Genomic DNA, 57,671 nt, shown 5'->3' with positions numbered 1-57,671 from the left:
TTCGACGTGCCTGAGGGGCATCGTAATGGCAGAAATTCGTTTGCAGAATCTTGCGCACAGCTATAACAGCCAGCCGCACGGCCCTGCCGATTATGCGATCCGTGAGATGGACCATGTGTGGGAGCAGGGAGGTGCTTACGCGCTGCTGGGTCCTTCTGGGTGTGGCAAGTCGACCCTGCTCAACATCATTTCGGGATTGCTTAGCCCGTCCGAGGGCGAGGTGCTGTTCGATACCCGCAAGGTGAACACGCTGACGCCGGAGCAACGCAATATCGCCCAGGTTTTTCAGTTCCCTGTCGTCTACGACACCATGACCGTCTTCGACAACCTGGCCTTCCCGCTGCGCAATCAAGGCATCGCTGAGGCGCGGATTACCAGCAAGGTGCATGAAATTGCCGAGGTGCTCGACCTCCATCCGCTGCTCAAACGAAAGGCTCACAACCTGACCGCCGACGAGAAGCAGAAGGTTTCCATGGGCCGTGGACTCGTGAGGGACGACGTGTCGGCCATCCTTTTCGACGAACCGCTTACCGTTATCGATCCTCACCTCAAATGGAAGCTGCGGCGCAAGCTCAAGCAGATCCATGAGCAGTTCAACATCACCATGATCTACGTCACGCATGACCAGCTGGAGGCCTCGACCTTCGCTGACAAGATTGCGGTGATGTATGGCGGCCAGATCGTCCAGTTCGGCACGCCGCGCGAATTATTCGAGCGGCCACAGCACACCTTTGTTGGTTATTTCGTGGGCAGCCCGGGGATGAATCTGATCGAGGTCGATGCCCTGGAAGGCGGGGTCGTATTCGGTGATCTGCGTCTGCCGCTACCCGGTGCGCTGGCTGCACGGCTGCCGGGATTGGCCGCAAGTCGTCTGCAGATTGGCATCAGGCCTGAGTTTGTTCAGGTCAGCGAAGAGCCGGGCGCGGGCGGGATGCAGGCCGAGACAGTTCGAGTCGAGGACCTGGGCACGTACAAGATTCTCACGCTTCGCCTCCAAGGCCACCTGATCAAGGCGCGCGTACCTGAGGATCAATCGATCCCGGAAGGGGAAGCCTGGGTGGGCTTTCCGGCGCAGTGGCTGATGCTCTATGCCGACGATCGACTGGTGGAGGAGCTGCGATGATCAAGACCCATGACAACCGTGCCTGGTGGCTGGTCCTGCCGGTTTTTCTGCTCGTCGCCTTTAGTGCCATCCTGCCGATGATGACTGTGGTGAACTATTCCGTGCAGGACATCTTCGACGCTTCGACGCGGTTCTTCGTTGGGGCGGACTGGTACCGGCAGATCCTCCACGATCCACGGCTGCACGATTCACTGGTGCGGCAGTTCATCTTCTCAGGCTGCGTACTGTTGATCGAGGTCCCGCTTGGGATCGCGGTTGCGCTGGCGATGCCGACCCGTGGCCGCTGGGCATCGCTATGCCTGATTGTGATGGCGATACCGCTGTTGATTCCATGGAACGTCGTGGGAACCATCTGGCAGATCTTTGGGCGTGCGGATATTGGCTTGCTGGGTTACAGCCTCCGCGAGCTGGGCATCAGCTACAACTACGCATCGAACACACGCGACGCCTGGCTGACCGTACTGGTAATGGACGTCTGGCACTGGACCTCATTGGTCGCGTTGCTGTGCTACTCGGGCCTGCGGGCCATCCCGGACGCCTATTACCAGGCGGCTCGCATCGACAGGGCATCGAGCTGGGCTGTGTTCCGCTATATACAGCTGCCAAAGCTCAAGAGCGTGCTGCTGATCGCCGTGATGCTGCGCTTCATGGACAGCTTCATGATCTATACCGAGCCCTTCGTGCTTACCGGTGGCGGGCCGGGCAATGCGACGACCTTCCTCAGCCAGACCCTGACCAAGATGGCGGTCGGCCAGTTCGATTTAGGCCCGGCGGCAGCGTTCTCGCTGATCTACTTCCTGATCATTCTGCTGGTGTCCTGGTTGTTCTACACGGCCATGACCCATGGCGATCAAAAATGAGGGTCCGCTGATGAACCTGCGCAAGCGAGTGGTGCTGATCGCCTACATCTTGTTCCTGATGGTGCCGATCTATTGGCTGGTCAACATGTCTTTCAAGAGCAATACGGAGATTCTTGGTGGGCTGACGCTCTGGCCGCAGGGATTCACGCTGGATAACTACAAGGTCATCTTTACCGACCGAAGCTGGTACAGCGGGTACATCAATTCGCTGTATTACGTGTGCCTTAACACAATCATTTCGCTGGCAGTCGCGCTACCGGCCGCCTACGCCTTTTCCCGGTTTCGGTTTCTCGGTGACAAACACCTATTCTTCTGGCTGCTGACCAATCGGATGGCGCCACCGGCGGTTTTTCTGTTGCCGTTCTTTCAGCTGTACTCATCGATCGGGTTGTTCGACACTCATATCGCGGTGGCGCTCGCGCACTGCCTGTTCAACGTGCCGTTGGCTGTCTGGATTCTCGAAGGGTTCATGTCCGGTGTGCCCAAGGAAATCGACGAAACGGCGTATATTGACGGCTATAGCTTTCCGAAATTCTTCGTGAAGCTTTTCATTCCGCTGATTGGTTCGGGCATTGGCGTCACGGCGTTCTTCTGCTTCATGTTTTCCTGGGTCGAGCTGCTGCTGGCGCGCACGCTGACTTCGGTTGATGCCAAGCCGATTGTTTCGGTGATGACACGAACCGTCTCGGCATCGGGAATTGACTGGGGCGTTTTGGCTGCCGCCGGTGTGCTGACGATTCTGCCCGGCATGCTGGTCATCTGGTTCGTCCGCAATCACGTCGCCAAGGGCTTCGCTCTGGGCCGGGTATAGGAGACCGCAGATGAATTGGATGGCCTGGACAACCCCGACCGCGGCGTTTTTCGCAGTGATTGGATTGATGCTGGCGTTGATGAGTGCGTGGGAGCTGTGGCGTCCCTGCCTGCCGCGCAAAGGCTTTCTGCCTATCGTCACTACGCGGGGCGATCGGTTGTTTATCGGACTGCTGGGCAGCGCCTACTGGCATCTTTTGCTGATAGGGCTGACCGATTGGAGCATCTGGATAGCGTCCGCGCTGTCTCTCGTCTGGTTGTTTGCAGTGATGCGCTGGGGTTGAGCCGTTGGTTCATCCCTCCGAAAAACCCAAAGGAGGTGTTTATGTTCGAGAATAAAAACAACACCCGACATGGCATGGCGCTCGCGGCCCTGCTGACATTGTCCGGCATTCCAGGATCTGCGTGGGCTGATGCCTATGAAGACGCGGCGAAGAAATGGATCGAGTCGGAATTCAACCCCTCGACCCTGTCGCCTGAAGAGCAAATGGAGGAGCTGCGCTGGTTCATCAAGGCGGCCGAGCCGTTCCGCGGCATGGAAATCAACGTAGCCTCGGAAACCATCACCACGCATGAATATGAGTCCAAGACCCTGGCGCGTGCCTTCAGCGAGATTACCGGTATCAAGCTGCGGCACGACCTGATGCAAGAGGGCGATGTCGTCGAGAAACTGCAGACGCAGATGCAATCGGGAAAGAACATCTACGACGGTTACATCAACGATTCCGATCTCATCGGCACCCACTTCCGTTATGGCAAGGCGGTCGCTATCAGCGACATGATGAAGGGCGAAGCCAAGGATTACACGCTGCCGACGCTCGATCTGGACGACTTCATTGGTATCTCCTTCACTACGGGGCCCGACGGCAAGATCTACCAGCTGCCCGTTCAGCAATTTGCCAATCTGTACTGGTTTCGTGCTGACTGGTTCGAACGGCCCGAGCTGAAGAAGCAATTCAAAGAGCGTTACGGCTATGAGCTCGGCGTCCCGGTTAACTGGTCCGCTTATGAGGATATTGCCGAGTTCTTCAGCAAACACGTCAAGGAAATCGACGGTCAGCGGGTCTATGGGCACATGGACTACGGCAAGAAGGATCCATCGCTTGGCTGGCGCTTCACCGATGCATGGTTCTCCATGGCGGGCGCTGGCGATAAAGGGCTTCCAAATGGCTTGCCTGTAGACGAGTGGGGGATCCGTGTCGAGGACTGTCATCCGGTTGGCTCGAGCGTTGCGCGTGGTGGCGCCACCAACGGGCCGGCCGCAGTGTATGCAACGCAGAAATATGTCGACTGGATGCGCGAGTACGCGCCGCGCGAAGCCCAGGGAATGACCTTTTCTGAGTCGGGCCCAGTTCCGGCGCAAGGCAACATCGCCCAGCAGATTTTCTGGTACACCGCGTTCACGGCTGACATGACCAAGCCGGGCCTACCTGTGGTCAACGAAGACGGCACGCCGAAGTGGCGGATGGCACCATCGCCCAAGGGCCCGTACTGGGAGGAGGGCATGAAGCTCGGCTATCAGGATGCTGGGGCTTGGACCTTCCTCGACTCGACCCCTGAGCAGCGCCGTCTGGCTGCGTGGCTATACGCGCAATTCACCGTGGCCAAAACCGTCTCGCTAAAGAAGACGCTGGTGGGGCTGACGCCGATCCGTGAGTCCGACATCAATTCAGACGCCATGACCGAGGCAGCGCCGAAACTGGGTGGCCTGGTAGAGTTTTACCGCAGCCCAGCCCGCGTACAGTGGACGCCGACCGGAACCAACGTGCCGGACTATCCACGTCTCGCGCAGCTCTGGTGGCAGTACATCGCCGAAGCGGCCAGCGGGGATAAGACGGCGCAGGAGGCGCTGGATGGGCTCGCCGAAGCGCAGGACACGATGATGGCGCGATTGGAGCGCGCCAAGGTGCAGCCGAAGTGCGGGCCAAAGCTGAACGAGCCGCGTGATCCGGAATACTGGCTGAGTCAGCCCGGGGCACCCAAGCCCAAGCTGGAGAATGAAAAACCACAGGGGCAGACCGTCAGCTATAACGAACTGATCAAGTCCTGGGAGCAGGCGAGGTAGCTAGGCTGTACCGATAAACGAAACGGCACCCGAGGGTGCCGTTTTGCTCATGCCCGTTGCCTTAGGCGCAGGCGATGCGTGCGTTAATCGTGCAGGTGTTCAGCGGCATGTAGCGTGTTTTCCAGCAGACAAGCCCGGGTCATCGGCCCAACCCCGCCAGGCACTGGAGTTATCCAGCCGGCGCGTTCCACTGCCACATCGAACTCGACATCACCGACGAGTTTGCCGTCGGCTTGGCGATTGATGCCCACGTCGATCACGATGGCGCCTTCTTTGATCCATTCTCCCTTGACCAGACCGGTGATGCCCGTCGCGACCACGATCAGGTCAGCGCGTTTGACGTGGTCAGCCAAATCATGGGTAAAACGGTGCGTAACGGTAGTGGTGCAGCCTGCCAGTAGCAGTTCAAGCGCCATCGGCCGACCCACGATGTTGGAAGCGCCTACGACAACCGCGTTGAGGCCATGCAGGTCGACGCCGGTGCTTTCGAGCAATGCCATGATGCCCTTCGGCGTACAGGGACGGAGCAACGGCATACGCTGGGCAAGCCGGCCGACGTTATAGGGATGGAAACCATCCACGTCCTTGTCCGGGCGAATGCGCTCGAGCAGCAGCGATGCGTCCAGATGCTTGGGCAACGGCAGCTGTACGAGAATGCCATCGATCGAGGGGTCTTCGTTAAGCTGATCGATCAGTCCCAAAAGCTCTTCCTGGCTGGTCGATGCAGGCAAGTCATGAGCGGTGGAGATGATGCCCACTTCCTCGCAGTCCTTGCGCTTATGAGCCACATAGACTTGGGAGGCCGGGTCGGTGCCCACCAGGATAACCGCCAGGCCTGGTACTCGCAGGCCCTGCTGGGATCGCTCTGTCACTCTGTTGGCGATCTGCTGGCGGACATCTGCAGCGATCTTTTTACCGTCGATCAGTTTTGCGGTCATGACGCGTGATTAACCATCGAGAAGGATTGAAAGAGGACGCGCATTCTCGCACGACGGCACCATTCGGCAAAGGCGAGGCAGGGGAGGAATCCTGTAACTCCTTTACCAGGCTGAAATTTTTTCAGTTTTGTTGTTGACGAGCTGTAGGCAGACCATTAAGATTCGCCCCGCTTGTCGAGCACAGCTTGCTGCTGGGTAAGACGGCTTTTGAAGGCCGGTCCTTCATAGCCGGAGCTTGAAGTCTGCGCTCTGATCGAATGCAGGTAAAAGCGCCCGTAGCTCAGCTGGATAGAGCATCCGCCTTCTAAGCGGATGGTCGCAGGTTCGAGTCCTGCCGGGTGCGCCATTCCGGTTTGGTACAAGCAAAAGCGATATGGTGGGCGTAGCTCAGTTGGTAGAGCACAGGATTGTGGCTCCTGCGGTCGTGGGTTCGAACCCCATCGTCCACCCCATATTCCGAACCGCCAGGCACAGCCTGGCGTTTTCGTTTAGAAGTTTGCGGACGTGGTGAAATTGGTAGACACACCAGATTTAGGTTCTGGCGCCGCAAGGTGTGAGAGTTCGAGTCTCTCCGTCCGCACCATCACATGATTTCCTGACCTCTCATGAGGACTCGGAAATCCATGAAAGCCCCGTAATAGGGGCTTTTTTGTGCCCGGTGACTACCAGCTAGTCCCAGGAGCTACCGTTCCAGTGAGGGTCATGGCGTACTAAAGTGCACCAAGCGAAAGTAACCGACGTCCTTGGACACACGGCGCTTGCAGACACAGCAATGAGTAAGACAGGCAAAGCCGGCGCACAAGGACTATACAATCAGCGGCAGCAACGGGCTGGCGTTACTAGTGCACCGCAACGGTAGCAGGTCCAGACATTCCGTTACAGCCACCGAGCAAGAAAGGAAAGTTGTCGTTAAGCATTTGTCTCTAGCTTCGCTGACGTGCGCGCTTTCCAACTTCTTTCTGCTGACGAGGCTTTCAATAGACCTGACTTCTCCTGCCGAGCATCAGAGACGCGGCGTCGCCGACTAGACGTGCCGACTACGGTCCAGCGCCTGTTGCTGCCCCTCCAGAAGACCGGGCGGGCATCGGTGGGCGCGACTATTTTCTCTTCGCCAACGCCGCGAAGCGTTTGCCGAAGCCGGCCATGCGGCCTTCGGCTGCGACTGTGGCTTGCGCTGGTTGGATGCGACTCCCGGGCACATTCGCGGCGTCAGGCTTTCGCTCGAGATAATAGTTTTGAACAGCACCAAACTGCTTGCTTTGGCTACAACGCCGCGCGCAGCTCCAGCTCTTGAGGCCGCATACGCGTGCGTAGTAAGCACTGTCAAAAGGTTGTTAGCCATCAGTCTTTGGAGCAATCTGATAGCTAATCTGCGCGTGGACGATGGTGTAGCCATCTTGCGAAGGCAGGTAGGTTCTGTCCCCTTAAGCTCGACATCCCGCCCAGAGGGGTGCGGTATCGGCCAAGAGGCTCTGCTTGATGACTCGGATATGTGCTGTCGCCGGACCCGCCGCCGAGGCGCCTGCCTTCTAGTCCTTCCAGCAATTTACGAAGCGCTTACAGACGTCGTAGCGACGATCCAGATCCGCCATTCGGGAGAAGTGGCTCGAAAGGCTTTCCTTAAGGATCTGCTTTTCCAGGCCATGGTAGTAGTTCAGCATTGCATTGTTCTGTAGTAGCGATAGGCTCAGGTCCGTTGCGTTGGTATCGGGCACTAGCTTACGCAACTCATCGGTGTCTAGCTGGCCAAGGCGATGCCGGTACTCATTCTTGTAGCGCTGCAAGGCGTCGCTCTTCAGGTTGTCAACGTCCGCGGCGAACTTCGCAACCTGGCTGCGGTATTCTTCCCAATAAGCTGCGGGGAGGCTGTATTGCATCTGCTGCTTGCGCTCCTCGATTGTTTTTTCTCGCAGCGCCAAACGATCCGCTTCGGCGACACTTTCCGGCTTGGGCTGCATTTCCTCGATCATGCTCGACTCGATGATCTTGTCGATCATGGCTGTACGTTGAGGAGTCTCCGGTTGGGGTTTGGTCCGTTTCGGAAACAATCCGTTGCTTCCATCGCACCCAGCCAGGCCTCTGTACACGACCGGAACGGGTAGGCGAGCCACTTGGCCATCGACCTGGTTCAAGCTGGCAAGGGACACGCGGCATCGGTTGCCGTCGCCGTTGAAGGTGATCTCGTATTCCGAACCGCTGCGCGGAGTCAGGTTGAATCCATTGCCGCAAACGGTGCTTGTATCTTGTGAGTTCAAATGCAAATACAGCTCCCGGCCAGCCGGGATGCTGATCTCCAGGTAGGCATCGGCACTGGCTGGCGGCTCAACGGCCATGCCGACACGTCGTCCGGAGTTCGGTACGAATAAATTATTAAGTATCCCGGTGGTGCGCCCGTCGCAGTGCTTTTCGTCGAACACACCGAGCGTCGCACTGCTGAGGTCGCTAATAAAACGGAGCTTGGCTGCGTCGGGCTCGGTTGAATCCGTATATGTGCCTTGGATACTGCATCCACCGACCATAAGTGCTACCACAGCGACGAATATCGCGCCTGAGGTGCGCAGTAGGGCAAACTTACACATGTGAGGGCCATCCTTGAGGTACAACTGCCTAGGCGGCTTATCGTAATTAATCCCCCTGCCTTGGTCCAGTTTATGGGCTTAACGAAGCAGGCTGCTTTCAATCAGATCTTGAGGTTCCGATGTCTAACAGACGTGCCCTACTGGCCGTGTTTGCCGTTTCGCTAATAACTGCTTGTGCTCCCATGCCGACGGAGATGCAACTGGATTCGCCGGTATCGTCCTCTAAGAATTCCGGTATGGTTGTCGGCGCGCTGGTGGGAGGAGGCCCTTATGGCACCTATCTGGAATTTCGCCATCTCGCTACCGGCAAAGTCTACGGCTGGGGCGCCAAGGACTATTACTCGGCGTGGTTGCCCGCCGGCGAATATGAAGTGAGCCAACTGGGCGCACGCCAGGGTGTCATGGGGCCGTACAGCGCTCCGTTGCACTTCGACGTGGAGCAGGGCTCAATCAATTATCTGGGGGAGATGATCTATGGCTGCCGGCCGCCTTCGCGACCGGCCGCGCTTTATGGAGTGAAATACTGCGGCTTCCTTGCCTTAGGCACCTGCACGGTCTCATACCCTTCGGTTGGGATTTGCGTCGTCGATAGAAAAGAACAGGCCGTACGAACTTTTCTTATTCAACACCCTGACTATGCTTCCATGCCAGTACGCCCGGCGGTAATGTCGTCGGGCGAGATGCGGGGCAGTCGGTAGAAGGTTGCCTGGACACCAATCCTCTTACCATTAGGTGTGCCGCGCAGCCCAACACGTCTTCACTTGAGCAGAAAACCTTACTAGCGTCAGCGACTAACCGCATCTTCAAGCTCTGCTGGTGCATCTCCGGCAGGTGAGCAGCCGTCGGTGAGCGGCCGTGCTAGGCTTGCTTTTGGCTGTGCCCTCAGCCGATACGAACAATTACGCATGGCCCGACTCGGCGCCTTGTTTGGAGTACTGCATGATCGCGAATTCGCCATCAGAGCTTCCAACCGAACTCTCTGCATTCGTCGCTACGCACTTCGCCGGCCGTGAAGCCCATCCGGATCGGCTGATTGCGGAATCCTGGTACCGCAGCGTTTATGAGCACGGGCTCGATCCCGCTCAACGTGCCTCTCATACTCAGCTTGAGCAACACGAGATCCGTCTGCATCAAGAGGAGCACCAGGACTTTCTGGTCGTTGCGAGTCAGGGCATGGAAGGGTTATCACGGCGTCTGAACCCGGCGGGGTTTGCGGTGCTGCTCAGTGATCGTCGAGGTATCACGCTCGACGCGCGGCTACCCGGTCGGCACAGCCCCTACGCAAACTCGGGGTTGGTAGCCGGCAGTTGCTGGGACGAATCGCTGGTAGGGACCAACGGCATCGGTACGGGACTGGCCGCCTGCCAGCCGCTGATCATCCACCGGGACGAACATTTTCTCAGCAGCAACGCGGTGCTGAGTTGCTCGGTGGCGCCGCTGTTCGACGCCCAGGGTGCTTTGCTGGGATGTCTTAATGCCTCGTGTCTGAACAGCGGCGGGCCGAAACAGGCGCAGTATCTGACGCTCCAGTTGGTGAGCCTGTACGCGCGACTTATCGAAAACGCGAGTTTCCGCCAGCGCTATGCCAGTTGCGCCATGCTGACCCTGGGCGGCGATGCTGGCGACCTGGGCAATGAGCGTTTGGTGGCCCTTGATGCGAATGGCCTGGTCCTCGGAGCCAACCGCGCGGCTTTTGTGGCGGCCGGCCAAGAGCGCGCGCTGCTGGGGACGGCGGTTCAGGATGTCCTGTCCATGTCACTCGATGAGCTGATCACCTTGACTCATGGAGGTCAGCGTAGCGCGATTCTGCGGCTGGCCGGTGGGCCGGGGTTGGAGGTCACGCTGCGTATGCCGGCCACCGCCCCTCGGCGCGCCAGGAACGAGCGCGGCTCGCGTGTCGTTTCGACAGAGCCATCGCTTGATCAATTGGCAGGGGAGGATCCTGGCCTGCAACGCTCCGTCCTGACGCTGCGGCGTGTGCTCGATCGCGACATTGCACTGTTGCTAACGGGCGAGACGGGCACCGGCAAGGAAGCGTTTGCACGGGCGATCCATCAGGCCAGCGTGCGCGCCGGTGGACCTTTCGTGGCGCTAAATTGTGCGGCGATCCCGGAGTCACTGATCGAGAGCGAGCTGTTCGGCTATCGCGCCGGTACCTTTACCGGTGCCAGCCGACAGGGGATGAAGGGCAAGCTGGAACAGGCCAATGGCGGGACGCTGTTCCTCGATGAGATTGGCGACATGCCGGCGCATCTGCAGACGCGGTTGCTGCGGGTGCTGGCCGAGCGGGAGCTGGTGCCGCTCGGCGCGGCAACCCCGGTGTCGCTTAACGTGCAGCTGGTGTGTGCGACGCACCGCGACCTGCCAGCCATGGTAGAGGCGGGCGACTTCCGTGAGGACCTGTACTACCGCCTCAACGGGCTGACGGTCAGGCTGCCTGCCCTGCGCGATCGGGCGGATCGCGCGGGGCTTATCCGTCGCGTTCTGCAACGTGAGGCCGGGGCCGAGCATGTCGAGCTCACCGCCGAGGCAATGGAGCGTTTGGCCGCTTACGGCTGGCCGGGCAATGTGCGCCAGCTGATCAATGTGCTGCGCTGCGCGGTCGCGCTGGCCGATGACGGGATGATCGGGCTCGATTGCCTGCCGCCGGAGGTTATGTCGGTGCGCGTCGATCAGTCGACAGTGAGGAAGTCGCTGGAGACGACCCGAGACGCTGCCGAAGCGGCCCATCTGCAAGCGACACTTGAGCAGCACGGCGGCAACGTCACGTCGGCCGCCCGCTCCCTTGGCATCAACCGCGCCACCTTTTATCGCAAGCTACACCGTTACGGCCTGACCGCGCGGCGCACGTAGGTCTCGCATGCGACTTGAAGTGTTCGGTGGGCCGGATGACCACTCGGCCGAATAGCAAGAACCCCGCCGCGGCGGGGTTCTTGTTCCTCTCAACTCACTCAGCTTTGCACATACACCGCATGGGTATGGGTGTACTCGTACAGGCCATGCTTGCCGTCCGCACCCCCGATACCGGATTTGCGCACCCCCGCGTGGAAGCCCTGCATCGCCTCGAAGTTCTCGCGGTTGATGTAGGTCTCTCCGAAGTCCAGGCCAGCGGCCGCCTTCAGCGCGGTTGACAGATCACGGGTGTAGATCGAGGAGGTCAGGCCGTACTCGCAGTCATTGGCCAGGGCGATGGCTTCGTCCAGGTCGTCGATGATCTGCACTGGCAGCACCGGACCGAAGACTTCCTTACGCATGATTTCCATGTCGTGGGTACAGTTGGCGAGCAGCGTCGGCTGGTAGTGGAAGCCCTTGCCCAGATCCGCCACCGCGCCACCGGTGACAAGCTGCGCGCCCTGGCTCTGGGCGGTACGGACCATCTGCTCGACCTTGCGTAGCCCGGCCTCGTTGATTAGCGGGCCCATCTCTACGTCCGCTTGGGCGATGGGATCGCCGTAGCGCGTCTCGGCCAGCGCGCCGGCGATGCGCTCGATGAACTGCTCAGCTACGCCGCGCTGCACATAGACACGCTCGGCGCAGTTGCAGACCTGACCGGTATTGATGATGCGGGATGCGCGAATCGCGGTGACGGCAAGGTCCAGGTCTGCATCGTTCATCACGATTGCCGGCGCCTTGCCGCCCAGCTCCAGGTTGAGTTTGGTGACGTTCTGCGCCGCGGCAGCCATGATCCGCTGGCCTGTGCCGACGCTGCCGGTAAAGCTGATCATGTCGATCTTGTCGCTGCTAGTCAGAGCGCTGCCGACGCCGGCGCCGCTGCCGCAGACCACGTTGAAAACGCCCTTGGGCAGGTCGGTCTCGGCCACCAGCTTGGCGAATTCGAAGCAGTTGTTGGGGGTCTCCTCGCTGGGCTTGATGACGATGGTGTTGCCGGTCACCAGTGCCGGCGCCATCTTCCGGGCAATCAGAAAGAACGGGAAGTTCCACGGCAGAATGCCCGCCACCACGCCCAGCGGCTTGCGAAACAAGAAGATGTTCTCGCCCGGTCGGTCGCTGGTGATGATCTCGCCTTCGATGCGGCGCGCCCACTCGGCCATGTAGTCGAGGTAGTCGGCGGTGAAGTTCACTTCCACCAGCGCCAGGCTCTGGACTTTGCCGCCTTCCTCGGTAATGACGCGGGCCAGGCGCTCGGCGTGCTGGCGGATCTTGCTGGCAATGGCGCGCAAGTAACCGGCGCGCTCGATGGCTGGCTTCTGGCTCCAGCCTTTCTGCGCGGCGCGGGCAGCGGCGATGGCGCGCTCGGCGGTCGCGGCGTCAGATTCGGGAACCTTGGAAAGCACCGCACCGTTCGCGGGATTGCGCACCTCGATAAGGTTGTCGCAGTCGACGAAGGCGCCGTCGATGTAGTTCTGGTAGGTGATTGCGTCAGTCATGTCTGTCTCCTGAGGGTCAGTTGCTGGCCGTTTTCTGGGTCGGCTGCGGCAGGTCGTTCGGGCCGTGCTCGATGCGGTCGTGGGCACGCTTGATCAGGTATTGATGGATCTGCTCCATCTGCTCTCGATCAAAGGCCTCGGTAAAGGACGGCATGCCATCAGGGATGCGCGCGCCGTGAAGAATGCCGAGGAACTGCTCATGCGTTTCCGGGGTGAGCATGCGCAGGTCCGGCAGCACGCCGCCGCTGACGGCGTGAATGCCGTGACACTGGGAGCAGTAGCCGTCGTAGAGCTTGGCGCCGGCTTCAACGGTGGCCGCATCGGCAGTCAGTGGTGGTGGCATGGGCGCATCCTCACGCGGGGCTGGTTCCTGCAATTGAGCCGTGCCGCCGAGTTTGTAGGTCAGCACCTGTGCATAGGGCTGCACACCGGCGCGCAGCGACAGGGCGCCAGCAAAGGTGGAAAAGGCCCCGCCCCAGCCGGCCATAAAGGTCACGTACTGCTCGCCGTCCACGCTGTAGGTGATGGGGGCGGCCATCACACCGCTCGCAGCAGGCTGCTCCCAGAGCTTCTTGCCGGTGTCGGCGGCATAGGCAATGACGCGGCCGTCGGCGCTGCCCTCGAACACCAGGTTGCCGGCGGTGCTCAGGGTGCCGCCGTTGAAGATGGTGACGTAGGGCACTTCCCAGGCCTGTTGCTGCTTGACCGGGTCCCAGGCAATCAGCTTGCCGGACCAGGTGTCGGCGTACTTGCCGAGACCTTCCGGATCCTCCGGCATCATTCCGGTCTTCAGACCCAGCTGGTACATGCTCTTGAACTTGTTGCGCGCCGGTGCATCCGGCACGTGCTCATACCAGGCCGACATGATGTGAGCCGGGATATAGACCAGCCGGTGTCAGGGTTGTAGGACATGGGGTGCCAGTCATGCGCACCCCAGAAGCCGGGCTGGACCAGCTTGGCCTTTTTCTCACCCTTCCAGTAAGCGGCGGCTTCGTCGTCGACGATCGGGCGGCCGGTCTTTAGATCCACACCCTTGGCCCAGTTGATCGGCACGATGTTCTCGGCTGATAGAAGCTCACCCGTGGCCCGATCAATGACGTAGAAGAAGCCGTTCTTTGGCGCCTGCATCAGCACCTTGCGCTATTGGCCCTTGATCTCCAGGTCAGCCAGGATCATGTGCTGGGTGGCGGTGTAGTCCCATGCATCACCGGGCGTAGTCTGGTAATGCCAGACGTATTCGCCGGTGTCGGCGTTGACCGCGACGATGGAGGAGAGGAAGAGGTTGTCGCCTTTGCCCTCGCTGCGCCAGATCGGGTCCCACAGCGAGCCATTGCCGACGCCGATGTACAGCAGGTTCAGTTCCGGGTCGTAGGCAAAGGAATCCCACGCGGTACCGCCACCGCCTTGTTCGACAAAGGCGCGGCCATGCCAGGTCTTCTTGGCGATTTCCATGCCCTTGCCTTCGGCGGGCTTGTCCGGGTCGCCGGGCACGGTAAAGAAGCGCCAGGCCTGATCACCGGTCTCGGCATCATACGCGGTGACATAGCCGCGCACGCCGAACTCGGCGCCGCCGTTACCAATCACCACCTTGCCATTGACCACTCGTGGGGCGCCGGTGATGGAGTAACTGCGGGACTTGTCGTAGCGGGTATCGACCGACCAGACGCGCTCCCCGGTCTTGGCGTCGATGGCCTCCAAACGCCCGTCCAATACACCCACATAGACTTTACCTTTCCACACGGCAACGCCGCGGTTGATCGCATCGCAGCAGGCCTCACCGGCTCGGGATCGGTCGGATTTCGGGTCGTATTTCCAGATTTCCTTGCCGGTGCGTGCATCGAGCGCATAGACGATGGAGAAGGGGCCCGTGGTGTACATGACGCCGTCGACCACGATGGGCGTAGCTTCCACGCCGCGGTCAATGTCGAGCTTGTAGCTCCAGGCCAGGCCGAGATCGTCGACGTTGGCATCGGTGATCTTCTTCAGCGGACTGAAGCGCTGCTCGCCGTAGTCGCGGCCGTGGCTCATCCAGTTGCCGGGTTCGGCATCGGCATTGGCGATGCGCTTGCCATCAACGTCGGCGGCATGCACTGGCAAAGACAGCAGGGCGGCAAGGGTGGCGCCAAGCAGGGCGGTGGGGCGTCGGCCCGAACAGGGATCAAAATGATTCATCGCAGGCTCTCTCTTGTTATTGGTCTGGCCGCCCCGTGGGGCAGGTGTTTGAGAGAGAGCAACGGTTGTGCCAGTCGTTTAGATTGAGCTGCAATGCCAGGAGTGGCACGGCCTGGCGCGGTCAGAGGTTGCAGCGGATGATGCGGCCTGTCGCAGCCGGACCGTTGCACCGCTGCGACAACTGTCGCATCTCTGCGACAGAGATGCTGGCCCGCAGGCCTGGCATTCCGGGGCTGGTTTAGAAGCTGCGATTCAGCATGGCCCGCCAAGGCGGCATGGCTGGCGGCCAGCGGGCTGTTCCGGCGGTGCAAACGACACAGGGTGATGTCTCAAGGCTCGTTTGGCATGTGCGTTGCGTGATGACGCGAAGCCATAGGCAGAGTTTTACGCATCGGAACCGTTCAGTAGTTTGGAAACGCGTTCCGGTTCGCCTGGTCCCAAGACTGCCCGATTCTTTGTCCTGGAAAGCGTCCCTGGCCCTCGAGCCGTTCGCCTGGCAACGGAGCCCATCGGCGACAAAGCCATTCAACAACAAGGTTTAACCATGTATCGACTGTTTCTTGCCGGATCGCTCTCGTTGACTACCGGACCCTTGCTCGCGCAGACAACTGAACCGCTTGCACTCGACCCCTTGGTGGTTAGTTCGCCCCGGGCGGAGTCCGACTGGTTTACCTTGCCGATGGCGGTGTCGGCCGTGACGGCGCGGGACCAGCCGGGCGAACAGTTGCTCAGCCTCGACAGCCTGTTTGGGCCTGTGCCGGGCGCATCTTCGCAGAGCCGCTACAACCTGGCCCAGGGCATGCGCTTGTCGATTCGTGGCTTCGGTTCCCGTTCCAGCTTTGGCGTTCGCGGGGTGCGGGTGCTGGTCGATGGGGTGCCCTTGACCATGCCTGACGGGCAAACCGAAATGGATGGGCTGGACACTGCACTGGTGGAGCGAATCGAGGTGATCCGCGGGCCCTCGTCGACCATCTACGGCAATGCCGCCGGTGGCGTTCTGGCGATCGAGACGCGACAACCGGGCGACACGCCGCTCACACAGGTGGAGGTGACCGGGGGCGAACTGGGCTATCGCCGCCTGCGTGCGGAAACCAGCGGCAGCGCCGGATCGCTGGGCGCCTTGCTCGCGGTCAACGCAACCCAGCTCGATGGGTACCGCTCGCACGGTACCGCCGAAACCAACCACCTCACCGGCAAGCTGCGTTGGCAGGCGCAGGGCGGGACGCTCGGGCTCACCCTGCATGCGATCGACAACCGTGCCGAAGATCCCGGTGGGCTGACCCTGGATCAGGTCCGGACCGATCGTTCCCAGGCGCGGCCCCAGAGTCTTCAGTTCGATTCGGACGAGACCGTCCAGCAGCAGCGTCTCTCGGTGGTCTGGGATGGGCAGGCCGCAGGCGGCGATACCTACCAGTTGCGCAGCTATTATGGCCAGCGCAAGTTCAGCAACCGTCTACCGCTGCGGGCCAATGGTCAGACAGCCTATGACCGCTGGTTCGCCGGGGTGGGCGCCCAGCGCACCTTTCACCATGAGCTGGCCGGCCTGCCTCATCAGCTGACCGTCGGGATGGACCTGGAAAGTCAACGGGATGAGCGATCCCGAAACGGCAACCTGCCGGGCGGCATCACCGGCGCGCTGACTCAGCGTCAGCGCGAAACTGCGGACAGCCGGGGTGTGTTTATCGAGGATCAGGTGAACCTGGGCGATGCCTGGCTGCTCACCGCAGGCGTGCGCTATGACAGCGTGCGGCTCGAGGCGAAGGACCGCTATCTGAGCGACGGCGATGCCTCTGGCGAGCGCAACCTAGAAGACTGGAACTACAGCCTCGGGCTGAGCCGGCAACTGGATGCTCATCATGTCGCGTACGTGCGGTATGCGACATCGTTCGAGACGCCGACAATCAACGAACTGGCCAACCCAACCGGGGGCGGCTTCGATCCATCACTCAGTCCGGCACGGGCGGTCAACCGCGAGATAGGCTTCAAGGGGGAACACTCTGGTTTGCGCTACGAAGCGGTGCTCTACAGCATGCACATTGAAGACGAGCTGGTTCCGAAAGTCGACGGACGCACCTTCTACACAAACGCGGGCCGCTCCAGCCGCGACGGTATCGAGCTCAGCGGGGATTGGTTGCTGGGACGCTATTGGCGATTGACCGGTGCATGGACGTACAACCGCTATCGTTTCGACCAGTTTCAGGGCTATGACGGCAACCGCATTCCGGGCATTCCCAAACAGAGCCTGTTCGCCGAGGTCAGCTATGACCGTGACGAATGGTATGCACGGGTCAACGTCAACGCCTTTGACCAGCAGTACGCGGATAACGCCAATCTCGCCCGCGTACCCGGCTACGCGGTAACCAACGCCCGCCTGGGCTGGCGACTGGCGTGGGGCGATCAGCGGTTGGAGCCATACATCGGCATCGACAACCTGCTGGATCGCGACTACTACGACAACCTGCGAATAAACGATAACTTCGGTCGTTATTACGAGCCTGCTCCAGGCCGCACGATTTATGCAGGCGGAAAATTGACTTTTGAATGACGACTGGCGTTCAACGATGCGCTCTTGGTCAGACGCCGTTGGTTTCATGCCGGAGGCGGGCGTATCGACGGTTCCACATAACCTCGCGCTATTGCGAAATGCCGTCGTAGCATCGCGCATTGACAGCGGGGCGTACCGGTCCCGCATCGTGAAGCCACTCCACGTCAGCCGTTCAAACGTGGCAACGAGCCAAGTTCAACGAGCGAGATGTCGATCGCACCGCCTCCTGAAGTGATCGTGGTTGCGCTCGTCCTCCACTCGCGAGCGTCTGCAACGGGTCATCGTTTTCGTTCCAGACCGAGAATGAGAGCCAGGCCGGGTAATCAGCGTCATGGTTAGCGGCTGCCGCCTGGATCAGCGGGCCGCGTACCAGTGGCTGCCTAGCCTCGCAACGATCTGCGATATGTGCCGGCTTCTTCGACTCAGCGGCGCGCAAGGCCGGGCTTTCGAGGGGGAAGGGGTGCGGCTAACTTCGAGGTAGCGGTGTGCGGCGAGCGTACTTCGTTTGCAAGATCGCCGAGGCTTCGTTGTACGCAGCCTGGAAGGAGTCGCTGCCAACCCAGTTCACGGCCGTGTCTGCGTCTTCATCATGGAAGAGTGCGCGGTAGACGATCAGCAAGCCCATCATGAAGTCGACGGCAGCCTCATCCGCTTGCTCGGCGACCACCAGTTCGAGCACTGGATACTGTAGAAACACCAAGCACATCGCTAACAGGCTGATATTTTCGCCGATCCTCATAGCCTGGAATAAATCGTCGAAGTCCGCCGGGTCGAAACCGTTTTCTTCTATGTCGTTGAAATCGAAGGTACTGAGATCGATTTCGACATCATCGAATGGCTCATTGATCAGTGGATTGGCCAGAAGAGGGTGAAGAACATTGGCCTTGGCCTTGGCGTTACCCGAACGATTCTGCTTGGCCTTTGCTTTGGCCCGATGGGCACGCTTCTGTTGTTTATCTGATGACGCCATCGCGGTGATTTCCTCGTTCGATGCAGCCATCTTCATGGCCCAAACTTAATGGGCGCAAATTGTACTCAGTCTGGGCTGGGTTCGTCGGGGAAATGGAGGTTTCCGTACGCTCAATGTCCGCACTCGGCCAATAGCGGGCGCTCAGGCTAGGTCAAACCAACTCCTGCGTTCGAGGACGCACAGAATATACGTCTCGACTATTGATATTTAGTTCGGCTTCCTCGCCACCAGAGCAGCCGGTCGCCAGTGGTGCTTCTAACCAAACGTCAGTATCATCAGTCGATGGGTCAGCGGACAATGCAAGCCGGGCGCCATATAGAGATGCATCCCAGCACGGCCAATTTGGCATCTTGCTCCCCTATGATCATGCGTATGCAGGTTTGGCCTGTTCACTCGCCAGCGCAACTGCGTCTGCGCCAGCCGCAATGCGTATCGGCGAGGTTGAGTCATTGGCTGCACGCCATACCGCTTCAGCGACGTCTTGGGATTCCGTGACCAGGGTTGATTGCGACCATTCAGCAAACACCTGTTCTGCCAGATCGGCGTAAGCGTCCGGAATGCTGCCTTGCATCCGTGGCTGTGCATTTTTACCGAAGTCCGTCGCGGGAGCGCGTCCCGGCAGCACCAGACTCATCCGGACATTGAACGGTTCAAGCTCAAGCGCGAGGGACTCGGTGAAGGCATTCACTGCGGCCTTGGTTGCGGTATAGACGCTGAGTAGGGGTAGGGAGGTTATCGTGACGCTTGAGGTGACGTTGACGACAACCCCGGCTTTGCGCTCGCGAAACTGCGGCAGCACCGCCTGAATCATCGCCATTGTGCCAAAGGTGTTGGTCTCAAAGAGGTCACGGACCACCTGCATCGAGCAGCCTTCAAGCGCGCCTAACAAACCAATGCCGGCATTGTTGACGAGCACATCGATTGGTCCGGCAGCCTGTACCGCCTGTTGGATGCTGATTGGATCGGTCACGTCCAGAGCAAGCACGCGCAGATGCTCGGACGCTTTAAGAAGCCCGTCTTCAGGCGTGCGCATCGTCGCGATGACCTTCCAGCCACGCTCGAGAAAATAATGAGCGGTGGCCAGCCCAAAGCCAGAAGAGCATCCGGTGATCATTACAGTTTTCATTCGCGGTTTCCTCCAGGTGGTTGACTGACTGCAACGATAGGCTGTCGAGCTCGGACTTAATATCATCTATAGTCCGTTTATCTTTAGCCGGAGTCCGCCATGCTTGATCCACTCGCGGAGGTGGTGACCCTGCTGCAACCGGGCGCCTCGTTTTCCAAGATTGTCAGTGGTGCCGGTGCCTGGCGTGTGCGCCGGTCGGTGTACGGCCAGCCCTTTTACTGCGCGATTCTTGAAGGTGGATGTCGGCTTTCGGTCACCGAGCAGCCATCAATAACCTTGCAGGCAGGCGACTTTGTGCTGATCCCGGCAGCTTACGACTTCGCAATGATGAGTCTTCAGCCGATGGCAGCCGAGGACGCCGATACCCTTCCTGTCGAGGTGCGGCCACGCGACATTTACATCGGCACGCCAGACATGCCGACCGACGTTCAATTGTTGGCTGGCCACTGCACGTTCGGTTCGCCAGACGCCGCGCTACTCGTGTCGCTGTTACCCCAGCTGATACATGTTCGCGGCGAACGCCGGCTTGCAACACTGGTAGAACTGGTTACGGAGGAAGCGCGCGGGCAGCGGCCGGCGCGGGATGTCATCCTGGCACATCTGCTGGAAGTGCTGTTCATCGAAGCCCTGCGCGCCTCTGCGATCGAGGATGCGCCGCCCGGCCTCATACGCGGACTCGGTGACGAACGTTTGGCTGTAGCGATACGCCGAATGCATGAGCAACCGAGCCAAACCTGGACGGTGGCGCGGCTCGCCAAGGAAGCTGCGCTCTCGCGCACCATCTTTTTCGAACGCTTCAAAGAGGCATTGGGCATGCCCCCCATGGCGTATTTACTTGCGTGGCGAATGGCTCTGGCCAAAAAACTGCTGCGTGGCCGGGACGATAGCGTTTCGGAGATTGCGCAGCGGATCGGTTACAGCTCGGTGAGCGCTTTCAGTGTTGCGTTTACACGCTATACAGGGCTTACACCTAGTCGCTATTCACGAGAAGGGGATCTTGTTGAGAAGTGAAGTGCCCACCCGTGCACCACGTCGAACGGCTGCTAGTTGGAGTCGCATGGCCACGCATCCGTCATAGCGGGTATTACAACTCAAGGTCCGATAGACCCGGATGATCATCAGGCCGACGTCCAAGCGGCCAACGGAATTTCCGATCCGCCTCGGTGATGGGCAGGTCGTTAATGCGCGCGAATCGACGTCGATACGGCTTCGCAGGATTTTCCGCATTACCAAGAGCTAACCAATCTTGCAAACGGCAGCTTTTGGCCGAAAGCGGCCACTGCTGCGACAAGCGAAGCGCCTATAACGGGAAGTCAGGATTCACGACGTAGCCCTGGCTCGTGTCTTCACGATGGCAAGGAGAATACCTGCGGAGATCGCAAGTACCCCGGCTATGAGACTGGTGCTCAAGGTCTCACCGAGCCAGAACATCGAACTCATCAAGCCCACCAGGGGTACGCCCAGCATGGCCAGTGACATGCTGGTCGCCGGCAACCACATGCTTGCAGCGTTCACGGCGCAGAAGCAGAAGGCAGTAGCCAGCGGGCCGACGAACAGGATGATCTGCCAGAACGCCACCGAGCCATCGCCTGTGAACGGCCCTTCGACGATTCGTGCGAGTGCCAGCAAAGGAACCGTAGCGACGAGCATTTGCCAGGGAGCGAGCTGGTAGGCCGTGGCGCGAACCTTTGCGTAGCGCAGATGCAGGATGCACAGCGCCCAGCAAGCCGAGGCGATGAGCAACATCAGGTTGGCGCGCACCAGGTTCGCATTGTTCCAGTCAAGCGCCAGCGGATTGAACAAGACGGCTACGCCGAACATGCCGAGGGCGGCGCCGAGGAGCTGATGGGGGGCCAGCCGCTCACGAAAGACGAGCACTGCCAGTGGCGTCACCCACAGCGGGGTGGTGTAGGCGAGTACGGCCGAGCGACCCGCCGGGATCTCGGTCATGGCCAGCGCGCCGAGCAGTGTGAAGGCGAGCATCTGCAGGAGTCCGACACTAAGCAGGAGCGGCACGTCGCGCCGACTGGGTCGATAGAGGGTGCCGGTTAGCAGCTGCAGGAAGAACAGGCACAAGCCGCCCAGCGCAAAGCGGCTGGCGGAGAACCAAACGGGTGTGACGTGACCAAGTCCTGCCTTCATCACCGGCCAGTTGGCGCCCCACACCAGAATCGCCATGAGCAACAGCACCATGCCCTTGAGTCGAGGCGTCAATAAGGTACGGCTGGATACCGGGGTGTTTCGTGCTCCGGTAGTCAGGCTGTGCGGGCAGGTCATCACCGTGGCCTCCAATCGACATTCGTGTTGGGAACAGCCTAAGGGGACCGAAGCGGAGAAGCTTTCCTAAATAGCCTGGATGAATTCTAATTTGCAGGAAAATATTCTTGTGTGTTGAGCTTTTGGAGAATATTCGACATGCGTAAATTGGATCGGACCGACATCGGCATTCTCAACCGACTGCAAGAGGATGCCCGCGTCACGAATGCTGAGCTGGCGCGCGCAGTCAATCTTTCGTCAACGCCATGCTTCAACCGGGTCAAGGCCATGGAGGAGCTGGGGCTGATTCGGCAGCAGGTCACGCTGCTGGCTCCTGAGCTGCTGGGGCTCAACGTCAACGTATTCATTCACGTCAGCCTGGAGAAGCAGGTGGTCGATGCACTGGCGCGTTTCGAGAGTGCCATCGCCGAACGCCCGGAGGTGATGGAATGCTATTTGATGACAGGGGACGCCGATTACCTGCTCCGCGTGCTGGTGCCTGATATCCAGGCGCTGGAGCGCTTCATCCTCGATCACCTGACCAAAATTCCCGGCGTCGCGAACATTCGCTCCAGCTTCGCGCTGAAGCAGGTGCGCTACAAGACGGCGCTGCCGTTGCCACCCAACGGGTTGGTCGTCGGATGATACGGGTTTCGTAGGTGGGGTAGTTCATTCGGCAGTACGAGGAAAAAGCCTGCCGCTGCGAGTCAGTGCTCGCTCGTTAACTTGCCTGTGTCGCGCTGAGCCACTCGCGTGGGCTTTTGCCAATCTTGCGGCGAAAGGCACGCGACAGAGCCGAGGGGTTTTCGTAGCCGACTTCATCGGCGATGAGTGCATCGGCCGACCCTCCCGCAGACGCTTTTGAACCAGGCTCACCCGCCAGCCAAGCAGGTAGTCAGCCGGTGTGCTGCCTACGATTTCATGGAACCGCGCAGCGAAACCGGCCCGGGACATATTGCAAGCCTGCGCAAGGGTTTCCACCGACCAGGCCTGGTGCGGTGCGTCGTGCATCAGGGTGAGGGCGCGGGCCAGCCGCGGATCGGCAAGGCCGGCCATAAGGCCGGTGGACAGGCTGCGGGTCGCCAGCAGATGACGAAGCAGCTGAATGAGCATCAGCTCAAACAGTCGGTTCAGCACGGCGAATCGTCCGCACTCCTCATTGAACGCTTCCTGAAACAGCCACTCTAGGTTGACGGCAAGGTTCGGTAGCTGCGACAGCGGCAGCAGCAAGTGACCCGGCAAGGCGAGGGTCAGCGGGTTGTCGGTACCACCGTCGAACGTCAACGAGGCGCAGACCAGTTCCGCGTGATCGGCAGTGTCGGCGATCAGAGCGTGCGGTGCCGGGCTTGGAAACAGGATCAGCGTAGGCTCTACGATTTCGTAGACCTGTAACCGCTCGGCCTGGATACGCACCCGTCCGGCGCGCAGCAGGTGTAAGTGGCCCTGGTGATCCTGCCCATCATATTCGGCAGTGCCACACAGACCGCCGCTGTAATAGGTAGTGGCGTGCAGGCGGAAATGGGTGAGCAGAGCGGACAAGCGGTCCATGTGACCTCATAGGTTTGGACGATCTGCAGCATAAGTTCGACGATCAGCCGCCATTCGAAAAGCCCTTTTGCTGATTATGTGCTCGAGGCTGACGCACAAGCCCAGCCACCCCGAACTTAGGAGAACCACCATGAGCCGCATTACCCCTGTATCGATCGAACACGCCCCTGATGCCGCGCGCCCGTTGCTGTCTGGCATTCAGAAAAGCCTTGGCAGTGTGCCTAACGCCTTTCGTACCTTGGCTCACGCGCCGGCTGCGCTGGGCGGCTACCTTGCGCTCTCTCAAGCGCTTGGCAAAAACTCCCTCAGCGCACGCCAACGTGAGACCGTTGCGCTGGCGACTTCGGAGGTGAACGGTTGCGACTACTGCCTCGCCGCGCACGCCCTGTTTGGCCGCAAGGCGGGCCTTGACGATTCCGCCATCGAGCTTGCGCGGCGCGGCAGTCTGGACGCGGTTGCAACATTTGCCCGGCAGGTGACTGAAAGCCGCGGGCAGGTCAGCGACGAACAATTGGCCGAGGCGCGGGCGGCGGGGCTGAGCGATGCTCAGATAGTCGACATCGTGGCGCAGATTGCCCTGATGACACTGACCAACTACCTCAACAATGTTGCCCAGACAGACGTCGACTTTCCGGCAGTCCAGCCCCTTACCGAGGAGTGAAAGCATGAACGCTACGCTTTATACCACTCGCGGCTGCCCCTACTGCATCCAAGCCAAAGCGCTGTTATCCCGCCGAGGAGTTAACGTCACGGAGATCGATGTCGGAGCCAGCCCCGATCAGCGCGCCGCGCTGATCGCCCGGACCGGCCGGCGTACGGTGCCGCAGATCTATGTCGAGGGTAACCATGTCGGAGGCTTTGATGACTTGGTGGCCTTCGACAGGATTGGCGGCCTTAAAACGGCGGATACCAGATCCGATAGCGTATCGGGTGCATGAGACGGGTGGGCGGCTGTCGCCGGGTCGGCGCGCCGCTTCGAAACCCTCGTTCAGGCAGGTTCAGATCGGCCTGATGCATTTGTCTCGATCTGAACCTGGCTGAACTATTCCTTCTCATGTGCTGCTGGCAGGTCACCATTTTCACAAGATTGGTGAAAGTCATTATTCAGCGGTGCGCTTTATCCCTGTCCAACCTCACCGGGATCATAGCGGTGCTTCTCAAACCTACTCTAACTAGCACCTCAGAGGTTCCACCATGACTTCACTGGCAGTAGCTCGATCGCACTATTCGATACGGAGATTTGATCCAAGTAGAACAATCGAGCGGCCAGTCCTCAATGAACTACTCGATGCGCTTCGCTATTGTCCCTCCCCAACCAATCTTCAACCCTGGCGTTTCTTGATTGCTGAAAGCGCGGTGACCAAAGCGCAGCTTGCAGATGCAGCCAAACAGGTCGATGCCAATAAGGATCTCGAGCTGCTCGATGCCTCTCATTTCATATTGCTCTGCAGACTTTCCGACATGAGTGACTCGCACCTCCAGGCTTTACTGGCGCAGGAGGCTGCGGAGGGGCGCTTTTCAGACGACAGCGCTCAGGTCGCTCAGCATCACGCCCGTGCACGTCGAATCAACCTGCACCGTTATGAGCGCAAGGATTTGGCCCATTGGATGGATAAGCACGTCTATCTCGCCCTTGGCTCTCTTATCTCCCGCGCGGCGGCGCTGGGCATTGACGCCGTACCCATGGAGCATTTCGATCAGGCCTCGGTCGATGCAGCCTTTCAATTGCCACAACAAGGGCTGACCGGCGTGCTCTTGGTCGCGTTGGGCTATCGCAGTCGTGACAACGGAGACGGTTCTGTAAAGTCGCGCTTGCCCGCTGAGCGAATATTCATGTTTCGCTGATGGCGGGGGGATATGCCTGGCAGATGGGCATGCATCGCTGATATCGCGGCGAAGTTGCTTTGCCAAATAGGGTGCAAACGCAGCAAGCCCAGACCGTATTGCGCCGACAGGCTTCAGCAACAGCGCTACTGCGGTCGCGTAGTAAACCCGTCCGGGCGCTCATGCTTTTCGATAGCGGGGCGGCCACTCGCTTGGCAATTTGAGGCGAAGCGGCCTGATCCTATCCGCTTCTCATCGATCAGTTTGCCAGGCCCCAAGCGATCGGCATGCACCTGGGTTTCCAGTAACCGTTGAAGCTGTGGCCCCCTGGACTGGATAAGCTTTCGATCTCATCCTTTTCGCGCAGCTAGCGGTTTTCATCCCCTGCGCTCGACGGGGTATGGCCGACCAGCATTTCTATCCTCTGTATGACGCTTGGCAGCTCGTGAATTTGCTGGGCACGCATGTCTGCAGCGTTTGATTGACTCGGAACTGAGTTGACGTTTCGCTGAGTGGCCTGGTTCATCGTATTGGGCAATGCCTGCTTGTGCTCGCCTTAAAAACGATTTCCCGCGGACCTAGCGGTATCAAACCGGCATTTTTCGCACATCTCTCCTGACGGCCTGAGGTGGCACGCCGAATCCCCGCACGAAAACCTCGCGCATATGGCGTCGGTCGCGAAAACCCGTTTCGCGTGCAATGACGTCGAGGCTATGGCGGCTTTGTTCGACCATCAGGCGCGCGGCTTCCAGCCGCAGGCTTTCGATCGCCTTGGCAGGGGATTGGCCTGTCTCGGCCGTGAACACGCGGGTGAACTGCCTCGGGCTGAGATGCACATGCTCGGCCAGGTCTTCGACGGTTAGTGGGCGATTGAGGTTCTGCCGGGCAAAGTTCAGTGCCTGTTGAATACGATCAGACTTCGGAGCCAGCGCCAGCATTTCCGAGTGCTGTGACTGACCGCCGGAACGGCGCTGGTACATCACCAGCTTACGCGCGACGGACCGCGCCGCCTCGGCACCAAGATCCTTTTCCACCATGCCAAGGGCCAGATCGAGCCCCGCGGTCATGCCCGCCGACGTCCAGACCGAGCCATCGATGATGTAGATGCGGTCCTCTTCGACATGAACCGCTGGATGGCGGCTTTGCATCTCCCGAGCGTAGGCCCAGTGCGTGGTCGCCCGTTTGCCGTCCAGCAAGCCGGCCTGCGCAAGCACGAACCCTCCCGTGCATACGCCAGCCGTGCGGCGAGCCTGGGCGCCGGCCAGGCGGACGAAAGCCAGCACGTCCGGGTCGGGTGGGTTGTTGAGTGGATCATTGACGCCCACGACCATCCAGGTGTCGGCGTGGCCGGGCGCCTGAAAGGCGCGGGTTTCGATGCAGATACCCAGAGACGAGCGAACCGGCTGGCCTGACGCCGAGAAGTTTTCGATCACATAAAACGGCTCGCCAGCCACCACATTCGCAAACTCGAACACCGTCTGGGTGGCGAGCGACATGATCTGGAAGCCGTCCGCCAAGAGATAACCGATGCGATGCATGGTGAATCCTCAATGTCCTAAAACACGAACATAAACGTCATTTGCGACATTGGCTAGCCCCGGCATGATGGCTCCACCTGAACGACAGACCCTGGAGCTCACCATGAACCACCCAAACGCAGGAACAGCCCTCATCACCGGCGCGTCGTCCGGCATCGGCGCGATTTACGCCGACCGCCTTGCCCGCCGCGGTTACGACCTGATCCTGGTTGCGCGCAACCGTGATCGACTGAACGGCCTGGCCAACCGCATCACCAACGAAACCCGTCGGGTCGTGGAAGTGCTCGACGCCGATCTGGGTGATCGGCGCTCGCTGGCCAAGGTAGAAGCCAAGCTTAAAGAAGATGCCAGCATCACGCTGCTGGTTAACAACGCCGGCATCGGTACCCACACGCCTCTGTTGCAGAGCGATGTGGAGCAGATGAGCCGGATGATCGACCTGAACGTCACCGCCCTGACGCGCCTGAGCTACGCGGCCCTGCCGGGCATGGTTGCCCGCGGCCATGGCGGCATCATCAATATCTCATCGATCGTCAGCATAGCCCCGGAAATTCTCAATGGCGTCTACGGCGGCAGCAAGGCCTTTGTCACCGCGTTCAGCCAATCGCTCAATCACGAACTCGCCGGCCAGGGCATCCAGGTTCAAGCGGTGCTGCCCGGTGCCACCGCAACCGAGTTCTGGGAGATCGGCGGCTTGCCGCTCGAGCATCTGGACCCTGCCATCGTCATGACCGCCGACCAGCTGGTCGATTCCGCGCTGAGCGACTACGACCGCGGCGAGCTGATCTCCATCCCGTCTCTGCATGACATCGAGCAATGGCGCACCTACGAGGCCAGTCGCCGCGCCATGTCCGCCCAGCTGTCGAGCAATACCCCTGCACCCCGTTACTCCACCCACTAAAACCAACTGAAATAGAAGGAAACCTAACCATGAAACTGACTAAAAACACGATCTTCATCACCGGCGGCACCTCTGGCATCGGTCGCGGGCTGGCCGAGGCCTTTCACCGACTTGGCAACCAGGTCATCGTAGCCGGCCGCCGCAAGGCGCTGCTGGACGAGATCGCCGCTGCCAATCCGGGGATCGACACGGTTGAGCTGGACATCAACGACCCGGCCCAGATCAAAGCCGTGGCCGAGCAGGTGATCGCACGGCATCCGGGCCTGAACGTAGTGATCAACAACGCCGGCATCATGCCGTTCGATAACCCGGCATCCGGCGAGCTGGATGACGCCCAGGCGGTCGGGCTGCTGAACACCAACGTGCTCGGCCCGGTACGCGTCAGCGCGGCCTTCGTCGAGCACCTCAAGCGTCAGCCGCAAGCCTGGATCATCAACAACAGCTCGGTGCTGGCTTTCCTGCCCCTGGCCGCGACCGCGCTGTACTCGGCCACCAAGGCGGCCATTCATTCCTACACGCTGTCGCAGCGCTTCGCCCTGCGAGATACCAGCGTCGGGGTTCTGGAAATCGCGCCGCCGTGGGTCGACACCGACCTGATCCACAAGAGCGGCGACCCGCGCGCCATGCCGCTCGATGCCTTCTTGAGCGAGACACTGGCCAAGCTCGAGCACGCGACCACCGAGGTGCTGGTCGACGGCGTGGTGCCGCTGCGGGCCAATGTCGGGCCGAACGAGCACGCCCTTATCAACCAGTTCAATCAGTCGCTGGTGGACAACCCGATCCCTGTCGCCTGAAAAACTGCCGGCCGGCCCCGCACTGGGGCCGGCCGCTTCTGCTCACCACAGGAGCACGACCATGAGCAACTCCATCCCGGCCCAGCCCCTGTTCACATTGCGCCTGCTGAGCCTCGCCTATTTCATCCAGGCCGTCGGCGCCCTGTCGGTGGTCGGCAGCCTGGAAGCGATTTCCCGAGAATGGGCGCTGAGCGCCTCGCAAAGCGCCTACCTGATTACCGTTTTCGGCGTGACCTTCGCGCTCGCAGCGCCGTTGCTGCAGGTCGCGCTGGGGCATCTACCGCGCCGACGGCAGGTGTTGCTCGGGCTTGGGCTGTTCAGCACAGCGTCCATGCTCTTTGCGTTGGCACCCAGCTACAAAGTCTTGTTGGCCTCACGCGTGCTGATGGGGATCGGCGCCGGCTTCATTGGCCCGGTGCTCGGTGCGCTCGGGTCGAACCTTGTCGAGCGGGATCAGCAGGGCAGCGCCATCGCCGTCGTACTGCTCGGGCTGAGCGTCGCGGGACTGGCGGGCATGCCGATCACCGCCTGGCTGGCTCATGTATGGGGCGCACGTAATCTTTTCATGGGCATCGGCCTGGCGGGCCTGGTGACGGCCTTGCTGATTCTCTGGCGCGTGCCGAACAAGGTCGCCGGCGAGCGCGTGGCCTTTCGCAGCATGTTGGGATTGCTGACCGACCCGGGCTCGCTGAGCGCCTTGCTCGTGGTCTTCTTCGTCACCACCGGGGTGTTCTCGACCTACGCCTTTCTCACGCCGATCATCCGCAACGATTACCACGGTAATCCCGCTGACGTCTCATTGGCGCTGACCGTACTGGGCGTGGCCGGCGTGCTTGGCAATCTGTTCGTTACCCGGGCGGCTCGTTACCTGAGCGCGGTGATCATGCTGGTGGCCGGTGTCGGCCTGCTGATGGCTGACATTTTATTTATGTGGATGGCGCCATCGCAGCTCGGCTGGCTGCTGGCAGCACTTGTGCTCTGGGCCTTTGCTACGGACATCGTCTGGCCGACGCAACAACGGCGGATGGTCGAGCTGCGGCCCGAGCAGCGCGGCATTGCGCTTGCCCTGACCGCGTCATTTCTCTTTTGCGGCATCGGGCTCGGTTCGGCGATCGCCGGTTGGGTCTACCCGGCGTACGGCTATGCGGGCCTGCTGGCCTCGTCACTGCTGTCTCTCAGCCTTGCATTGGGCTGCCTGGTGCTCTCGGAACGTCGGGCTCTGCCTGCCTCCGCAGATGCAATGGCGTGACCGAATTTCACGAATACCACTACTTCCTTATCCAACCAGGAGAATTTCTCATGAAGCAAGCAATGGCAATCTTCGCCCTGGTGGCGTCCCTCCTCGGAGGCTGGAAAGGCGCCTACGCCTCCGATGATGTCGATGTCCGTCTGTACCGCCCGGACTGCGGAACCATGCATCTCGGTGATCTAACGCTGATGTCGGATTCCGGCGCCTACAAGGGCCGTTCCTATGACATCGTCGTGTCCTGCTATCTGATCAAGCATGGCGACGACTGGCTGCTCTGGGATACCGGCCTTTCCAAGGACTTCCTGGGCGGCGTGACGAGCGGGAGCTTAAAAATGGAGTTGACCAAGACGCTTGTCGAGCAGCTCGAGGCGCTCGGTCTTTCGCCCAGCGACATCGACATCGTCGCCCTGTCCCACGCCCACTTCGATCATGCTGGGCAGACCGGTGACTTCCCTGAAGCCACGTTGGTTTTGCAGCGCAGCGAGTATGAAGTGTTGCTTCAGGAGAAGGTGGCCAAGGCGCATTTCATCGAGCCCGGGCTGCTGCAGAGCCATGTATCCGATCCCAAGCTGAGCAAGGTCAAGTTGGTCGAAGGGAATCATGACCTCTTTGGGGATGGTCGGGTGAAGATGATCGCATTGCCGGGGCATACCCCAGGCCACATGGCACTGGAGCTGACCTTGCGTAACGCCGGGACAGTGCTGCTGTCCGGCGACCAGTGGCATTTCACTGAGAACAGATTGAGGAATCAGGTCCCGACATTCAACTTCAGCCACGACCAGACACTGGAATCGTCGGAGAAGCTGGAGCAGCTGGCCAGCCGTGAAGGCGTGACCTTCATCATTCAACACGAGCCTGCTGACAACGCACGGTTGCCCGCTCTTCCTGGCTATCTTGACTGAGTGGTCCGCTGGCGTGGGTGGGATGAAGCGGCCTGTATCGCAACGGCTGCGCAGCAGTAACGGCAGTTGCTAGCGGGCGCAGCTCACTCGTCTGGCCGGATAACAGGACCTCCGAACTTCTTAATGTACTGCATCTAGGCCGGCACCATCGTGTGGTTGCCGGTCAGGCTTGACCCCCGAAACAACAACCCTTAGGAGTACTGATTCATGGACACCCCGATCATTGTGGTCGCCACGATTACGCTACAGCCCGGCAGCCGTGAAGTGGCCGAAGCGGCGCTTCGCAAAGCTGTCGCACGAAGCCGCAAGGAACCTGGCTGCGACCAGTACCAGCTGCATGAAGACAGCGAGCGGCCGGACAGGTTGGTCATGATCGAGCGTTGGCGAGACGAGGCGGCGCTACAAGACCATCTTGAAGGGCCGGTCTTCCGAGAGCTGGCCGAAACGCTTGAAGGGCATATCACGCTCGACGTGATGAAGCTGTCGCTGCTGGCTTGAAGCCGTGGCGTCTCGGCCGCCAGAACCGTGGGATGCGCTACGGGTTCTGGCAGCCGCTATTTGGCCTTGCCGTTCAAGCGATCAAACCCGGATCAGACGCGAGAGGCGGCAGCTCCTGTTTCAGCGGATCGAGACGACTGCGCAACAGTGCATGCAATTGCTGAACGGCCGGCGAATATTGCTTGCGATGCGGGCACACCAGGTTAAGCGGTGTGGGCTCGCCTTGATGCTGAGCCAGTAGTATCTCCAGCCGTCCCGCCTCTATGTCGTCGCGTACGTCCAGCCAAGATTTGTAGACAAGTCCTTCCCCCGCAACCGCCAAGCGTCGCACGATGTCGGCGTCGTTGCTGAACAGCGGGCCAGTGACCTGTACCGTATGATCACCTAACCGCCAGCGGTCATGCGCGCGTCCGTTGAGCGAATACAGCAGGCATTGGTGCTGCGCAAGATCGGTGGGCGTTTGGGGCCTGCCGTTACGCTCCAGATAATCTGGAGCACCTACCAGGACACGGCGATTCCAGGGAGCCAGCGACAAGGCTACCCAACTCGCATCGTCAAATACCCCGTAGCGCAGCGCAACGTCCACCGGGTCTCGAAATACGTCGGCCACCTGATCCGATATCAGCAGGCGAAGGCTGAGCGCCGGATGCTGACGGCGGAACTCGGAAAGCCACGGCAGCAGCAGGTTGCGCCCGAGATCCGACGGCGCGGAGACCTGCAGCAAGCCATGCAGCTGGGTGCTTTCCCGGCGCACCCGGTCCTGGCCTTCGCGCAAGGTATCCAGCGCCTCACGGGCAAACGGCAGGTACTGCTCACCTTCGGCGGTCAATCGCAGGCTGCGTGTGGAGCGAGCGAACAGACGGACATCCAGGTCGCGTTCGAGGCGCTTGATCGCCGCAGCCACCTGGCCCGGTAGCAGGCCGACTTCGCGAGCGACGTTGGAGAAACTGCCCAGCGCGGCTGTGCGAACGAAAAGCTGAAGGTCTTCGAACCTAACCATTTTCACACCTGCGATGAAAGTGCTGGCGGATTTTTAGCCTTTTTCAAGAGGTATGGGAAGACGAAGATGCCCGTACGTTTCGCTTATACCTGACCTTCAAGGATTACCCACATGAAAGCTATCGTCTTCACCGAATACGGCCTGCCAATCGACGACCCTCGTGCATTGTTCGACAGTGAGCTGCCAGAACCTACCCCAGGGCCGCACGACCTGCTGGTGCAGGTCAGGGCCATCGCGGTGAACCCGGTCGATACCAAGGTCCGTTCCGGTAAGGGTGCTACCGAGCAGCCTAAAGTGCTCGGCTGGGACGCGGTCGGTGAAGTGCGTGCCGTAGGCGCCGACGTAACGCTGTTCCAGCCCGGCGATGAAGTGTTCTATGCCGGCGCCATCGACCGTCCTGGCAGCTACAGCGAGCTGCACCTGGTCGACGAACGTATTGTCGGGCGCAAGCCGCGCAGCCTGGACGATGCCAGTGCAGCCGCTTTGCCGTTGACGTCGATCACTGCCTGGGAACTGCTGTTCGACCGCCTGGGCATCGACGAGCAGGGTGGAGCAGGACAGAGCCTGATGATCCTGGGTGCCGGCGGCGGCGTGGGTTCGATCCTGACGCAACTGGCCCGCCAGTTGACCGGCCTGAAGGTGATCGGCACCGCTTCGCGCCCGGAAACCCGGGAATGGGTCAGCGCCCTGGGTGCGCATCATGTGATTGACCACAGCCGGCCGCTGGCCGAGCAGCTAAAGGGCATTGGTATCGAGGCGGTGGATCATGTGATCAGCCTCACCCACACCGACAGCTACCTTCCTCAACTGGTTGAGGTGTTGCGGCCCCAGGGCCATCTGGCACTGATCGACGATCCGGCCGTGCTCGATGTGGTGCCGCTCAAGCGCAAGTCGCTGGCGCTGCACTGGGAGCTGATGTTCACCCGCTCGCTGTACGGGACGGACGACTTGATCAAGCAGCATCAGTTGCTCAACCGTGTGGCGGAGCTGATCGACGCCGGTGTGCTGAAGACGACCGTAGGCGAGCATTTCGGACGCATCGAGGCGGCCAACTTGCGGCGTGCCCATGCACTGATCGAAAGCGGCAAGGCCATGGGCAAGATCGTCCTGGAAGGCTTCTGACTTATCCATGCATCAAGCGCCCGCCGCGCGGGCAGGAGACTCATCATGCGCATCGAAAAGCGGTTTCGCCACACGCTGTTGGCCTTGGCGCTCGCCAGTCCAGTCACCTTCGCCACGCAACTCCAGCCTCTGCCTGCCAGCGCTGCGGCAGTTCGGCCGATCGGTGTGATTGACCAGGTATTTGCATTCCATGACGCCATGCCCACCGGCGTAACCGTCAGCGAGACCGGACGTATCTTCGTCAATTTCCCGCGCTGGGGCGACGCCGTGCCTTTCACGGTGGGTGAAATTCGAGACGGCAGGGTCCAGCCATACCCCGATGCAGCCATCAGTACCGAAGATCCGGACGACCCGGCCAAGGGATTCATCAGCGTGCAAAGCGTGGTCGCTGACGGCAAGGGGCGTGTCTGGGTGCTGGACACCGCCGCGCCTGAATTTTCCGCACCGCGTCCTGGTGGCGCGAAGCTGGTCGCCATAGACTTGGCCAGCAACCAGGTGGTCAAGACCCTGGTCTTTCCACCTGAGGTGATCCTGCCGAGCACCTATGTCAACGACATGCGCTTCGACTTCCGGGTGGGCAAGCAAGGCACGGTTTACGTGACCGATTCGTCCGTATCCGGCCCCGGCGGCATCATCGTCATGGACATTGCCAGTGGCAAAGCCAGCCGTCGCCTGAGCGGCGCAGTGCAGACTTCTGTCGACCCGGACTTCGTACCGGTCGTGGAGGGCAGACCGGCACTACTGACCAAAGGCGCCGATGGCAAGCAGAAGGCGCTGGGAGTGGCTTCCGACGGCATCGCTTTGTCCGCAGACGGAAGCGTCCTTTACTTCTCTCCGCTGTCCAGCCGCCATCTGTATGCCGTGTCTACCGCACTATTGCGCGACCCGACCGTGAGCGAGGCACAGTTGCAGGCTGCCGTGCGTGATCTGGGCGAGAAGGGCGCCTCCGATGGGCTAGAGGCGGATGCCGAGGGCGCCGTTTACGCCACTGACTACGAACACAACGGGATTCGTAAGCGCCTGCCCGACGGCACTTGGCAAACCATCGTCCATGACCCGCGGGTGCTCTGGCCGGACACCCTTTCCATCGGCCCGGACGGCTACCTGTATTTCACTGCCAACCAGCTGCATCGCTCGCCTGGCTTCAACGATGGTCGGGACCTGCGTAGCAAACCCTACAGCCTGCTGCGGGTGAAGATTGATGCAGCGCCGGCACCTACGCACTGAGACGGTCTCGGTTTACGCAGCTGCAATCGGAAAACCGTTGACTTCGGACTGTGCCCGAGACGTGCGTCTGCGGGCGAGGTGAAACCATGAAATCGATCATCCGCCTCGGTTACATCGACCTGAGCTTTCATGCGGCCAGTGCCGCCCTGGTGCAGCGCGTACTCGAACGCCACGGCTATGAGGTTCAGGTCAGTGCCGCGCCCCATGAAGACATGTTCCGCCGCTATGGTGCCGGCGCGGTGGACATGCTGGCCTCGGCCTGGCTGCCCACGAGCCATGGCGACTATCTGGCGCCTTATGCCGCGCAAACACGCACGCTCGGCGTGCTGTACCGGCCTTACTGCATCTGGGGCGTGCCGGACTATGTGCCCGTCGACGCGGTACAGAGCGTCGCGGACCTCCTTCGGCCCGAGGTCGCAACACGGATGACGCGGCTGATCCAGGGCATCAATCCCGGCGCCGGCATCAGCCGCTTCTCCAGGGCGATCATCCAGCAATACGGCCTCGATCGGCTCGGCTATCACTTCGAGAACGGTACTCAGGCCGATTGCTTCGTGCGCTACGAACAAGCCCATACACGGCGCGAATGGTGCGTCGTGCCACTGTGGCATCCGCAGTTCCTACATCACTCACACTGCATTCGCCCATTGGACGAACCCCTGGGGCTGCTCGGTGGCCTGGATGACGCAACGCTGATCGTGAGCGAGCCATTTGCCCGGGATATGCCCGCGGCATTGCTCGAGGAACTGAACCGCCTCAGTCCAGGCAACGCAGTCATCAGCGAACTTGATCACTTGATCTGCCGCGGTGGCATGTCAGCGCTGCAAGCCGCCGACGCGTGGCTGGCTCGCAGCGCTTCCCTTTGAAAATCACTATCCGACAGGAGAACCACCAATGGAACTCGCCAGCCTCGCCAAACGTCGCTATACCACCAAGGCCTTCGACGCCAGCCGCAAGATTCCGGAGGCGTCCATCGACGCGTTGCTCGAACAACTGCGCCACAGTCCGTCCTCGGTGAACTCGCAACCCTGGCACTTCGTCATTGCATCTACCGACGAAGGCAAGGCGCGAATCGCCAAGGGAACCGAGGGTGGCTTTGCCTACAACGCACCCAAGGTCCTCAAGGCTTCGCATGTCATCGTACTGTGCAGTCGTAACGACATGACCGAAGAGCACCTGCAGACGCTGCTGGAGCAGGAAGCCCGTGATGGCCGTTTCCACAGCGAGGACGCCAAGTCAGGGCAGGACAATGCCCGCCGCGGCTACGTAGCGCTGCACCGCTATGACCAGAAGGACCTGCAGCATTGGATGGAAAAGCAGACCTATCTTGCGCTGGGGACCCTGCTGCTGGGCGCTGCCGCGCTTGGTCTGGACGCTACGCCAATGGAAGGCTTCGACTTCAAGAAGCTCGACGAGGAGCTGGGGCTGCGGGCACAGGGCCTAACCAGTCTGGTGCTGGTCGCGCTTGGCTATCGTGACGAAGCCGACTTCAACGCCGGCCTACCAAAGTCGCGCCTGCCGGCCGAAAGTGTTTTAACTTACATTTAACAACCTAAAAGATGCTTCTGATTTCCCACAAGCGCCACTCTTGGTTGTAACCCGATTGCACTCGTTGGCCGGTAGCGTCCAGCTAAATACGGTCCCTACTAATAATTGCCTTCGTAGCTGGCGGCTTTCGGCCAAAAGGAGTCATGAGAACTGTCTGGCAAATCTGTAGCGCAACTTCGCCGAATCGTAATCCCAGTGCTCGCGTCGCGGCGCCGTCAGCGGCGTATGGTCAGCCCTATCACCCGCGAAACGACCAGGGCGATGTACATCAGGCCGGCGATTTCTTCGAGCATGACCAACGCGCGGGCGACGGGTCGGATAGGCAGGATGTCACCGAGCCCGACGCCTGACAGTACAGTTACGCTGAGAAACAGGAGTTCAAGCCAGGACCTCGGCTCCTCGGGCTGCAATAGCGCGACGAAACTGCCAGGGGCCAGAATCTGGCAGGCGGCGTAGGCATAAGCGAATGCCCATGCCAACAGCGTGAACGTTGCGCCGACCGCGAATAGCTCGTCCGTCGTGGTTCGCTGATCTTCCATCATATAGCCGATCAGCCCCGCCGCTGCGTAGAAGTAGAACGTTGCTTCGAATACATACAGCACCAGATGCAGGTTCGGCACTGTGGTCAGCTCCGCGACTACCGTGAGCACCAGAATGGCAGCAGCGAGGACGAATGCCACCGAATGAAGCGTCGGGCTGCGATTGACGATGCGCAGTGCCGATACCAGCACGACCACCCCAAACGCACCAAAGGCAGCGCGACCGAGCGGGGTGTTCTCCATGAACGGGTAGAGCAGGATGCCCAGCAGTTGGATGAACAACAATCCAGCGGACGGGTATCGGACAAGGTAGCTCAGCATCGGTGAGGTCATTGTGTATGTATTGATCGGCAGGTGCGGTTGAGAAGGGTGCGGTTGCAATGGGTGCGACGTCAGCAAAGCCGCCGAAGTTTCTCACATCGCCTGTTGGCAGGCGTCTCATTTGCGTTCCGTTGTGTGGCTCGCTGCAGCTGCGTGGCTGCTACAGGACACCGCCGACGCGGAGCCGCGTCTCAGCCTGAGCTCTGGCGTACGTGTGATTATCCCAACGAGATAAGACAGAGACCGTGCCTTCAGGTGTTGTTATGCGGGTGTCCCTGGGCGTCGCCGTTGCAGTGGTCAGCGCAGCAGTCAACGCAAACGTGATGGGTGCGTTTGCTGATCGGACAAATTACAGCGCCAAGGTAGCAGATCAAGTTATGCGCGATGTGGGGAACACCGTTGAGTCATGATGCACGACTCGCGTGACTACCGGTCTGGTAATTGACAGGTTTATGACCGAAGCTAATCGTGTGTGGGAGGGTCAGGTAATCGTCGACGAGCCGGGCCGAGTCGTACTTATTGCTAGAGCTCCTTTGTGTCGATCCGTTCTCGCCTCATCTGCTTGGTATTTGCCGTGCTCGCACCCACGTTGGTGTTTGGGCTTGTCGCCACCTATACGGTGTACGACTCACAGTGGACGCGAATCTCCAGAAGCATGCAGGAGACGACCCGTGCCGTGGCGCTTGCCGTAGACCGCGATTTGCGCCGGTACGAAGCCATCGTTTCCACCGTGGCCGTCAGGCCTAGCCTGGTCCGCGGCGATCTGGAAACGTTCTATAAAGACGCCCAGGAGATTCTCCAGCCGTTCGACGCCGGGGTGATTGTGTTCGATCCCGACGGCGTCCCGCTGCTGAACACCCACCGCCCATACGGCGCGCCCTTGCCGATGCCTCCGAGCTTGCCGAGCGTGATCGGCAGTTCGGGGTTGGACATCAGTCCGGTGTTTGTTGATCCGTACCATGGCGCCTACGCCTTTGCTGTTCATCGACCGGTCATCCGTGATGGACGTGTCGTGTATTACGTCTCGATGGAGTTCCCGGCGGCGAGTCTTAGTGAAATCCTCAAGGAGCAAGGGTTGCCCGACGACTGGCTGGGCGTGGTGCTCGATCAGCGGCACACCATCGTGGCCCGAACGCGAGACCCGGCACAGCATGTAGGCCAGCGAGCCAATGCAAATATCCGCGACAAGCTTCGAGCGCACCCAGATGGAGACGGCATCACCGAGTCAATTACCCGAGACGGGCAACCCGTTCTGACCTTCTTTAGCCGTGCCAAGAATTCCCATTGGACAGTGCTGATTGCCATCCCTCAACGCGATCTGCTCGTAGGGGCTGCCAAGCCACTTGCGATCATGATTGGAGGCTTCATATTGACCCTGGCGGTTGCTCTGGTTCTGGCCGCCTTGGTAGGTCGAACCATCACGCGCCCCCTCACACTCCTCGACTCGGCCGCCGAGGCCATGGCGAACGGCGAAGTCGTCAAAGCGTCACCCACCGGCATCGACGAGACGGATCGCACTGCTAGCGCACTTGCCGCAGCGAGCCAAAAAATACACCGCGCGAAGCTTGAAATGTCCGAACAAGTGGCCGAGGCGGTTGCGCAGGCCGAGCGTTCCCATCACGCCTTGTTGCAAGGACAGAAGCTCGAGGCCCTTGGCAGGCTTACCGGCGGGATAGCGCACGACTTCAACAATCTCTTGCAGAGCATGACGGTCGGTCTTGAGCTTGCCGCGATGCTGTCGCCCAACCCGCGCGCTCAGCGGGCCATCGATGCCTGTCTGCGCTCGGTCAGCAGGGGAACGCGGCTCACCCGCCAACTCATGACGTTCAGCCGAAATCGGAACGATGAGGCCAGGCTCATTGATCTGCGTGTACTCATCTTGGGAATGAGCGATTTGCTTTCCGGAGCGTTGCCAAGCAGGGTTCAGCTCATGTTTGAGCTCCCCGAAGGTCGCTGGCCGACCGTTCTGGATCCGCTTCAGTGCGAACTGGCGATCCTCAATCTGGCAATCAACGCAAGTGACGCAATGCCTGACGGCGGCAAATTAACGGTCAGTCTGACTGACGTTGAGCTGGCAGATGACGTCGGGCAGAAGCTGAAGGCAGGGCGATATGTTGAGCTAAGGGTGTCCGATACGGGTGCCGGCATGGATGAGGGGGTAAAAGCGAAAGCATTTGAACCCTTCTTCACCACCAAGGCGGTTGGAGCAGGGACGGGGCTCGGGCTCGCTCAGGTCTACGGCTTTGCACAGCAGTCCAACGGCAGCGTGTCGATAACCAGTGCCATCGGCTTGGGAACCACCGTTTCGATAGTTCTGCCTCGTATCGATGAATGGGAGCCAGAACTGCCCAGGCCTGATGATCAGCCGGTGCAGACAGTGAGCGACGCCAGAGTGCTGGTAGTAGACGATGACCAGGAAGTTCGCGAGGTGGTGGGGTCGATGCTGGAGCAGCTTGGCTATTCGGTAGACATGGCTGTTGATGCTGACTCGGCTCTGGACAAACTCGAAACCGCGGCGCCAGGAATCGACCTGTTGCTCTCAGACATCGTAATGCCCGGCAGCATGGATGGCGTCGCGCTCGCCCAGAGGGTCCGTGCGCGCCACCCGGAAATGCCGGTTGTATTAGCCACGGGATATACCGAGCGGGCCGTGTCCGAACATGGCTTCAAGGTGCTGGCCAAGCCATTCGATGTGGCTGTGCTCAAACAGGTGCTAAGCGAGCAATTGGCCAGCGCCCCGGGCAAGCGCGTGAGCCAAACTGAACGTAACGCATAATTCCCAGCTGTACGCAGATGACGCCGTCTGTGCTTTCCAACGGTATGCGGCCATCGATTCGAGCACTCAGACGTTTGACGACAGTGACCTAGAGTCTTGCATCGGCCGGCTGGCGAAGTTCAGCCTCGATATGCGTGCCGGTCGCGCGTTCTTCGTTGGAAAAGCCATCGTAGTCGCTCAGCACCCCGAAGTTGATATTCGTCAACCGCTGTATGTGCAGCACACTGCACTGGTACGTCCTGAACCGGCCGAACATGACGCTGAGGCGGCCGAGTTCCCCAGACTGGCTGATGAGGTAAGCCGTAGCGGAAGGCTTTCCATCTTCGCCAAGGAACGCGACGACCTTCCAATACGCACTCGGTATGGGAACGTTCCGATAAAGCTGATCGGCTTCGCTGAACACCGGGCCGCTGAATACCGTGGCCCGTGACCGCCATCGTCTGGTGTTCTCGAGCAGATAATTTTCCAGGTCCAGCCAGTTCTTTTGATTGAAGCCAGCCATCTGCGGCGCGCAGTTGGTGAAATGGAACGTGTCAGCATTGGCCTGGCTTGCCTGGGTCCCCCAATTAGGGTCCTGACGACGCACGAGGTGGCCTCGATCGAGCAGGTTGTCGGCGTAGAGAAACTCGCCGATTTGCGCCTCGGACGGGATGCGTCCGTCGTAACTCCAGCGATCCTTGCCGCGCGCTACGTCAACCAGTGAACCGCCCTCGATATTCACGCCCGTAAACAGCGCCAGGCGCCGGCTCTTGGACATGGCAATGGAAAAGTGGGTGTAGTCGAGCCGGTCCTCGGTGCTGCCGTCAATAGGCAGGAGATCGTTTCGGTACGGCTCGGCCAGCTGGGGCCAAGCAACAGTGAACTGGCCAAGAAAGTCGGCGTGATAGCCCTGCCTATCGGCCAGCGCTTCGGCCGGTGTCGTTCTTGGGGCTGTCAGCTCGTAAGTGGCTTCGGCCAGTGCGGTTGGTTGGCCAAGCGGCTGCAAGTCTGCCAGGCGCGGACGGTATTGCAGCAGTGCGGTGGGTTCGGACACGGGACCTCCAGGGGCAGTGATGCAATCGCCAGGACGTGTTCAGCACTGTTTCACCGTACTGATGTTCTGTGACCGTTTTGGGTCGGATTGGCGAAGTGTCCCTCTGGCAGTCGGTCCTGCAGGGAAAACCCGAGCGTGGCTCGATGCAGGGCGCTGTGATGCAGGGCATCGAGTTGCAACCTTCAACCCATGCGGGCAGTGAAATTGAAGTTGAGGCTCGCGAGCGTGTTGCCGCGGCGCATGGAGAAACCGACCCGCTCGATGCGCTCACCCGCTTGGATCAAGGCTTTAAAGCCGCCTCGGCCGAGGTCAGGCAGGCGATGTTGCGCTCGCCGGATACCAGTGAAATCATCGGGAACGCCGCTGAATATGCCACGAGCGCACTGACGGAAGAACACCGGGAGGCGGTCAATCCTCATGTGTTCAAGACCGCCGAATTGTTTCGCCGCCTCGATGACATGAGCGTAGGCCTTGATCCCGAGCTGACCCATGAACTGACCGAAGCCATGCTGCCCAAGCTGGAGCGCGCGTTCGCCGAATCGATTTACAGTGATGAGGGTCCCTTGCGTACGGAGGCCCTGGGTACCCAGCACCTTCTTCAGTTCACCGGTCGCCTCGACCCGCAAGCCGACAAGCAATCGTTGGACCGCCTGAGTGCGATGGGCTTCTATCATCTGCATGCCTTTGCGCCCTACCTCGCTGACGGGGGTAGCCTGAATTACCCATTGGCGCTCGTGGCGCAGTACGAGGGCGACTTGCCAACGATGGTGACCGGAGGTGGCATCCTCGACGGCCTTCAGCAGAACCAGCATCGGGTCGCCGAAGATATCAAAGCCTATGGCGATCACCTGGCGGAACTGAACTGGCTCGAGCAAAACGGCGGTTCGGTGATGACCGATGAGCAGCTTGCGCAAGCCGTCGATGGCTACGTTGCTGGCAGTGACGATTGGAAGAAAGAGGCTGATGAGCTTCGCGCCCAGGTCGCCAGGGATGGACGCGAGCTGATCGACAATCTGGGCGTGATAGAGGCGCGGTACCCGCAGCTGTTCGACGGCGCTGGCGATCTGGATGCGCGTTTGCAGGGGATCGAGAACGATGACGAGCGCGACTTCGCTCGTCAACTCATCGAGCACTTCGACACGCCAGAATCGGTCACCGCCATGGGCATCGCCCTCGACGCTGACCCCGCGCTGTTGGCCGATTCGGACAGCATGCGGTTGCTGGGTCAGTATGGAAAACTCACCGAGCGTGGACGCAAGTTCGTCGAGGAAACGGCGACGCAAATCATCCGCCGTACGGTGGTCCCGGAGTTGGCCAGGCTGGACCCGGAAAATCCCCGCAGCGTCCAGCGAGTAAAGGACGCGATCGACAAGTTCAGCGGTAATGCGACCGGACGCCTGCTCGGCGTCTCCGACGCTGATCTGGACAAGGCGCTGAAGATCGTTAAAGACGCCTTGCCGCAGCCCGGCGAAACCATAGCCGAGGCGCAGACGCGGCTACAGAAGATGGACACGGACTTCGACAAGCTGACGACAACCCGCGACGGTATCCGAGCCTTCAGCCGAGATACGCCGACAGGCCAGGCGTTGCGCCTGCTCGGGGTATTGGGCAACACGACGGTGATGCTGAATTCACACGCGAACTATCAGAACGATCCCAATTTGTGGACTGGCCTGAAAGTCACGCTGGATGCGGCAGGGGTGGCGCAAAAGACCACCGAGGTGCTGATGGGCGCCGGAATGATCGAGAAGGGCGGCACGCTGGATAATCTGGTCGGGGGTAGTAACCGCATGCCGGTCAAGATTCTCGGCACGCTCACCTCGGCTTTCGACTTTTATAACGCCAAGGTAGCTGCCGATAACGGTGATGCCGCAGGCGCGGCCATCTATGCGTCGACCGGAGTTGGCGGTGTGATGGCGGCGGTCGGGACCGGCAGCATATGGGGACCGATCGGAATCGCTGTCGTGCTGCTCGGCACCGGCGCGCAGATGAAACATGACCAGGTCAAGCAGGCCAACCTGTACCAGACGGAGACCACGGTGGAGTTCCTCACCCATTCGGGCTTCAACGAAGCCGCCGCGCATGCGCTGGCAGACCAGAGCGGGGATGGGCACAGCGTGTTGCCGCTGCTCGAACGCTATGCCAATAGTCGCGGATTCGACCTGAACGAGGCAGATGATCAGCAGACCTTCGTGGCATGGATAAACGCCATGCCATCCGATCGCCTCGGTGTGCTCCGTGACAATCTCCATCGATCACTGGATGAGGTCGGCAACGATCTGAAGCAAATCCCCGCAAGCAGCGAAGATGACGAGTTCTTCGAGTTCAACAACACCGATCGCCCGCATTTCACCTACAGCGGCTACGCCACGCCGTTGTCGATGAACCAGCTGGATACCGTGCTGCAGATTCTGGAGCTTAAAACGCTGAGCTGAGTACAGTTTGGGAGGTGTTTCGAACCAGCGCCGCCGTGCGCAGGAAAGAGCGAACCTCCCGGCGTGACACGCATGGTGAGCGTGCTGACTAGCAGTGTGCCATGGCGCGCCATCTTGATTCGCCAAACCCAAGCGCCCCCAAGCCGTCAGGCGGTGAGGGCGCTTCTCGGATGGATATCAGCTGCGATGGTTGTACCTGCCCAAGTCCATATGACGGTTTACGTCTTTGTAAAGCAAATAACGGAATTTGCCGGGACCACCGGAATAACAGGCCTGTGGGCAGAAGGCGCGTAACCACATGTAGTCACCGGCTTCCACCTCGACCCAATCTTGATTGAGACGGTATACGGCCTTGCCTTCCAGGACATACAACCCGTGCTCCATGACATGGGTTTCAGCGAAAGGGATCACCGCGCCCGGCTCGAAGGTTACGATGTTCACATGCATGTCGTGGCGCATGTCGCTCATGTCGACAAAGCGTGTGGTGGCCCATTTGCCTTCTGTGCCAGGCATTACGATTGGCTGGATGTCCTGCTCGTTTGTGACGAATGCTTCTGGATGCGGTAGGCCATCAACCGCCTGGTAGAACTTGCGAATCCAATGAAAGCGCGCCGGTGCCGCCTCAGTGTTGCGCAGGCTCCATTTCGATGCAGGTGGGATGAATGCATAGCTGCCAGGACGCATGCTGTGTGTGGTGCCATTGAGCGTCAGAGTGAACTCCCCGTCCACCACGAACAATACGCCCTCAGCGTTGGGGTCCTGCTCCGGCTTCTCGCTTCCGCCTCCTTCAGCCAATTCCACGATGTACTGGGAAAAAGTCTCGGCAAAGCCCGAGAGCGGACGGGACAGCACCCACATCCGCATGTTGTCCCAGAACGGCAGGTGGCTGGTGACGATATCGCGCATGACCCCCTTCGGGATGACGGCATACGCCTCGGTAAACATCGCACGGTCTGTCAGCAGCTCGGTTTGCGCTGGATGACCGCCTGTAGGTGCATAGTACTTGGTGTTTGCCATATAACTCCCTTCATGGTTTTGGCGCGTTCCGCAGCCGACACAGCAGGATGCTGAGAAGCCTTCGGTGAAGATTGTATACATCTTATTATCAGGAGATAGAAAAGTGTATACAAAAATATTTTGTGCCTTGAAACGTTGATGATACGAACCGCTGAACTGTTCGAGGCGACCTTGAGCGCTCCTGAAGCGGCTACTTTACAGCCGGATAAGCATCCAGGCTCGAGTAGCGTATGAGCTGCCCGGTGACTAAGAAACCCGCAAGCGATTTGTCGGGTAGCAGAGCGTTCAAGAGAGATGGCCGTCGCCGTCCGCTGAGGTAAAGATCAGCGGCTCGTTATGCTGCTTTTCCGACGCGCGCCTCGTTGCAAGCCGGCATAGACAAGCGGTTAGAACGAGTATGAATTTAAGCAGCTTGTGCTCGCCCTATATTTTTCTTAGAAACCCATTGACAAGAATTTGTTATGCACACCTCTGGGCGACAGAAGATTGTGCTTGGTCTCGGTCATAGGTCTGTCCCGCCTAAAATGCTAAATGCTTGAAATAAAAGACTAATTTTTGGCTGAGTAAAAACTCGACGATCTGTGCCAACCCCGCGCCAGCCGGACGCTTGAACGATTAATCCCTGATCTGTACACAGAGATATCCACAGGTTCTGTGGATAAACGAATCGTTCAGCGCGCGGCCAGGCTTCTCTAAGTCAAATAGGAGGTTTGGAGCAGGTATCTGTCACAAAAGGGACATGTGGCGGACACCTGGCCTGGCCGCTTTGGCGCGCGATGGTTCGGTGGCTGACGCCATAGCTACCCGGGACCACACCCTTGCAGACATGACCAGCAGTGCTCGCTCGTTAGCGCTACGCGCACAGCCAGAATGTTCTGATCTGACGGTAGCGACTCAATCTTTATGCGTTCGCACGTGATTCAAAGCGAACATCGTGCTTTGCCTCGATATACCCTCAGCACGTCGGCCGCTACCGAGAGGGCTATTTCGGCGGGCGTCTTGCTGCCGATATTCAGTCCGATGGGCATCTCGATACGCTCGATCTGCTCCACAGTCAGCCCCCCGACGCGTTGCAGGCGTTCGGCCCGCTTGGATGAAGTTTGTTGCGAGCCCATGGCGCCGATGTAAAACGCCGGCGTTCTGACCGCTTCCATCAGTGCAAGGTCGTCGATACGGGGATCATGCGTCAGTGCGACCACGGCGGTGGCCTCGTGGCACGCTCCCGAAGCGATGAACACGGATGGCAGTACCGGCTGTACTTCCACCCCCTCGATGAGCATGCCCTGCATTTCATCTCGCGGATCGCAGGCGATGACTTCCCAGCCAAGCGCACGGGCAAAACTGGCACACGCCTGCGCTACCGGTGACACACCGGCCAGCACGAGGCGCAGAGCAGGGCCGATGCGGATGTTGGCGTGCTCACCCGTGATGCTGGTCTGTTCGCCCCCCTGATCTGGCAACAGTTCAGCGGCGCCACTGGTGAGATCGACACGCCGCAACAGACGGCGTTGGCCTTGGAGGGCCGCCTGCAACGTCAGGAGATGGGTTCGCCAGGCCTCGCTCGGCGTATGGTGCTCAACCAAGACCTGCAGAATGCCGCCACAGGGCAGTTGCAGACGACGTCGCTCGTCGTCCGTCTCACCGTAGCGAATGATCTGCGCTGGCGCTCGCAGTTCGCCCTGCGCGAGGCTGGCAAGAAACTCTTCCTCGACGCAGCCGCCGGACAGCGAGCCTTTGTGTTGGCCTTCGGCGCGGGCGACGAGGAGTGCTCCAGGCGCGCGGGGTGCCGAGCCGTACGTAGACAGCACGGTACAGAACCATACTTCATGCCCCTCCGTTACCCATTCAAGCGCTTGATCAATAACCTGCAGATCAAGGAGTTGCATCTCAGTTCCCCTGGAAATTCGGCACAACTGGGCCTGTGGTTAATGATCGGACCAATCCGAGGCGGTTTCTGCTGCATAGGGGAGCTTGTCTCGACTCGCTCAGCCCAAAAGGGTGTGATGAATCCCGGCTTTGGCCGCTCGGTTTGTCAGGTCTTGTTCATGGACCAATAGGCCGGCTTGAACAGATCCCGTTCACCGAGCACCACTACGCCCACCGCAAAGGCGCAAAGCACAAGGGCGATATACAGGCACAGCTGGAGCAAGCCATGGGGTGCAGGTAGCCACTGTAGGGCTATCGCGATTGCCGCGGCGGTGGCAACCCAGCGTAGAAGAACGGCAGGGGCCAGGCCTGCGGGCGAGGCACGATAGACGTACAGCCCCATGAACACGGCCTGCAACGTTGCGCCGCTCGAGAATGCGAATGCCAGCCCGTCTGCGCCATAGGTTCGATACAGCAACGCGTCGAGACTGACGGTCATAGCCGAACTGATCAACGTGATGACGAGAAACAGCCGCGCCTGGTGCTGGGCGAGGAGGGCCCGTCCCCACAGCAGAGCCAGCCCCATTGCAGGAAGGCCGAGGGCGTACAGGACGACCAGCGATGCTGTGGCGTCGGTCTGCGCTGCGCCGAACTGACCGCGTTCCAGCAACACCGAGACCACGGTTTCCGGAAACGAACAAAGCACTACGGTGGCCGGAACCAGGAATAGCAGGGTTGCCAGCAGGCCTTTGCGAACCACGGTGGCATGGCCGCCGAGATCGTTCTGAGTCCAACTCGATACGAAACGGGGGAACAACACCGAGAGCACTGACATGGCGTACAGGGTGAGCGGAATGGTCACGATGCGGAACGCAAACGACAGCATGGTAATGCTGCCTTCATCGAGATAGGAAGCAAAAATCCGTTCGGCCAGGATGCAGCCTTGCTGAGCGCCCGCAGCGAGCAGTACCGGAGCGAACGCCAGACCGAACCCGCCACTGTGCTCGTCGGTATCGACCTGATGAGCCTCGCCCCGCAGATAGGCGAGGCGCCGGTGTTGAACCAATATCAGCGCAAGCTGGGGAAGCAGCATGCCGATAAAAATGACCATGCCGGTGGGTTGAAACAGCAGGATCCCGACGATGGCCCCTGCGTTGAGCAATACGGTGCGGGTCATCGGCAGGATGAATACCTCATCCATGTTGAGCAGCGCCCCCTGGCAATACAGAACGGCCTGCACAGCGACCAGTGCCGCGCCAAAGCAGAAAACGATCTGACCGGCGTTGACCTGCGCATCGGTCCAGCCCGGCGCAAGCACATGCAGGAACCAGTAGCTGCCGACGATAGCAATGGCGCTGACCGCCGTGCCTGCCAGCATGACACGCCAGTAAAGCCAGCGGCTGACCGTTTCGAAAAGTGCTTCCGACTGGCTACGCAATCTCTGCAGATACGGAATCATGGCGTCGCGCAACGCAAGGCCAAGGAAGTTCTCGAAGAACATCGGCAGGATCAGTGCGACGAAGATGAGGTCTGCTTCCCAGCTGAGGCCGAATGCGTTGGCGATGAACAAGTCGCGCAGGAAACCGAGCAGGAAGCTGGCGACAGTCAACGCCAGGATGACCAGTGATGCATTCATTCCATGATCCTGTACAGGCGCGGTAAAGCTGGCCTGAATGAAGCGGCGTCGCGCATCGGTGTGGAGTCGATCGCCCGGAACAGTCCGTAAAATTCATTCGCCCGTAGCACGGCGAACGTTACATAGACTGAAAGGCTTTAGCATGGTTCCTGCTGGCGAATCGTGAGATCAACGATCCGTAATCGGCGGCGACACGCGTGGATACGTAAAAATGCCGTAAATCCGCTTTGCGAGCGCAGCGTGACTGCTTATGGTTCACGCTCTTTTTCAGGCGAACACAGTTCATGTCCGAAGCAAACTCTTCTTCTGGCGGTTCCGTACGGCGCTGGCTGTTGGTCGGTGTGGTGATTATCGCGATTGCACTGCTGCTCTGGTGGTTGTGGCCAACTGCAGCCGAAACGTCGAAAGCACAAAAGCCGGGCGGTGGTCGTCCCGGATTCGGTGCGTTCAGCGGGCCGACACCTGTGCGTGTCGCAACGGTCGAGCAAGGGCAGTTCGAGGTGTATAGCAAGGCGCTCGGTACCGTTACGCCGCTCAATACCGTGAACGTGCGCAGCCGGGTCGCGGGGGAGCTGGTCGACGTTCATTTTGAAGAAGGGCAGCGGGTCAAGGCGGGTGACCTGCTAGCGGTGATCGATCCGCGTCCTTACGAAGTCGCCTTGCAGCAGGCCGAAGGGACGCTGCAACAGAATCGCGCGTTGTTGCAGAACGCTCAGGTTGATCTGGAACGTTATCGGGGATTGTTCGCCGATGACAGCATTGCCAAGCAGACACTCGATACGCAGCAGGCACTGGTCAACCAATACAAAGGCACCCTGGCGGCCAATCAGGCGGCCGTTAAAGAAGCCAAACTGAACCTGCAGTTCACCCAGATACGCGCCCCAATTGATGGTCGGGCAGGCTTACGCCAGCTCGACAAAGGCAATCTGGTCGCAGCCAACGACACCACACCGCTGGTGGTCATTACGCAAACCCAGCCGATGGCGATCAGTTTCACCTTGCCCGAAGGTGAGTTGCCGCCGGTCCTCTCGCGGTTCCGTAATGGCGACCAGCTGGCGGTTCAAGCCTGGGACCGGGGTGAGCGGATGCTGTTGGGTGAAGGCGTACTGCAGAGCCTCGATAATCAGATTGACGCCACCACCGGCACCCTCAAACTCAAGGCGCGGTTCGATAACGAGCAAGAGCTGCTGTTGCCCAACCAGTTCGTCAACGTTCGCTTGCGTGTAGAAACGCTGGAAGACGCGGTGCTGATCCCGGCAGCGGCGCTGCAGTTCGGCTCGAAAGGCAACTTTGCTTACGTGGTCGGTGACGATTCCAAGGTCGAGCTGCGCACGCTCGAGGTTGGGCCTAGCAACGGTGAATCGACTGTCATCGCCAAAGGCCTCAAGGCCGGGGAGCGAATCGTGATGGAGGGCACCGACCGACTGCGTGACGGTGCCCAGGTCGAGGTAGTGGACCGCAAGCAACTGGCGGAACAAGCTGCCGAGCGCCCAACGGTCGAGACGCAGCAGCGTTCCGAGCAAGCCGCCGGATCTGAGCGCCCGGCACGATGAACATCTCGCGGCTGTTCATCCTGCGACCGGTGGCGACCACGCTGACCATGATCGCGATTTTGATAGCGGGTCTGATTGCCTATCGCATGCTGCCCGTGGCCGCGTTACCGCAGGTCGATTACCCGACCATCCGCGTGATGACGCTCTATCCAGGCGCCAGCCCAGAGGTCATGACTAGCGCTGTTACCGCCCCGCTGGAGCGGCAGTTCGGACAGATGCCCGGCCTCACGCAAATGTCGTCTACCAGCTCCGGTGGCGCCTCGGTGATTACCCTGCGCTTCTCGCTGGACGTCGAATTGGACGTTGCCGAGCAGGAGGTCCAGGCTGCTATCAACGCCGGTAGCAATCTGCTTCCCAACGATCTTCCCGCACCACCGGTGTACAACAAGGTCAATCCGGCCGACACCCCGGTCATGACCCTGGCGATCACGTCAGAAAGTCTTGCGCTGCCGGAGCTGCACGATCTGGTTGATACGCGGATGGCGCAGAAGCTTGCGCAGATCAGCGGTGTCGGCATGGTCAGCATTGCCGGTGGGCAACGTCCCGCCGTGCGTATCCGGGTGAATCCCGAGGCGCTGGCGTCTTATGGGCTGTCGCTCGCTGATGTCCGTTCACTGGTAACCAGTTCCAACGTCAACCAGCCCAAGGGTAACTTTGACGGCCCGACACGAGTCTCGATGCTCGACGCCAATGATCAGCTCAAGACACCCGAAGAATACGCCGAACTGATCCTGACCTATAACGATGGCGCTGCGCTTCGGCTCAAGGATGTCGCTGACATTGTCGATGGCGCCGAGAACGAACGCCTTGCCGCCTGGGCCAACCAGAGCCAGGCCGTACTCCTGAACATCCAGCGTCAGCCGGGCGCCAACGTGATTGAAGTGGTCGAGCGGATCAAGGCGCTGCTACCCGAAGTCACCGCAAGCATGCCGGCAGGCCTCGACGTGGTTGTGCTGACTGACCGCACCCAGACAATCCGCGCGGCCGTGACGGACGTACAGCACGAGCTGATGCTCGCCACCGTTCTGGTTGTGCTGGTTACGTTCATCTTCTTGAAGAAGTTGTCTGCCACCGTTATCCCGTCGATCGCGGTTCCGCTTTCGCTGGTCGGCACCTTTGCGGTGATGTACCTGGCGGGGTTCTCGCTCAATAACCTGACCCTGATGGCGCTGACCATCGCCACGGGCTTTGTGGTCGATGACGCGATCGTCATGCTCGAGAACATCGCTCGCCATGTGGAAGAGGGCGAGACGCCGCTGCAGGCTGCACTGAAAGGCGCAAGGCAGATCGGTTTCACGCTCATTTCGCTGACCTTGTCGCTGATTGCGGTACTGATCCCACTGTTGTTCATGCAGGACGTAGTGGGTCGTCTGTTCCGCGAGTTTGCCATTACGCTGGCGGTCGCGATCCTGATCTCACTGGTGGTCTCGCTGACCCTGACCCCAATGATGTGCGCGAAGTTGCTCAAACCCGCCGCGGTGGAAAAGGCCAAGCCGGATTGGGTCGAGCGGCTCATCGGCGGTTATTCCCGCTGGCTGACCTGGGTGCTGGGCCATCAGACTCTCACGTTGCTGGTGGCAGTAGGCACGTTGGGTCTGACGGTGGTGTTGTATCTCGCGGTGCCCAAAGGCTTCTTCCCGGTACAGGACACGGGTGTCATTCAAGGCATCAGCGAAGCACCGCAGTCGATTTCCTTCCGGGCCATGAGCGAACGCCAGCAGTCCTTGTCGCGTGTGATTCTGGCTGATCCAGCGGTGGCCAGCCTGTCGTCCTATATCGGCGTCGACGGTGACAACGTAACGCTTAACAGCGGTCGAATGTTGATCAATCTCAAGCCTCATGGCGAGCGCGATGTCACCGCCAGCCAGGTTATTGATCGCCTGCGGCCCGAGCTGGCAAAACTGCCGGGCATCGAGCTGTACATGCAGCCGGTGCAGGATCTGTCAATCGAGGATCGCGTCAGCCGCACGCAGTTTCAGTTCAGCCTGGAGTCGCCGGACGGCGAGTTGCTTAAGGAATGGACGCCGCGGCTGGTAGCGGCGCTGCGTGAGCGACCGGAGTTGACCGACGTGGCGAGCGACCTGCAAAGCGATGGACTTCAGATCTTCCTGGACATCGACAGAGATGCGGCGGCACGCCTGGGAATTCAGATTTCGGCGATTACCGACGCGCTGTATGACGCATTTGGCCAGCGGCAGATCTCCACCATATTCACTCAAGCCAGCCAGTACCGTGTGGTGCTTGAAGCAGAGGCGGCCAACCGTCTCGGCGCTCAGGCGCTGGAGCAGCTATTCGTACAAAGCGAAGGCGGCACCCCGGTGAGGTTGTCGAGCCTGGCGACCCTGCAACAGCGAAACGCGCCGTTGTTGATCAACCATATCGGCCAGTTTCCGGCGGTCACGCTGTCGTTCAACCTGGCGGATGGGGTCTCGCTTGGCAAGGCGGTAGAGGTCATCGAGGGTGTCCAGGCCGAAATCGGCATGCCGGCGGGCATTCAGAGCCAATTCCAAGGCGCAGCCGAAGCCTTCCGTGCGTCGTTGTCGAGCACGTTGCTGCTGATTCTCGCTGCGGTGGTGACCATGTACATCGTGCTCGGCGTGCTCTATGAGAGCTATATCCATCCGATCACGATTCTATCGACCCTGCCTTCGGCGGCTGTCGGTGCCTTGCTGGCGTTGCTGCTGACGGGTAACGACCTGGGCCTGATTGCGATCATCGGCATCATTCTGCTGATCGGCATCGTCAAGAAAAACGCCATCATGATGATCGACTTCGCGCTGGAGGCCGAGCGCAATCAAGGCATGAGTCCGCAGGATGCGATCTACCGTGCTGCTTTGCTCCGCTTCAGGCCAATCCTGATGACGACCCTTGCGGCCTTGTTCGGTGCAGTGCCGTTGATGCTGGCTTCAGGCTCTGGAGCAGAGCTTCGGCAGCCACTCGGGCTGGTGCTGGTGGGCGGTTTGCTTCTCAGCCAACTGTTGACATTGTTCACCACGCCCGTGATTTACCTGTTCTTCGATCGCCTGGGTAACCGTTTCGGCCGTAAGGATCTGTCGGTGCAGGAAGCGCATACATGACGCCTGCAGCCAATGGCCGGGAGCGAGTGAGGGATTCGCAGTCATGAATCTTTCCGCGCCTTTTATTGCACGTCCGGTCGCGACCATGCTGCTCAGCCTGGCGATTCTGTTGCTGGGTGGCGTCAGTTTCGGGTTGTTGCCGGTGTCACCACTGCCGAATATGGACTTTCCCGTAATCACGGTGCAGGCCAGCCTGCCCGGTGCCAGCCCGGAAATCATGGCGTCGAGCGTGGCGACGCCACTCGAACGCTCACTTGGCAGTATCGCCGGCGTGAGCCAGATGAGCAGTCGCAGCAGTCAGGGTTCGACGCGGATCATCATTCAGTTCGACCTGGATCGGGATATCAATGGCGCAGCTCGGGACGTACAGGCCGCGATCAACGCTTCGCGCAATCTGCTGCCGAGCGGGATGCGCAGTATGCCCAGCTACCGCAAGGTCAACCCGGCGCAGGCGCCTATCATGGTGCTGTCGCTGACGTCCGATGTGCTCGATAAAGGGCAGCTGTACGATGTGGGCTCTACCATCCTGGCGCAGAAACTGTCGCAAGTACCTGGTGTGGGCGAGGTCCAGGTTGGCGGCAGTTCGCTGCCAGCGGTCCGGGTTCAACTGCAGCCTAAACAACTCGAACAGTATGGGGTATCCCTCGACGAGGTCCGCCAGACCATCGCGTCAGCGAACGTACGGCGCCCAAAGGGTATAGTCGAGGATGATGCTCGGCACTGGCAGGTTCAGGCTAGCGACCAGCTATACGAAGCTGCCGACTATCTGCCATTGATCATCCGTCAACAGGATGGGGCCGTACTGCGTTTGAGAGACGTAGCGAAGGTCAGTGACGGCGTGCAGGACCGCTACAACGATGGCTTCTTCAATAATGAAAACGCTGTGCTGCTGGTCATCAACCGGCAGGCCGGTGCGAACATCATCGAGACCATTGAAGGCATTCGTAACGAGCTGCCCGCCCTGCAGGCCATCGTGCCAGGTAGCGTCAATGTAGCGGTGGCCATGGATCGCTCACCGGTCATCCGTGCCACGCTGCACGAGGCTGAGCGCACGCTGCTGATCGCGGTGGGGCTGGTGGTGTTGCTGGTGTTCCTGTTTCTCGGGCGGCTGCGCAGCGCGCTGATTCCGGCACTGGCTGTGCCGGTTTCACTGGTCGGCACCTTCGCCGTGATGTACCTGTTCGGCTTCTCGCTCAATGTGCTGTCACTGATGGCCCTGATCCTCGCGGCAGGGTTGGTGGTAGACGATGCCATCGTGGTGCTGGAAAACATCGCTCGGCATATTGATGATGGTGTGCCGCCCATGCGCGCCGCTTACATCGGTACTCGTGAGGTGGGTTTCACGCTGCTGTCCATGAACCTGTCACTGATGGTCGTATTCGTCTCGATCCTGTTCATGGGTGGAATTGTCGAACGGCTGTTTCGCGAGTTCTCCATCACCCTGGCCGCAGCGATCATGGTCTCGTTGCTGGTTTCGCTGACGCTTACACCGATGCTCTGCGCGCGCTGGCTCAAACCCCATCAGCCGGAAGAAGACGGTCGCCTGCACCGCTGGAGCCACGATGCGCACAAGTGGCTGCTGCGCCATTACGACCGCTCGCTCGGCTGGGCGCTGCGCCACCGTCGTATCACCCTGCTTACGCTGCTTGCGACCATCGCGCTAAATGTCGTGCTCTATATCCAGGTGCCGAAGACCTTCCTGCCACAGCAGGACACCGGCCAGCTGACCGGGTTCATCCGCGGCGACGACGGCCTCTCGTTCCAAGTCATGCAGCCGAAGATGGATGCCTACCGCAAGGCGGTGCTTGCCGATCCGGCTGTCGAGAGCGTGGCTGGATTCATCGGAGGGCAGGGCGGCATCAACAATGCCTTCATGATTGTCCGGCTCAAGCCGCTGGATGAGCGCAATATTTCCGCGCAGAAAGTCATCGAACGCATCCGCAGCAATCTTCCGAAGGTGCCAGGCGGGCGGCTGTTCCTGATGGCTGATCAGGACCTACAGTTCGGCGGCGGTCGTCAGAGCAGTTCGTCATATTCCTACAACCTGCTCGCTGGCGATCTGAGCCACCTGCGTACCTGGCTACCGCGCGTTACCCAGGCGCTGATGGAGCTGCCTGAGCTGACCAGCATTGACGCCAACGAAGGCGAGGGCGCCCAACAGATCAGCCTCAAGATCGATCGAGACGCGGCCAAGCGGCTCGGTATCGACATGAGCACCGTCACTACTTTGCTTAACAATGCGTTTAGCCAGCGCCAGATCTCCACCATTTACGAGTCGCTCAACCAGTATCAGGTTGTGATGGAGATCGATCCAGCCTATGCACAGAGCCCGGAGGTTCTGGAGCAGATCAACGTGATCACCAGCGACGGTCGGCGGGTCCCGCTTTCAGCCTTCGCCCGCTACGAGCGCAGCCTCCAGGAAGACCGTGTCAGCCACGACGGCCAATTCGCGGCGGAAAACATCGACTTTGACCTGGCGCCCGGCGTGAGCCTTGAAGAGGCAACTTTGGCCATTGAGCGAGCGGTTGCGGCAATTGGGATGCCAAGCGAGGTACAGGGGCGTCTGGGAGGGACTGGCGACGTGTTCCAATCGACCCAGGCAGGTCAGCCGTTCATGATCCTCGGCGCTTTGGTGCTGGTCTATATCGTACTGGGGATACTCTACGAGAGTTACATCCACCCGCTGACCATCCTTTCGACCTTGCCGTCGGCAGGTGTCGGGGCGTTGCTGGCGATCATCCTGATGCGCGAACAGTTCAGTCTGATCTCGCTGCTCGGTCTGTTCCTGCTGATCGGGGTGGTCAAGAAAAACGCAATCCTGATGATTGATCTGGCCTTGCAGTTCGAGCGCAACGACCAGCTGTCGCCAGCTGAATCGATTCGCAGGGCTTGCCTGCTGCGCTTCCGCCCCATCCTGATGACGACCATGGCTGCCATCCTGGGTGCATTGCCCCTGCTGATGGGCGGCGCGGAAGGCTCGGAAATGCGTCAACCGCTGGGCCTGACCATTATCGGTGGCTTGATACTCAGCCAGATTCTGACGCTCTACACCACGCCCGTGGTCTACCTGTATCTGGACCGCGCGCGTCATCGTTTCAACAGCTGGCGCGGTGTGCGCACCGACGCTGCACTGGAAAATCCGTTATGAGTCCGTTGTCTCTGAAACATGCTTTACGCCCGCTTGCTGCCTTGTTCGCCGCGATGTCTCTCGGTGCCTGCACGCTGGGGCCCGACTATGAGCGTCCGAATCTTCCAATCGCGGCCGAGTTCAAGCAGGCAGAAGGCTGGAAGGTCGCCAATCCGGCCGATGTGCTGGAACGCGGCGATTGGTGGCGACTGTACGGCGATGCGACCTTGGATGCGTTGGTGGAGCGCTTGAACGTATCCAACCAGAACCTCGCCGCAGCCGAAGCACAATATCGTCAGGCGCGGGCTCTGGTCAGAGGCGCTCGTTCCCAGCTCTTCCCGGTCGTGGGCGGTAGCAGTGGCGTGACTCGCGCCGCGCAGGGCGGCTCGACCGGATCATCGGTACAGAGCGGGAGCGCCAGTGGAATCGGCGAGAGTTACAGTGTTGGCGTCGATGCGTCCTGGGAGTTAGACCTGTGGGGCCGTCTGCGACGAAATCTGGAAGCCAGCCGGGCAACCATGCAGGCCAGCGCGGCCGACGTCGCAGCGGTACGCCTGAGTCTGCAGTCCGAGCTCGTCCAGACCTACCTGCGGTTACGGATAATCGACGAGCAGCAGCGACTATTGAATCAATCGGTCGAAGCGTTCGCTCGCTCGCTGCGCCTGACGGAAAACCAATACCGGGCGGGCATCGTGCCGAAGTCCGATGTAACGCAGGCGCTGACACAACTGAGAAGCACCGAAGCCCAGGCTGTCGACCTGCAATGGCAGCGTGCGCAACTGGAACACGCCATCGCCGTACTGGTTGGTATACCGCCCTCAGAACTGGACATCGTTGAGCGTGAGGGGATTCCGGCGCTACCGGTCGTGCCGTTGGCGCTGCCTTCCCAACTGCTGGAGCGCCGCCCGGACGTGGCATCCGCAGAGCGACAGGTCATCGCAGCGAATGCGCAAATCGGCATAGCCGAAGCTGCGTGGTATCCGGACCTGACCTTGTCTGCGACTGGCGGCTATCGAAACACCAGCTTCAATGACTTGATCAGCTTGCCGAACCGCTTCTGGTCGTTGGGGCCGCAACTGGCCGTCACGTTGCTCGATTTCGGCGGTCGTCGTGCCGATCTCGAAGCGGCCGAAGCCAACTATGACCAGACAGTCGCCAACTACCGCCAGACCGTGCTCGACAGTTTCCGTGAGGTCGAAGACAACCTGGTGCAGCTGCGGGTGCTCGCCGCCGAAGCGGTGGTCCAACGGCAAGCGCTGGAGGCGGCGCAGGAGTCACTGCGACTGATCGAGAACCAGTATCGCGCCGGCATGATTGACTATTTGAACGTCGCCACGGTCCAGACCAGCGCATTGAACAACGAGCGTACCTATCTGGCTCTTCTGGGCGATCAACTTTCCGCTAGCGTTCAGCTCATCGCAGCGTTAGGCGGCGGTTGGGAGGAGTCGCAGCTGGACTTCGAGCCCATCCTCGAGGCGCCTGACCGCTGAGATCCGTTCACACTCATGCGCCCGTTAGCCAGCGTTGCGCATTGAGCGGCAGCTGAAGTAAGGAAGTCACTGGGCTTTGCGAAGGAATAAACCGCGGCATTGGCTGCCGCGGTTTTGGTGATGCGAGTCAGTTGCGCTGCTTGCGATTGACCGTTTGCGCCGCCTTGATGATATCGGCGCCGATTACCGGTTCGAACTCTTGCCAAACCGGACGCATGGCTTCACGCCAGGCTGCGCGTTGCTCCGGGGTCAGTTCGATGATCTCGGACGTGCCGGCCTTCCGGATGCGTTCGCGGTCTGCCGCATTGGCTTCGTCTGCGGCGCGGTTAACCTCATAGGTCACCTCGTCGATGATGCCTTCTAACTCGGTGCGAATCTGATGCGGAATGGAGAACCAGAACGTGGTGTTACTTACCAGGATATAGTCCAGAACTCCATGATTCGACTCGGTGATGAACGGCTGAACGGTGTGCATCTTCTTGCTGTAGATATTTGACCAGGGGTTTTCAGCGCCCTGGACCGTTCCGCTTTGCAGCGCACCGAATACGTCGGAGAAGGCGATTTTCTTGGTCGATGCTCCGAGTTGAGCGAACTGTGATTCCAGTACGGCCGACGGTTGGATGCGGAAGCTGAGACCGCTTGCATCGTTCGGCATCCGCAGGGGCTTGGATGACGAAAGCTGCTTCATGCCGTTGTGCCAGTAGGCGAGCCCGGTAATGCCTTGCTTTTCCATGGAAAGCAGCAGCTGTCGACCTTTGGCGCGCTTCTGAAAACGGTTGACCGATTCGAGGTCATCGAAAAGAAAGGGTAGGTCGAAT

At 60.1% G+C, this 57,671-nt stretch carries 43 protein-coding genes, 3 tRNA genes and 3 pseudogenes (2 of these 49 only partly in view); 32 read left to right on the top strand and 17 right to left on the bottom strand.

Translation table 11 applies throughout. The features are described 5' to 3' along the window. The 6 genes in view from JQR87_RS10590 to JQR87_RS10565 are tightly spaced (at most 41 nt apart) and all read left to right on the top strand, a layout consistent with a single transcriptional unit that may run on beyond the window. A protein-coding gene (locus tag JQR87_RS10590) for an ABC transporter ATP-binding protein (RefSeq protein WP_407297383.1) crosses the window boundary here: on the top strand, positions 1-14 show its 3' end. Its footprint begins 1,069 nt before the window's first position; 14 of the gene's 1,083 nt are visible here — the last part of the coding sequence; the start codon falls outside the window, past its left edge; its stop codon occupies positions 12-14. A gap of 11 nt (positions 15-25) precedes the next feature. Then, positions 26-1,123, top strand: coding sequence for an ABC transporter ATP-binding protein (locus tag JQR87_RS10585; RefSeq protein ID WP_407297384.1), 1,098 nt, complete (start codon positions 26-28; stop codon positions 1,121-1,123). Beyond that, positions 1,120-1,983, top strand: coding sequence for a carbohydrate ABC transporter permease (locus tag JQR87_RS10580; protein ID WP_407297386.1), 864 nt, complete (start codon positions 1,120-1,122; stop codon positions 1,981-1,983). The genes JQR87_RS10585 and JQR87_RS10580 overlap by 4 nt, the downstream gene beginning before the upstream one ends. 10 nt (positions 1,984-1,993) lie before the next feature. Next, a complete protein-coding gene (locus tag JQR87_RS10575) occupies positions 1,994-2,794 on the top strand; it encodes a carbohydrate ABC transporter permease (RefSeq protein ID WP_407297755.1) in 801 nt (266 codons plus the stop codon). Between the two features lie 10 nt (positions 2,795-2,804). Beyond that, the gene (locus JQR87_RS10570) at positions 2,805-3,077 is read left to right on the top strand and encodes a DUF2160 domain-containing protein (RefSeq protein ID WP_407297388.1); all 273 of its coding nucleotides are present in this window, start codon (positions 2,805-2,807) and stop codon (positions 3,075-3,077) included. A 41-nt stretch (positions 3,078-3,118) separates the two neighbouring features. Continuing rightward, positions 3,119-4,858, top strand: coding sequence for an ABC transporter substrate-binding protein (locus JQR87_RS10565; RefSeq protein ID WP_407297389.1), 1,740 nt, complete (start codon positions 3,119-3,121; stop codon positions 4,856-4,858). A gap of 83 nt (positions 4,859-4,941) precedes the next feature. Here the strand turns inward: JQR87_RS10565 and folD are convergent, their stop codons facing one another. Next, entirely contained in the window at positions 4,942-5,796 is an 855-nt protein-coding gene (folD, locus tag JQR87_RS10560; protein WP_407297391.1) for a bifunctional methylenetetrahydrofolate dehydrogenase/methenyltetrahydrofolate cyclohydrolase FolD, read from the bottom strand. 269 nt (positions 5,797-6,065) lie between these two features. Here folD and JQR87_RS10555 point away from each other — a divergent pair. The 3 genes from JQR87_RS10555 to JQR87_RS10545 all read left to right on the top strand — a co-directional run bounded on the left by JQR87_RS10555 (position 6,066) and on the right by JQR87_RS10545 (position 6,379). Then, a tRNA-Arg gene (locus tag JQR87_RS10555) sits at positions 6,066-6,142 on the top strand. A 30-nt stretch (positions 6,143-6,172) separates the two neighbouring features. Next, positions 6,173-6,248: transfer RNA gene (locus JQR87_RS10550), tRNA-His, on the top strand. Positions 6,249-6,294: 46 nt separating this feature from the next. Next, positions 6,295-6,379 (top strand) — tRNA-Leu (locus JQR87_RS10545). A 946-nt stretch (positions 6,380-7,325) separates the two neighbouring features. Here JQR87_RS10545 and JQR87_RS10540 read toward each other — a convergent pair. After that, positions 7,326-8,375, bottom strand: coding sequence for a hypothetical protein (locus JQR87_RS10540; RefSeq protein WP_407297393.1), 1,050 nt, complete (start codon positions 8,373-8,375; stop codon positions 7,326-7,328). A 119-nt stretch (positions 8,376-8,494) separates the two neighbouring features. Between JQR87_RS10540 and JQR87_RS10535 the strand changes: the two genes are divergently transcribed. Both JQR87_RS10535 and JQR87_RS10530 read left to right on the top strand, forming a co-directional pair. Then, positions 8,495-9,073 carry a hypothetical protein gene (locus JQR87_RS10535; RefSeq protein ID WP_407297394.1) on the top strand — a complete coding sequence of 193 codons (579 nt, stop codon included), beginning with the start codon at positions 8,495-8,497 and terminating at the stop codon, positions 9,071-9,073. A gap of 241 nt (positions 9,074-9,314) precedes the next feature. Beyond that, entirely contained in the window at positions 9,315-11,228 is a 1,914-nt protein-coding gene (locus JQR87_RS10530) for a sigma-54-dependent Fis family transcriptional regulator (protein WP_407297396.1), read from the top strand. 98 nt (positions 11,229-11,326) lie between these two features. On the opposite strand, the gene aldA is transcribed toward JQR87_RS10530, so the two are convergent. Together aldA and JQR87_RS10520 are read right to left on the bottom strand one after the other, a co-directional pair. Then, a complete protein-coding gene (aldA, locus tag JQR87_RS10525) occupies positions 11,327-12,763 on the bottom strand; it encodes an aldehyde dehydrogenase (protein WP_407297398.1) in 1,437 nt (478 codons plus the stop codon). A gap of 16 nt (positions 12,764-12,779) precedes the next feature. Beyond that, a pseudogene (locus JQR87_RS10520) lies at positions 12,780-14,935 on the bottom strand (PQQ-dependent dehydrogenase, methanol/ethanol family). A 544-nt stretch (positions 14,936-15,479) separates the two neighbouring features. Here JQR87_RS10520 and JQR87_RS10515 point away from each other — a divergent pair. After that, positions 15,480-17,480 (top strand): TonB-dependent receptor family protein, encoded by a 2,001-nt coding sequence (locus JQR87_RS10515; protein WP_407297400.1) that lies wholly within the window; start codon positions 15,480-15,482, stop codon positions 17,478-17,480. Positions 17,481-17,946: 466 nt separating this feature from the next. Here JQR87_RS10515 and JQR87_RS10510 read toward each other — a convergent pair whose 3' ends face one another. Beyond that, complete coding sequence (locus JQR87_RS10510; protein WP_407297402.1) at positions 17,947-18,450, bottom strand: hypothetical protein; 504 nt, start codon at positions 18,448-18,450, stop codon at positions 17,947-17,949. Between the two features lie 364 nt (positions 18,451-18,814). Continuing rightward, positions 18,815-19,576, bottom strand: a complete 762-nt coding sequence (locus tag JQR87_RS10505) for an SDR family oxidoreductase (RefSeq protein ID WP_407297404.1) — start codon at positions 19,574-19,576, stop codon at positions 18,815-18,817. Between the two features lie 99 nt (positions 19,577-19,675). On the opposite strand from JQR87_RS10505, the gene JQR87_RS10500 reads away from it, so the two are divergent. Further along, the gene (locus JQR87_RS10500) at positions 19,676-20,587 is read left to right on the top strand and encodes an AraC family transcriptional regulator (RefSeq protein WP_407297406.1); all 912 of its coding nucleotides are present in this window, start codon (positions 19,676-19,678) and stop codon (positions 20,585-20,587) included. A gap of 73 nt (positions 20,588-20,660) precedes the next feature. Here the strand turns inward: JQR87_RS10500 and JQR87_RS10495 are convergent. Further along, positions 20,661-20,777: pseudogene (locus tag JQR87_RS10495) on the bottom strand (DUF1348 domain-containing protein); the annotation flags it as partial. Between the two features lie 119 nt (positions 20,778-20,896). Beyond that, on the bottom strand, positions 20,897-21,853 hold the full coding sequence (locus JQR87_RS10490) for a DMT family transporter (RefSeq protein WP_407297408.1): 957 nt from the start codon (positions 21,851-21,853) through the stop codon (positions 20,897-20,899). Between the two features lie 138 nt (positions 21,854-21,991). Between JQR87_RS10490 and bkdR the strand changes: the two genes are divergently transcribed. Next, positions 21,992-22,477, top strand: a complete 486-nt coding sequence (bkdR, locus tag JQR87_RS10485) for a Bkd operon transcriptional regulator BkdR (RefSeq protein ID WP_178078195.1) — start codon at positions 21,992-21,994, stop codon at positions 22,475-22,477. Positions 22,478-22,553: 76 nt separating this feature from the next. On the opposite strand, the pseudogene JQR87_RS10480 reads toward bkdR, so the two are convergent. Next, positions 22,554-23,380, bottom strand: a pseudogene (locus JQR87_RS10480) (cupin domain-containing protein). Between the two features lie 130 nt (positions 23,381-23,510). Between JQR87_RS10480 and JQR87_RS10475 the strand changes: the two are divergent. From JQR87_RS10475 to JQR87_RS10465, 3 genes are all read left to right on the top strand, one after another. Next, positions 23,511-24,041 carry a carboxymuconolactone decarboxylase family protein gene (locus JQR87_RS10475; protein ID WP_407297410.1) on the top strand — a complete coding sequence of 177 codons (531 nt, stop codon included), beginning with the start codon at positions 23,511-23,513 and terminating at the stop codon, positions 24,039-24,041. A gap of 4 nt (positions 24,042-24,045) precedes the next feature. Beyond that, complete coding sequence (gene grxC / locus JQR87_RS10470) at positions 24,046-24,318, top strand: glutaredoxin 3 (RefSeq protein ID WP_407297412.1); 273 nt, start codon at positions 24,046-24,048, stop codon at positions 24,316-24,318. A 256-nt stretch (positions 24,319-24,574) separates the two neighbouring features. Beyond that, positions 24,575-25,225, top strand: coding sequence for a nitroreductase family protein (locus tag JQR87_RS10465; protein WP_407297413.1), 651 nt, complete (start codon positions 24,575-24,577; stop codon positions 25,223-25,225). A 566-nt stretch (positions 25,226-25,791) separates the two neighbouring features. Here the strand turns inward: JQR87_RS10465 and JQR87_RS10460 are convergent. After that, positions 25,792-26,742: a GlxA family transcriptional regulator gene (locus tag JQR87_RS10460; protein ID WP_178078200.1), complete on the bottom strand. Its 951-nt coding sequence runs from the start codon at positions 26,740-26,742 to the stop codon at positions 25,792-25,794. Between the two features lie 103 nt (positions 26,743-26,845). Between JQR87_RS10460 and JQR87_RS10455 the strand changes: the two genes are divergently transcribed. The 5 genes from JQR87_RS10455 to JQR87_RS10435 all read left to right on the top strand — a co-directional run bounded on the left by JQR87_RS10455 (position 26,846) and on the right by JQR87_RS10435 (position 31,086). Then, the gene (locus tag JQR87_RS10455; RefSeq protein ID WP_407297416.1) at positions 26,846-27,643 is read left to right on the top strand and encodes an SDR family NAD(P)-dependent oxidoreductase; all 798 of its coding nucleotides are present in this window, start codon (positions 26,846-26,848) and stop codon (positions 27,641-27,643) included. A gap of 29 nt (positions 27,644-27,672) precedes the next feature. Further along, complete coding sequence (locus JQR87_RS10450; protein WP_407297418.1) at positions 27,673-28,437, top strand: SDR family oxidoreductase; 765 nt, start codon at positions 27,673-27,675, stop codon at positions 28,435-28,437. Positions 28,438-28,498: 61 nt separating this feature from the next. After that, positions 28,499-29,686, top strand: coding sequence for an MFS transporter (locus JQR87_RS10445; RefSeq protein ID WP_407297420.1), 1,188 nt, complete (start codon positions 28,499-28,501; stop codon positions 29,684-29,686). Between the two features lie 50 nt (positions 29,687-29,736). Further along, positions 29,737-30,588 (top strand): N-acyl homoserine lactonase family protein, encoded by an 852-nt coding sequence (locus tag JQR87_RS10440; protein ID WP_407297422.1) that lies wholly within the window; start codon positions 29,737-29,739, stop codon positions 30,586-30,588. Positions 30,589-30,795: 207 nt separating this feature from the next. After that, positions 30,796-31,086 (top strand): putative quinol monooxygenase, encoded by a 291-nt coding sequence (locus JQR87_RS10435; protein ID WP_015275840.1) that lies wholly within the window; start codon positions 30,796-30,798, stop codon positions 31,084-31,086. Positions 31,087-31,159: 73 nt separating this feature from the next. Here JQR87_RS10435 and JQR87_RS10430 read toward each other — a convergent pair whose 3' ends face one another. Beyond that, positions 31,160-32,086 carry a LysR family transcriptional regulator gene (locus JQR87_RS10430; RefSeq protein WP_407297424.1) on the bottom strand — a complete coding sequence of 309 codons (927 nt, stop codon included), beginning with the start codon at positions 32,084-32,086 and terminating at the stop codon, positions 31,160-31,162. 111 nt (positions 32,087-32,197) lie between these two features. On the opposite strand from JQR87_RS10430, the gene JQR87_RS10425 reads away from it, so the two are divergent. The 4 genes from JQR87_RS10425 to nfsB all read left to right on the top strand — a co-directional run bounded on the left by JQR87_RS10425 (position 32,198) and on the right by nfsB (position 35,983). Then, on the top strand, positions 32,198-33,208 hold the full coding sequence (locus JQR87_RS10425) for a zinc-binding alcohol dehydrogenase family protein (protein ID WP_407297426.1): 1,011 nt from the start codon (positions 32,198-32,200) through the stop codon (positions 33,206-33,208). A 45-nt stretch (positions 33,209-33,253) separates the two neighbouring features. Continuing rightward, the gene (locus JQR87_RS10420) at positions 33,254-34,435 is read left to right on the top strand and encodes an L-dopachrome tautomerase-related protein (protein ID WP_407297428.1); all 1,182 of its coding nucleotides are present in this window, start codon (positions 33,254-33,256) and stop codon (positions 34,433-34,435) included. A gap of 86 nt (positions 34,436-34,521) precedes the next feature. Further along, the gene (locus tag JQR87_RS10415; RefSeq protein WP_407297430.1) at positions 34,522-35,301 is read left to right on the top strand and encodes a glycine betaine ABC transporter substrate-binding protein; all 780 of its coding nucleotides are present in this window, start codon (positions 34,522-34,524) and stop codon (positions 35,299-35,301) included. A gap of 28 nt (positions 35,302-35,329) precedes the next feature. After that, positions 35,330-35,983, top strand: a complete 654-nt coding sequence (nfsB, locus tag JQR87_RS10410) for an oxygen-insensitive NAD(P)H nitroreductase (protein WP_407297432.1) — start codon at positions 35,330-35,332, stop codon at positions 35,981-35,983. A gap of 215 nt (positions 35,984-36,198) precedes the next feature. Here nfsB and JQR87_RS10405 read toward each other — a convergent pair whose 3' ends face one another. After that, entirely contained in the window at positions 36,199-36,843 is a 645-nt protein-coding gene (locus JQR87_RS10405) for an ion channel (RefSeq protein ID WP_407297434.1), read from the bottom strand. 535 nt (positions 36,844-37,378) lie between these two features. Between JQR87_RS10405 and JQR87_RS10400 the strand changes: the two genes are divergently transcribed. Continuing rightward, positions 37,379-39,619: a hybrid sensor histidine kinase/response regulator gene (locus JQR87_RS10400; protein ID WP_407297436.1), complete on the top strand. Its 2,241-nt coding sequence runs from the start codon at positions 37,379-37,381 to the stop codon at positions 39,617-39,619. Between the two features lie 88 nt (positions 39,620-39,707). Here JQR87_RS10400 and JQR87_RS10395 read toward each other — a convergent pair whose 3' ends face one another. Then, complete coding sequence (locus JQR87_RS10395) at positions 39,708-40,652, bottom strand: DNA/RNA non-specific endonuclease (protein WP_407297438.1); 945 nt, start codon at positions 40,650-40,652, stop codon at positions 39,708-39,710. Between the two features lie 95 nt (positions 40,653-40,747). Here JQR87_RS10395 and JQR87_RS10390 point away from each other — a divergent pair, with 95 nt between their 5' ends. Continuing rightward, positions 40,748-43,087 (top strand): hypothetical protein, encoded by a 2,340-nt coding sequence (locus tag JQR87_RS10390; RefSeq protein WP_407297440.1) that lies wholly within the window; start codon positions 40,748-40,750, stop codon positions 43,085-43,087. A 177-nt stretch (positions 43,088-43,264) separates the two neighbouring features. Here the strand turns inward: JQR87_RS10390 and JQR87_RS10385 are convergent, their stop codons facing one another. The 3 genes from JQR87_RS10385 to JQR87_RS10375 all read right to left on the bottom strand — a co-directional run bounded on the left by JQR87_RS10385 (position 43,265) and on the right by JQR87_RS10375 (position 47,606). Beyond that, positions 43,265-44,104, bottom strand: a complete 840-nt coding sequence (locus JQR87_RS10385; RefSeq protein WP_407297442.1) for a bifunctional allantoicase/(S)-ureidoglycine aminohydrolase — start codon at positions 44,102-44,104, stop codon at positions 43,265-43,267. Positions 44,105-45,024: 920 nt separating this feature from the next. Further along, the gene (locus JQR87_RS10380) at positions 45,025-45,990 is read right to left on the bottom strand and encodes an XdhC family protein (protein WP_407297444.1); all 966 of its coding nucleotides are present in this window, start codon (positions 45,988-45,990) and stop codon (positions 45,025-45,027) included. Positions 45,991-46,136: 146 nt separating this feature from the next. Then, positions 46,137-47,606 (bottom strand): lipid II flippase MurJ, encoded by a 1,470-nt coding sequence (locus JQR87_RS10375; protein ID WP_407297446.1) that lies wholly within the window; start codon positions 47,604-47,606, stop codon positions 46,137-46,139. A 284-nt stretch (positions 47,607-47,890) separates the two neighbouring features. On the opposite strand from JQR87_RS10375, the gene JQR87_RS10370 reads away from it, so the two are divergent. Genes JQR87_RS10370 through JQR87_RS10355 form a run of 4 tightly spaced genes read left to right on the top strand, consistent with a single transcriptional unit; the run spans position 47,891 to position 56,853 of the window. Continuing rightward, positions 47,891-49,159, top strand: coding sequence for an MdtA/MuxA family multidrug efflux RND transporter periplasmic adaptor subunit (locus JQR87_RS10370; protein ID WP_407297448.1), 1,269 nt, complete (start codon positions 47,891-47,893; stop codon positions 49,157-49,159). After that, complete coding sequence (locus JQR87_RS10365) at positions 49,156-52,236, top strand: MdtB/MuxB family multidrug efflux RND transporter permease subunit (RefSeq protein ID WP_407297450.1); 3,081 nt, start codon at positions 49,156-49,158, stop codon at positions 52,234-52,236. Before JQR87_RS10370 ends, JQR87_RS10365 begins: the two co-directional genes overlap by 4 nt. A gap of 43 nt (positions 52,237-52,279) precedes the next feature. Beyond that, positions 52,280-55,384 carry an efflux RND transporter permease subunit gene (locus JQR87_RS10360; protein ID WP_407297452.1) on the top strand — a complete coding sequence of 1,035 codons (3,105 nt, stop codon included), beginning with the start codon at positions 52,280-52,282 and terminating at the stop codon, positions 55,382-55,384. Continuing rightward, positions 55,381-56,853, top strand: a complete 1,473-nt coding sequence (locus tag JQR87_RS10355) for an efflux transporter outer membrane subunit (RefSeq protein ID WP_407297454.1) — start codon at positions 55,381-55,383, stop codon at positions 56,851-56,853. The genes JQR87_RS10360 and JQR87_RS10355 overlap by 4 nt, the downstream gene beginning before the upstream one ends. A gap of 127 nt (positions 56,854-56,980) precedes the next feature. Here the strand turns inward: JQR87_RS10355 and JQR87_RS10350 are convergent, their stop codons facing one another. Further along, positions 56,981-57,671 carry the 3' portion of a TRAP transporter substrate-binding protein gene (locus JQR87_RS10350; RefSeq protein ID WP_407297456.1) on the bottom strand. Its footprint extends 305 nt past the window's final position, so 691 of the gene's 996 nt are visible here — the last part of the coding sequence; its start codon lies off the right edge, out of view; its stop codon occupies positions 56,981-56,983.

It is taken from the genome of Stutzerimonas stutzeri, from assembly GCF_051028275.1.
GTDB lineage: Bacteria > Pseudomonadota > Gammaproteobacteria > Pseudomonadales > Pseudomonadaceae > Stutzerimonas > Stutzerimonas stutzeri_AS.
The sequence above is the reverse complement of the archived record's forward strand: the minus strand, read 5'-3'. Positions and strand labels throughout refer to the sequence as shown.

Coding starts and splice junctions, on each gene's coding strand:
- JQR87_RS10585 (WP_407297384.1), top strand. CDS start 26: ATGGCAGAAATTCGTTTGCAGAATCTTGCGCACAGCTATAACAGCCAG.
- JQR87_RS10580 (WP_407297386.1), top strand. CDS start 1,120: ATGATCAAGACCCATGACAACCGTGCCTGGTGGCTGGTCCTGCCGGTT.
- JQR87_RS10575 (WP_407297755.1), top strand. CDS start 1,994: ATGAACCTGCGCAAGCGAGTGGTGCTGATCGCCTACATCTTGTTCCTG.
- JQR87_RS10570 (WP_407297388.1), top strand. CDS start 2,805: ATGAATTGGATGGCCTGGACAACCCCGACCGCGGCGTTTTTCGCAGTG.
- JQR87_RS10565 (WP_407297389.1), top strand. CDS start 3,119: ATGTTCGAGAATAAAAACAACACCCGACATGGCATGGCGCTCGCGGCC.
- folD (WP_407297391.1), bottom strand. CDS start 5,796: ATGACCGCAAAACTGATCGACGGTAAAAAGATCGCTGCAGATGTCCGC.
- JQR87_RS10540 (WP_407297393.1), bottom strand. CDS start 8,375: ATGTGTAAGTTTGCCCTACTGCGCACCTCAGGCGCGATATTCGTCGCT.
- JQR87_RS10535 (WP_407297394.1), top strand. CDS start 8,495: ATGTCTAACAGACGTGCCCTACTGGCCGTGTTTGCCGTTTCGCTAATA.
- JQR87_RS10530 (WP_407297396.1), top strand. CDS start 9,315: ATGATCGCGAATTCGCCATCAGAGCTTCCAACCGAACTCTCTGCATTC.
- aldA (WP_407297398.1), bottom strand. CDS start 12,763: ATGACTGACGCAATCACCTACCAGAACTACATCGACGGCGCCTTCGTC.
- JQR87_RS10515 (WP_407297400.1), top strand. CDS start 15,480: ATGTATCGACTGTTTCTTGCCGGATCGCTCTCGTTGACTACCGGACCC.
- JQR87_RS10510 (WP_407297402.1), bottom strand. CDS start 18,450: ATGGCGTCATCAGATAAACAACAGAAGCGTGCCCATCGGGCCAAAGCA.
- JQR87_RS10505 (WP_407297404.1), bottom strand. CDS start 19,576: ATGAAAACTGTAATGATCACCGGATGCTCTTCTGGCTTTGGGCTGGCC.
- JQR87_RS10500 (WP_407297406.1), top strand. CDS start 19,676: ATGCTTGATCCACTCGCGGAGGTGGTGACCCTGCTGCAACCGGGCGCC.
- JQR87_RS10490 (WP_407297408.1), bottom strand. CDS start 21,853: ATGACCTGCCCGCACAGCCTGACTACCGGAGCACGAAACACCCCGGTA.
- bkdR (WP_178078195.1), top strand. CDS start 21,992: ATGCGTAAATTGGATCGGACCGACATCGGCATTCTCAACCGACTGCAA.
- JQR87_RS10475 (WP_407297410.1), top strand. CDS start 23,511: ATGAGCCGCATTACCCCTGTATCGATCGAACACGCCCCTGATGCCGCG.
- grxC (WP_407297412.1), top strand. CDS start 24,046: ATGAACGCTACGCTTTATACCACTCGCGGCTGCCCCTACTGCATCCAA.
- JQR87_RS10465 (WP_407297413.1), top strand. CDS start 24,575: ATGACTTCACTGGCAGTAGCTCGATCGCACTATTCGATACGGAGATTT.
- JQR87_RS10460 (WP_178078200.1), bottom strand. CDS start 26,742: ATGCATCGCATCGGTTATCTCTTGGCGGACGGCTTCCAGATCATGTCG.
- JQR87_RS10455 (WP_407297416.1), top strand. CDS start 26,846: ATGAACCACCCAAACGCAGGAACAGCCCTCATCACCGGCGCGTCGTCC.
- JQR87_RS10450 (WP_407297418.1), top strand. CDS start 27,673: ATGAAACTGACTAAAAACACGATCTTCATCACCGGCGGCACCTCTGGC.
- JQR87_RS10445 (WP_407297420.1), top strand. CDS start 28,499: ATGAGCAACTCCATCCCGGCCCAGCCCCTGTTCACATTGCGCCTGCTG.
- JQR87_RS10440 (WP_407297422.1), top strand. CDS start 29,737: ATGAAGCAAGCAATGGCAATCTTCGCCCTGGTGGCGTCCCTCCTCGGA.
- JQR87_RS10435 (WP_015275840.1), top strand. CDS start 30,796: ATGGACACCCCGATCATTGTGGTCGCCACGATTACGCTACAGCCCGGC.
- JQR87_RS10430 (WP_407297424.1), bottom strand. CDS start 32,086: ATGGTTAGGTTCGAAGACCTTCAGCTTTTCGTTCGCACAGCCGCGCTG.
- JQR87_RS10425 (WP_407297426.1), top strand. CDS start 32,198: ATGAAAGCTATCGTCTTCACCGAATACGGCCTGCCAATCGACGACCCT.
- JQR87_RS10420 (WP_407297428.1), top strand. CDS start 33,254: ATGCGCATCGAAAAGCGGTTTCGCCACACGCTGTTGGCCTTGGCGCTC.
- JQR87_RS10415 (WP_407297430.1), top strand. CDS start 34,522: ATGAAATCGATCATCCGCCTCGGTTACATCGACCTGAGCTTTCATGCG.
- nfsB (WP_407297432.1), top strand. CDS start 35,330: ATGGAACTCGCCAGCCTCGCCAAACGTCGCTATACCACCAAGGCCTTC.
- JQR87_RS10405 (WP_407297434.1), bottom strand. CDS start 36,843: ATGCTGAGCTACCTTGTCCGATACCCGTCCGCTGGATTGTTGTTCATC.
- JQR87_RS10385 (WP_407297442.1), bottom strand. CDS start 44,104: ATGGCAAACACCAAGTACTATGCACCTACAGGCGGTCATCCAGCGCAA.
- JQR87_RS10380 (WP_407297444.1), bottom strand. CDS start 45,990: ATGCAACTCCTTGATCTGCAGGTTATTGATCAAGCGCTTGAATGGGTA.
- JQR87_RS10375 (WP_407297446.1), bottom strand. CDS start 47,606: ATGAATGCATCACTGGTCATCCTGGCGTTGACTGTCGCCAGCTTCCTG.
- JQR87_RS10370 (WP_407297448.1), top strand. CDS start 47,891: ATGTCCGAAGCAAACTCTTCTTCTGGCGGTTCCGTACGGCGCTGGCTG.
- JQR87_RS10365 (WP_407297450.1), top strand. CDS start 49,156: ATGAACATCTCGCGGCTGTTCATCCTGCGACCGGTGGCGACCACGCTG.
- JQR87_RS10360 (WP_407297452.1), top strand. CDS start 52,280: ATGAATCTTTCCGCGCCTTTTATTGCACGTCCGGTCGCGACCATGCTG.
- JQR87_RS10355 (WP_407297454.1), top strand. CDS start 55,381: ATGAGTCCGTTGTCTCTGAAACATGCTTTACGCCCGCTTGCTGCCTTG.